At 59.8% G+C, this 57,671-nt stretch carries 44 protein-coding genes and 1 pseudogene (2 of these 45 running past the window's edge); 15 read left to right on the top strand and 30 right to left on the bottom strand.

Features of this window, described 5'->3' with window-relative positions:
- The 8 genes and pseudogenes from FBY01_RS09305 to arnB form a co-directional block, all read right to left on the bottom strand.
- Nucleotides 1–345 (bottom strand): annotated as a pseudogene (locus tag FBY01_RS09305) (UDP-glucose/GDP-mannose dehydrogenase family protein); its annotated part reaches 1,037 nt to the left of the window's first position; the annotation flags it as partial.
- Complete coding sequence (gene arnF / locus FBY01_RS09300; protein WP_145307230.1) at nucleotides 342–743, bottom strand: 4-amino-4-deoxy-L-arabinose-phosphoundecaprenol flippase subunit ArnF; 402 nt, start codon at nucleotides 741–743, stop codon at nucleotides 342–344. The gene arnF and the pseudogene FBY01_RS09305, both read right to left, overlap by 4 nt.
- Nucleotides 740–1,084 (bottom strand): 4-amino-4-deoxy-L-arabinose-phosphoundecaprenol flippase subunit ArnE, encoded by a 345-nt coding sequence (gene arnE / locus FBY01_RS09295; protein WP_010460060.1) that lies wholly within the window; start codon nucleotides 1,082–1,084, stop codon nucleotides 740–742. The genes arnF and arnE overlap by 4 nt, the downstream gene beginning before the upstream one ends.
- Nucleotides 1,081–2,730 (bottom strand): lipid IV(A) 4-amino-4-deoxy-L-arabinosyltransferase, encoded by a 1,650-nt coding sequence (gene arnT / locus FBY01_RS09290; protein WP_145307227.1) that lies wholly within the window; start codon nucleotides 2,728–2,730, stop codon nucleotides 1,081–1,083. Before arnT ends, arnE begins: the two co-directional genes overlap by 4 nt.
- The gene (gene arnD / locus FBY01_RS09285; protein WP_145307224.1) at nucleotides 2,727–3,611 is read right to left on the bottom strand and encodes a 4-deoxy-4-formamido-L-arabinose-phosphoundecaprenol deformylase; all 885 of its coding nucleotides are present in this window, start codon (nucleotides 3,609–3,611) and stop codon (nucleotides 2,727–2,729) included. Before arnD ends, arnT begins: the two co-directional genes overlap by 4 nt.
- The gene (gene arnA / locus FBY01_RS09280) at nucleotides 3,611–5,617 is read right to left on the bottom strand and encodes a bifunctional UDP-4-amino-4-deoxy-L-arabinose formyltransferase/UDP-glucuronic acid oxidase ArnA (RefSeq protein ID WP_145307220.1); all 2,007 of its coding nucleotides are present in this window, start codon (nucleotides 5,615–5,617) and stop codon (nucleotides 3,611–3,613) included. The genes arnD and arnA overlap by 1 nt, the downstream gene beginning before the upstream one ends.
- The gene (arnC, locus tag FBY01_RS09275) at nucleotides 5,614–6,633 is read right to left on the bottom strand and encodes an undecaprenyl-phosphate 4-deoxy-4-formamido-L-arabinose transferase (protein ID WP_083376803.1); all 1,020 of its coding nucleotides are present in this window, start codon (nucleotides 6,631–6,633) and stop codon (nucleotides 5,614–5,616) included. The genes arnA and arnC overlap by 4 nt, the downstream gene beginning before the upstream one ends.
- On the bottom strand, nucleotides 6,630–7,778 hold the full coding sequence (gene arnB / locus FBY01_RS09270; protein ID WP_145307359.1) for a UDP-4-amino-4-deoxy-L-arabinose aminotransferase: 1,149 nt from the start codon (nucleotides 7,776–7,778) through the stop codon (nucleotides 6,630–6,632). The genes arnC and arnB overlap by 4 nt, the downstream gene beginning before the upstream one ends.
- 402 nt (nucleotides 7,779–8,180) lie before the next feature.
- Here arnB and xerC point away from each other — a divergent pair, with 402 nt between their 5' ends.
- Nucleotides 8,181–9,071: a tyrosine recombinase XerC gene (xerC, locus tag FBY01_RS09265; RefSeq protein WP_010460071.1), complete on the top strand. Its 891-nt coding sequence runs from the start codon at nucleotides 8,181–8,183 to the stop codon at nucleotides 9,069–9,071.
- A gap of 10 nt (nucleotides 9,072–9,081) precedes the next feature.
- Here the strand turns inward: xerC and FBY01_RS09260 are convergent, their stop codons facing one another.
- The 10 genes from FBY01_RS09260 to FBY01_RS09215 form a co-directional block, all read right to left on the bottom strand.
- Nucleotides 9,082–10,152: an ABC transporter ATP-binding protein gene (locus FBY01_RS09260; protein ID WP_145307217.1), complete on the bottom strand. Its 1,071-nt coding sequence runs from the start codon at nucleotides 10,150–10,152 to the stop codon at nucleotides 9,082–9,084.
- A complete protein-coding gene (locus FBY01_RS09255; RefSeq protein ID WP_145307357.1) occupies nucleotides 10,149–11,747 on the bottom strand; it encodes an ABC transporter permease subunit in 1,599 nt (532 codons plus the stop codon). The genes FBY01_RS09260 and FBY01_RS09255 overlap by 4 nt, the downstream gene beginning before the upstream one ends.
- 3 nt (nucleotides 11,748–11,750) lie before the next feature.
- A complete protein-coding gene (locus FBY01_RS09250; RefSeq protein WP_145307214.1) occupies nucleotides 11,751–12,761 on the bottom strand; it encodes an iron ABC transporter substrate-binding protein in 1,011 nt (336 codons plus the stop codon).
- 205 nt (nucleotides 12,762–12,966) lie between these two features.
- Nucleotides 12,967–13,527 (bottom strand): membrane integrity-associated transporter subunit PqiC, encoded by a 561-nt coding sequence (locus tag FBY01_RS09245; protein WP_083376798.1) that lies wholly within the window; start codon nucleotides 13,525–13,527, stop codon nucleotides 12,967–12,969.
- A gap of 16 nt (nucleotides 13,528–13,543) precedes the next feature.
- Nucleotides 13,544–15,199 (bottom strand): intermembrane transport protein PqiB, encoded by a 1,656-nt coding sequence (locus FBY01_RS09240; RefSeq protein ID WP_145307212.1) that lies wholly within the window; start codon nucleotides 15,197–15,199, stop codon nucleotides 13,544–13,546.
- Nucleotides 15,180–15,839, bottom strand: a complete 660-nt coding sequence (locus FBY01_RS09235) for a paraquat-inducible protein A (RefSeq protein ID WP_077748399.1) — start codon at nucleotides 15,837–15,839, stop codon at nucleotides 15,180–15,182. Before FBY01_RS09235 ends, FBY01_RS09240 begins: the two co-directional genes overlap by 20 nt.
- Nucleotides 15,836–16,432: a paraquat-inducible protein A gene (locus FBY01_RS09230; protein WP_010460085.1), complete on the bottom strand. Its 597-nt coding sequence runs from the start codon at nucleotides 16,430–16,432 to the stop codon at nucleotides 15,836–15,838. Before FBY01_RS09230 ends, FBY01_RS09235 begins: the two co-directional genes overlap by 4 nt.
- A gap of 211 nt (nucleotides 16,433–16,643) precedes the next feature.
- Nucleotides 16,644–17,936, bottom strand: coding sequence for an FAD-binding oxidoreductase (locus FBY01_RS09225; protein ID WP_145307208.1), 1,293 nt, complete (start codon nucleotides 17,934–17,936; stop codon nucleotides 16,644–16,646).
- Nucleotides 17,933–19,021 (bottom strand): polyamine ABC transporter substrate-binding protein, encoded by a 1,089-nt coding sequence (locus FBY01_RS09220; protein ID WP_145307205.1) that lies wholly within the window; start codon nucleotides 19,019–19,021, stop codon nucleotides 17,933–17,935. The genes FBY01_RS09225 and FBY01_RS09220 overlap by 4 nt, the downstream gene beginning before the upstream one ends.
- A 144-nt stretch (nucleotides 19,022–19,165) precedes the next feature.
- The gene (locus FBY01_RS09215) at nucleotides 19,166–20,524 is read right to left on the bottom strand and encodes a glutamine synthetase family protein (RefSeq protein ID WP_145307202.1); all 1,359 of its coding nucleotides are present in this window, start codon (nucleotides 20,522–20,524) and stop codon (nucleotides 19,166–19,168) included.
- Between the two features lie 162 nt (nucleotides 20,525–20,686).
- Here FBY01_RS09215 and FBY01_RS09210 point away from each other — a divergent pair, with 162 nt between their 5' ends.
- Nucleotides 20,687–21,601 (top strand): helix-turn-helix domain-containing protein, encoded by a 915-nt coding sequence (locus FBY01_RS09210; protein ID WP_010460092.1) that lies wholly within the window; start codon nucleotides 20,687–20,689, stop codon nucleotides 21,599–21,601.
- A gap of 62 nt (nucleotides 21,602–21,663) precedes the next feature.
- On the opposite strand, the gene FBY01_RS09205 is transcribed toward FBY01_RS09210, so the two are convergent.
- Nucleotides 21,664–24,051, bottom strand: coding sequence for a DUF3772 domain-containing protein (locus FBY01_RS09205; RefSeq protein ID WP_145307199.1), 2,388 nt, complete (start codon nucleotides 24,049–24,051; stop codon nucleotides 21,664–21,666).
- A 209-nt stretch (nucleotides 24,052–24,260) separates the two neighbouring features.
- Here FBY01_RS09205 and FBY01_RS09200 point away from each other — a divergent pair, with 209 nt between their 5' ends.
- Nucleotides 24,261–24,716: a YMGG-like glycine zipper-containing protein gene (locus FBY01_RS09200; RefSeq protein WP_145307195.1), complete on the top strand. Its 456-nt coding sequence runs from the start codon at nucleotides 24,261–24,263 to the stop codon at nucleotides 24,714–24,716.
- Here the strand turns inward: FBY01_RS09200 and FBY01_RS09195 are convergent.
- The 5 genes from FBY01_RS09195 to FBY01_RS09175 form a co-directional block, all read right to left on the bottom strand.
- Complete coding sequence (locus FBY01_RS09195) at nucleotides 24,701–25,726, bottom strand: DUF2955 domain-containing protein (protein WP_010460098.1); 1,026 nt, start codon at nucleotides 25,724–25,726, stop codon at nucleotides 24,701–24,703. The two genes, FBY01_RS09200 and FBY01_RS09195, sit on opposite strands and share 16 nt — an antisense overlap.
- The gene (locus FBY01_RS09190) at nucleotides 25,716–26,855 is read right to left on the bottom strand and encodes an HlyD family secretion protein (protein ID WP_145307192.1); all 1,140 of its coding nucleotides are present in this window, start codon (nucleotides 26,853–26,855) and stop codon (nucleotides 25,716–25,718) included. The genes FBY01_RS09195 and FBY01_RS09190 overlap by 11 nt, the downstream gene beginning before the upstream one ends.
- A complete protein-coding gene (locus FBY01_RS09185) occupies nucleotides 26,852–28,390 on the bottom strand; it encodes an efflux transporter outer membrane subunit (RefSeq protein ID WP_145307189.1) in 1,539 nt (512 codons plus the stop codon). Before FBY01_RS09185 ends, FBY01_RS09190 begins: the two co-directional genes overlap by 4 nt.
- A 218-nt stretch (nucleotides 28,391–28,608) precedes the next feature.
- The gene (locus FBY01_RS09180) at nucleotides 28,609–29,241 is read right to left on the bottom strand and encodes a response regulator transcription factor (protein ID WP_010460104.1); all 633 of its coding nucleotides are present in this window, start codon (nucleotides 29,239–29,241) and stop codon (nucleotides 28,609–28,611) included.
- Nucleotides 29,242–29,274: 33 nt separating this feature from the next.
- On the bottom strand, nucleotides 29,275–30,642 hold the full coding sequence (locus FBY01_RS09175; protein WP_077748407.1) for a cache domain-containing protein: 1,368 nt from the start codon (nucleotides 30,640–30,642) through the stop codon (nucleotides 29,275–29,277).
- Nucleotides 30,643–31,023: 381 nt separating this feature from the next.
- Here FBY01_RS09175 and FBY01_RS09165 point away from each other — a divergent pair, with 381 nt between their 5' ends.
- The 4 genes from FBY01_RS09165 to FBY01_RS09145 all read left to right on the top strand — a co-directional run bounded on the left by FBY01_RS09165 (nucleotide 31,024) and on the right by FBY01_RS09145 (nucleotide 37,364).
- Nucleotides 31,024–33,081, top strand: coding sequence for a carbon starvation CstA family protein (locus FBY01_RS09165; RefSeq protein ID WP_010460108.1), 2,058 nt, complete (start codon nucleotides 31,024–31,026; stop codon nucleotides 33,079–33,081).
- A 16-nt stretch (nucleotides 33,082–33,097) separates the two neighbouring features.
- Complete coding sequence (locus FBY01_RS09160; RefSeq protein ID WP_010460111.1) at nucleotides 33,098–33,295, top strand: YbdD/YjiX family protein; 198 nt, start codon at nucleotides 33,098–33,100, stop codon at nucleotides 33,293–33,295.
- A 220-nt stretch (nucleotides 33,296–33,515) separates the two neighbouring features.
- Nucleotides 33,516–34,337 (top strand): polyphosphate kinase 2, encoded by an 822-nt coding sequence (gene ppk2, locus FBY01_RS09150; protein ID WP_145307186.1) that lies wholly within the window; start codon nucleotides 33,516–33,518, stop codon nucleotides 34,335–34,337.
- A 141-nt stretch (nucleotides 34,338–34,478) separates the two neighbouring features.
- The gene (locus FBY01_RS09145; RefSeq protein WP_145307184.1) at nucleotides 34,479–37,364 is read left to right on the top strand and encodes an EAL domain-containing protein; all 2,886 of its coding nucleotides are present in this window, start codon (nucleotides 34,479–34,481) and stop codon (nucleotides 37,362–37,364) included.
- 11 nt (nucleotides 37,365–37,375) lie between these two features.
- Here FBY01_RS09145 and FBY01_RS09140 read toward each other — a convergent pair whose 3' ends face one another.
- The 6 genes from FBY01_RS09140 to FBY01_RS09115 form a co-directional block, all read right to left on the bottom strand.
- Nucleotides 37,376–38,284 carry an amino acid ABC transporter substrate-binding protein gene (locus FBY01_RS09140; RefSeq protein ID WP_145307181.1) on the bottom strand — a complete coding sequence of 303 codons (909 nt, stop codon included), beginning with the start codon at nucleotides 38,282–38,284 and terminating at the stop codon, nucleotides 37,376–37,378.
- Nucleotides 38,285–38,331: 47 nt separating this feature from the next.
- Nucleotides 38,332–39,672: a putrescine-ornithine antiporter gene (gene potE / locus FBY01_RS09135; protein ID WP_010460119.1), complete on the bottom strand. Its 1,341-nt coding sequence runs from the start codon at nucleotides 39,670–39,672 to the stop codon at nucleotides 38,332–38,334.
- A 113-nt stretch (nucleotides 39,673–39,785) separates the two neighbouring features.
- A complete protein-coding gene (locus tag FBY01_RS09130; protein WP_077748409.1) occupies nucleotides 39,786–41,219 on the bottom strand; it encodes an efflux transporter outer membrane subunit in 1,434 nt (477 codons plus the stop codon).
- Nucleotide 41,220: 1 nt separating this feature from the next.
- Nucleotides 41,221–44,430, bottom strand: a complete 3,210-nt coding sequence (locus FBY01_RS09125; RefSeq protein WP_145307178.1) for an efflux RND transporter permease subunit — start codon at nucleotides 44,428–44,430, stop codon at nucleotides 41,221–41,223.
- Nucleotides 44,427–45,509 carry an efflux RND transporter periplasmic adaptor subunit gene (locus FBY01_RS09120; protein ID WP_371857840.1) on the bottom strand — a complete coding sequence of 361 codons (1,083 nt, stop codon included), beginning with the start codon at nucleotides 45,507–45,509 and terminating at the stop codon, nucleotides 44,427–44,429. Before FBY01_RS09120 ends, FBY01_RS09125 begins: the two co-directional genes overlap by 4 nt.
- Before the next feature lie 208 nt (nucleotides 45,510–45,717).
- Nucleotides 45,718–46,908, bottom strand: coding sequence for a sodium:proton antiporter (locus FBY01_RS09115; protein WP_010460127.1), 1,191 nt, complete (start codon nucleotides 46,906–46,908; stop codon nucleotides 45,718–45,720).
- Nucleotides 46,909–47,376: 468 nt separating this feature from the next.
- On the opposite strand from FBY01_RS09115, the gene FBY01_RS09110 reads away from it, so the two are divergent.
- The 8 genes from FBY01_RS09110 to FBY01_RS09075 form a co-directional block, all read left to right on the top strand.
- Nucleotides 47,377–47,820, top strand: coding sequence for a CopD family copper resistance protein (locus FBY01_RS09110; protein ID WP_083376787.1), 444 nt, complete (start codon nucleotides 47,377–47,379; stop codon nucleotides 47,818–47,820).
- 116 nt (nucleotides 47,821–47,936) lie between these two features.
- Complete coding sequence (locus FBY01_RS09105; RefSeq protein WP_145307175.1) at nucleotides 47,937–49,283, top strand: coproporphyrinogen III oxidase; 1,347 nt, start codon at nucleotides 47,937–47,939, stop codon at nucleotides 49,281–49,283.
- Nucleotides 49,284–49,305: 22 nt separating this feature from the next.
- The gene (hemN, locus tag FBY01_RS09100) at nucleotides 49,306–50,694 is read left to right on the top strand and encodes an oxygen-independent coproporphyrinogen III oxidase (protein ID WP_145307173.1); all 1,389 of its coding nucleotides are present in this window, start codon (nucleotides 49,306–49,308) and stop codon (nucleotides 50,692–50,694) included.
- 77 nt (nucleotides 50,695–50,771) lie between these two features.
- Nucleotides 50,772–52,985, top strand: a complete 2,214-nt coding sequence (nosR, locus tag FBY01_RS09095) for a transcriptional regulator NosR (protein WP_145307171.1) — start codon at nucleotides 50,772–50,774, stop codon at nucleotides 52,983–52,985.
- 53 nt (nucleotides 52,986–53,038) lie between these two features.
- Nucleotides 53,039–54,961, top strand: coding sequence for a TAT-dependent nitrous-oxide reductase (gene nosZ, locus FBY01_RS09090; protein ID WP_370654475.1), 1,923 nt, complete (start codon nucleotides 53,039–53,041; stop codon nucleotides 54,959–54,961).
- Nucleotides 54,962–54,988: 27 nt separating this feature from the next.
- Complete coding sequence (locus tag FBY01_RS09085) at nucleotides 54,989–56,278, top strand: nitrous oxide reductase family maturation protein NosD (protein ID WP_145307168.1); 1,290 nt, start codon at nucleotides 54,989–54,991, stop codon at nucleotides 56,276–56,278.
- On the top strand, nucleotides 56,275–57,198 hold the full coding sequence (locus FBY01_RS09080) for an ABC transporter ATP-binding protein (RefSeq protein WP_145307166.1): 924 nt from the start codon (nucleotides 56,275–56,277) through the stop codon (nucleotides 57,196–57,198). The genes FBY01_RS09085 and FBY01_RS09080 overlap by 4 nt, the downstream gene beginning before the upstream one ends.
- Nucleotides 57,195–57,671, top strand: the 5' portion of a protein-coding gene (locus tag FBY01_RS09075; RefSeq protein WP_145307163.1) for an ABC transporter permease. Its footprint extends 354 nt past the window's final position; only the first 477 of its 831 coding nucleotides appear in the window; its start codon is at nucleotides 57,195–57,197; the stop codon falls past the right edge of the window. The genes FBY01_RS09080 and FBY01_RS09075 overlap by 4 nt, the downstream gene beginning before the upstream one ends.

Genomic DNA, 57,671 nt, shown 5'->3' with positions numbered 1-57,671 from the left:
AATCACCGGCTGCTCACGATGCCGTGCAACCGCTTCGCCCACCGACAACACGTAGCGCAGGTCCGCCGAGCCATCGTCCCGGGACGGTGTACCGACCGCGATAAACAGCACCTGACCATGCTGCACCGCGAGTTTTTCATCGGTGGTGAATTGCAGGCGTTTGGCTTCCAGGCTTTCGCGCACAAGGCTGGCCAGCCCCGGTTCGAAAATGCTCACGTGGCCTTGTTGCAGCAATTCGACTTTCTTCTCGTCAATGTCCATGCAGACCACGTCGTGGCCGACTTCCGCCAGGACGGCGGCTTGCACCAGGCCAACGTAACCGCTACCAAATACACTGATTTTCATGAGGCACTCCTGCGTTCGGGCGCGCGAGCCGGACGTGAGTTGATGGTGATGACCCCAAGCATGACCAGGGCCACGCCGAGGGTTTTTGTAACGCTGAACGCTTCGTTGAACAGCGGCAGGCTGGCGGCCAGCAGATACACCAGCGCGTAGCTGATGCTCAGCAGCGAATAGGCCCGGCCCAGCGGCACATCCCGCAGGGCGGCGAGCCAGGACAGCATTGAAACTCCGTAGGCCAGAATCGCTCCCAGCACCACGGCGACCGCCGCTGGATCGATGCTGGAAGTCAGTAGATGTTCGGGGGACGGCAGGCGCGTCATGCTCCAGCGCATGCCCAACTGCGCCGCGCTGCCGAGCAGCACGCTGCCCATGGCGAAGGTGATTCCGCGACGCAGGCTCATGCGTGTTGCCCCAGCAGAATCACACCGCCGATCACCAGCGCCACGCCCAGCCAGTGCCGGCGGTCGATGGGCTCATGGAAGACAAACCGGGCGATCAGGGTAATCAGCACGAAATTCAGGCTGAGCATCGGGTAGGCAATGCCGACTTCAAGGCGCTGCAACACCAGCAGCCAGACCAGCAAACCCAACCCCAGCGCAGCGAGTGCCAGCCACAACCAAGGGGAGCGCAGTTTCTCGCCCCAGGCTGACGGCTTCGCCCGCCAACTGTCGACGGCGTACTTCTGGGCGATCTGGCCCAGACAGGTCAGCAGGCACGCGGCCAACAGCAGGAGCAGGCTCATGACGCACCCTGAGGAAAGATCAGAATCACCAGATTGCCTTGTTCATAGCGCTTGCCATCCTTGGGCAGCCGTTCGATTTCTTGCAGCTCGTCCTCACCCTTGACCCGCATCACCACGCCGACCGAGCCGCTCTGACGGGCGTTGCGCATCCACTGCTGAACCTGATCGGGATCGACGCGCTGCTGCACCGAGTCAGGATAAGCAAGGCCATATTTCAGTTCGCCTATCGTGTTGTACAACGCCACGTCCGGGCGCTTCAGACGCCAGGCCAAGGCAGCCGCGGCGCCGAGATCGTTGCTCAACAGTTTCCCGGTCTGCGCCAATTCATCGGCGTGATGGCGGATGAACTGGTCGGGCATCTTGTTGGCCACCACCGAGTCGGGCAGCCCGGCGGGCAGCAGACCGATCAGCAGCAGGCTACCGAAGGCCGGTGCTGCCCAGCATTGCAGGGGTCTGAAAGCTTGCAGCAGGTTGGCCATGATCCAGCCGATCAGGCCGATGAACACCAGCACCAGGTTGTGCAGTTCATGGTTATACAGCGGCTTTTTCAGTTGCAGGTAAACCAGTGCGAGCAGGGCGGTCAGCCCCAGCAGCAAGTTCAGCAAACCGTTGAGGCCCAGGACCCGGCCTTGCTCCAGCTTGAGTCGGTCGGCCAGGGTATGCCCCAACAGCAAGGCCAATGGCAGCAGGCAGGGCAAGATGTAGCTCGGCAATTTGCCGTTGCTCAGGCTGAAAAACAGCAGCGGCATTACCAGCCACAGCAGTAGAAAACCGATGCGGACCTGGCCACGGGTTGTCCATGCTTGCCGCAACGCCGACGGCAGCAATGCCACCCACGGCAGACTGAACGCCACCAGCAACGGCAAATAGAACCACCACGGCGCGTCATGCTGGGCGTCGTCACCGGCAAAGCGACGTATGTGTTCGTGCCAGAAGAAAAATCGCCAGTAATCGGGTTGCTGCGAGTGAATCGCCAGCGCCCACGGCAGACTGACCGCAATAGCCACGATGATCGCCACGGGGCCGTAGACCAGCAGCTCACGCCAGCGTTTTTGCCAGATCATGAAGGGCAGGGCGATCAGCACCGGCAGTAACCAGGCGAGAAAGCCCTTGGTCATGAATCCCATGCCGCAGGCCAGCCCCAGCACCGCCCAACCGGTCAGGCGCGGACCACGGCGGTCGCTGTCGAGCGCGAACCATAACGCGACCAGGCTCAGATTGACCCAGAAGGTGAATTGCGGGTCGAGATTGGCGTAGCCGGCCTGGCCCGCGACCACGGTGAAACTCATGTACAGCAACGCACAGGCAAAGCTTTTGCGCGGTTCGTTCCACAAACGACGGGCGATCAGAAAACACAACAACACACTCAGGCCCATGCTCAGCGCCGAGGCAAAGCGCACTCCAAACAGGTTCTGGCCAAACAAGGCCTGGCTGGCCGCAATCACCCAGTACCCGGCTGCCGGTTTTTCGAAATAACGCAGGCCCATGAAATGCGGCGATACCCAGTCGCCGCTCAGGAGCATGCCTTGGCTGATCTGCGCATAGCGGGTTTCATCGGGAATCCATAAGCCGTGGCTGCCCAACGGCAACAGATACGCCAACAGAAAAACCCCCAACAGCAGCGGCAGTCCCCAGCGTCTGCTCATGCGCCTTGCACTCCCAGCCAGCCTTCCCGGCCTTCGAGATGGCCGCGCACGACCCGGCCCGCTGGCAAGGCGCCCGGGGCTGCGGGAAGCAGGTCGCCCAAGGGTTTAAAGCCGATACCACGCTGGCGCGCATCGGCCAGCAGTTGACGGAAATCGTTGGCCATCAGAATCCCTTCTACTTCGGCGTGGATCGTGTAGACGTTGAGTTTTTCAGCGGAGAATTGGTCGAGGATGAACCCGTTGAAGTCTTTGGCTGCGACGGCAGGGCCCACCACTTCATCGAAGGTCGGCAGGTCCACCGGAATCTGCGGCGCCCCCAAGCCTCCGCCGGCCAACCTTGGTTGGAACAGGCTCTGGCCGCGGCAATCGCTGTTGTAGCGAAAGCCGAAGGCCTGCTTGGCCTCGATCACGCGTTCGTCCGCACGCCAACCGGCCGACGCCGAGCACTCGACGGCTTGCCCGAGGATGTCGCTGAGGGTGTCGACGCCCTGGCGGATCTGTTCGATCAGCTGCGCCTCGCTCCAACGCCCGGCATTGGCCTGCCAGCCATGGTGATCCCAGGCGTGCAGACCGACTTCATGGCCCGCATCCCGGGCCTGACGCATCAAGTGCCCGAGGTCGCGGCCGATCGGTTTGCCCGGCCAGGCCGTGCCGGCCAGCAGAATGTCCCAGCCGTACAGGCCGGCCGCGTTGGAACGGAGCATTTTCCAGAGGAATTGCGGGCGGATCAGGCGCCACAGATGACGCCCCATATTGTCCGGCCCGACACTGAAGAAAAACGTCGCCTTGACCTGCGCTTCATCGAGGATTTCCAGCAGTCGCGGCACCCCCTCACGGGTGCCCCGGTAAGTGTCGACATCGATCCGAAGGCCTGCCCGCATCAGCATGATTCTTCTTTGGAGTGCTCGGCTATTTCGAGCATGGCCTCGCGCAGGAAGAAATCCAGGGTGTTGCCGATGGTCTCGCTCATCTCCACCGTCGGCGTCCAGTCCAGCAGGCGCTTGGCGTTGGCGATGCTCGGTTTGCGGTGGGACACGTCCTGGTAGCCGGTGCCGTAGAACGCCTTGCTTTCCACGTCGCGGAAACCAGCGAACGGCGGGAAGTTGGCGCGCAACGGGTGCGCTTCGAATTGACGCAACAGTTCTTCGCCCAACTGACGAATGCTGGCCTCGTTGTCCGGGTTGCCGATGTTGATGATCTGGCCATTACAGGCATCGTTCTCGTTGTCGATGATCCGTGCCAGCGCTTCGACGCCGTCGGCAATGTCAGTAAAGCAGCGTTTCTGCTCGCCGCCGTCAAACAGGCGAATCGGCGTGCCTTCCACCAGGTTCAGGATCAGTTGGGTGATGGCCCGGGAGCTGCCGATCCGCGCCGAGTCCAGCCGGTCGAGGCGCGGGCCCATCCAGTTGAAAGGACGGAACAGGGTGAAGTTCAGGCCTTTCTGGCCGTAGGCCCAGATCACCCGGTCGAGCAACTGCTTGGAGATCGAGTAGATCCAGCGTTGCTTGTTGATCGGGCCGACGACGAGGTTGGAGCTGTCTTCGTCGAAGTTCTGGTCCTGGCACATGCCATACACTTCGGAGGTCGACGGGAAGATCACGCGCTTGTTGTATTTGACGCAGTAGCGCACCAGTTTCAGGTTCTCTTCGAAGTCCAGTTCGAACACCCGCAGCGGGTTGCGGGTGTATTCGATTGGCGTGGCTATCGCCACCAGCGGCAGGATCACGTCGCACTTCTTGATGTGGTATTCGATCCACTCGGAGTGAATGCTGATGTCGCCTTCGACGAAGTGAAAACGCGGATGGCTGCGCAAGCGGTCAATGGCATCGGAGCCGATATCGAGGCCGTACACCTCGTATCGGTCGTCGCGCAAAAGCCGCTCGGACAGGTGATTGCCGATGAAGCCGTTGACGCCCAGGATCAGCACCCGAGTGCGGCGTGGCGCGCGGCCGGACTCGGCGCCACGCAACACGGAACCGTCGACCAGCCCCAGTTCACTGGCCAGTTGCGGACCGCTCAGGTACAAGCCGTTGTCGTTACGCTGGCCGGAGGTGATGACCAAAGAGTCTTCGCCACAGGCAATGCGCAGCGGATCGACGCTGATGACCCGGCCCGGTGCCAGGCCCGCGTTGCCCTTGGCAACTTCTGCGCTCCAGACGATCAGCTTGTGTTCGCCAACGGCACAGAACGCGCCTGGGTACGGCTGGGTGACGGCGCGAACCAGGTTGAACAGATCTTCGGCGGGGCGCTTCCATACAAGCTTGCCGTCGGCCGGGGTGCGACGTCCGAATACCGTGGCTTTGGATTCGTCCTGCGGGGTTTCGCTGACGGTGCCTTGACGCAACGCCGGCAAGGCATCGCGCAGCAGGTCGATGGCGGCCACACGCAATTTGCGGTGCAGGCTCAGCGCTGTGTCGCTGCGTTCAATGGCCACCTGTTGCTGGGCGATGATTGCGCCGGCGTCGGCGCGCTTGACCATACGGTGCAGGGTCACGCCGGTTTCACTTTCACCGTTGACCAGCACCCAGTTGGCCGGTGCACGTCCCCGGTAGCGTGGCAACAACGAACCGTGCAGGTTGAACCCACCTTGGCGTGCCGTGGCCAACAGCGGTTCGCTCAGCAGATGGCGGTAGTAGAACGAGAACAGGTAATCGGGTTTCAGCTTGCTGATGCGCTCGATCCACAACGGATGGTTGGCATCTTCCGGGGCATGAACCGGGATGCCCTTGCGCGCGCACAGTTGCGCCACGGAGGCGTAAAAGGCGTTTTCCTTCGGATCATCGGCATGGGTAAACACCGCGGCGATCTCGAAGCCTGAGTCGAGCAGGGTTTCGATGCCGGCACAGCCGATATCGTGATAGGCGAAGACAACAGCTTTTGCGCTCATGAGAGAACCTGATCGGAAGAAGTGTTAGTGAGGCCGTCGACGGTGACAACGGGCGCTGGCGTGGCGGGTTGGCTACGCAGGACTTTCTCGACGAAGAATCGGGGGCGGGCGCGGACGTCGCTGTACATGCGGCCCAGGTATTCGCCCAACAGGCCCATGCCGATGAACTGCCCGCCGGTGAACACAAACAGCACGGCGAACAACACGAATGTGCCGTCGCCGGCCCATTCGGCGCCGAACACCAGGCGCAGGACGATCAACGCCGTGGCGAACAGCAAGCCGAGTCCGGCCATGGCGAAGCCGACGATGCTCAGCAACCGAAGCGGCGTGGTGGTCATGCAGGTGATCAGGTCGAACATCAGGTTGACCAGGCGCATGGGGCTGTATTTGGATTCGCCGTGTTCACGTTCGGCGTGGGTCACCAGGATCTCCGTGGTGTGCCGGGCAAAGCTGTTGGCCAGGATCGGAATGAAGGTGCTGCGTTCGCGGCAGGCGAGCATCGCGTCGACGATGCTGCGGCGGTAGGCGCGCAGCATGCAGCCGTAATCGCTCATGGCCACACCGGTCGAGCGCTGTACGGCCAGGTTGATCAGCTTCGACGGCCAGCGGCGCAGCGCGGAGTCCTGGCGGTTGTTGCGTACCGTGGCAACCACGTCATAGCCCAGCTCGGCCTGCGCCACCAGGCGAGGGATTTCTTCCGGCGGGTTTTGCAGGTCGGCGTCGAGGGTGATCACCACATCGCCTTTGCACTGCTCGAAACCGGCCATGATTGCCGCGTGCTGGCCGTAGTTGCGGTTGAGAATGACCGCCACCACCGGGCTGCACTCTCGATTGGCGGCCTCCTCGAGGATTTGTGCGGAGTTGTCGCGGCTGCCGTCATCGACCAGCACGATTTCATAGTCATGGCGCAACAAACGGCAGGCCGCTTCGGTCCGCCTGAGCAGCTCGGGCAGGCTGTCCTGTTCGTTGTAGACCGGGATGACGATCGACACGCAACGGATCGGATACGGTTTCACAGGCTTTTTTCCAGTGTGTTTTCGATGGCGTCGACGACACGATTGACGTCATCGGTGGTCATGTCGGGGAACAACGGAATCGAGCACAGGCGCTCCGAGTTCCATTCGGTGTTGGGCAGGTGAAGGTCAGGGAAACGCTGGCGGTACCAGGTGTGCAGGTGCGTGGCGATGAAGTGAATGCCAGTGCCGATGTTCTGTTCCTGCAAGGCCCTCATGAAGGCATCGCGATCCAGTCCGCAGCGCTCGGCGTCGATGCGCAGGACGAACAGGTGCCACGCGTGCCGCTGCGGATACGTCGGGATGGCCAGCGGTTGCACCGGTAAACCTTCGAGGCGTTGCAGGTAGGTGCGCGCCAGCTCGGTGCGCTTGGCGTTGATCGCACCCAGACGCTCCAGCTGCACCAGGGCGATGGCGGCATTGATGTCGGCCAGGTTGTATTTGAAACCCGGCTCCATCACTTGTGCCTGAGGTCTGCGACCGTGGGTCAGCCGGTCGTAGGCATCAACGCCCAGCCCATGAAACTTGAGCATGCGTACCCGGTTGGCCAGCGCGGTGTCGTCGCTGACGAACATCGCGCCCTCGGCGCAGGTCATGTTCTTGATCGCGTGGAACGAGAAGATCGCCGTGCCTTTCGCGCCGACATGTCGACCTTTATAAAAGGTGCCTGCTGCATGGGCGGCGTCTTCGATGACGGGGATGCCGTGTTTGTCGGCCAATGCGTAAAGTGGATCAAGGTCGAAGGCGGCACCGGCGTAGTGCACCGGAATGATTGCCCGGGTGCGCGGCGTGATCGCGGCCTCGATGCTGGCCAGGTCACACATGAGCGTGTCGCGGTCAACGTCGACAAAGACCGGTTTGGCACCCAACAGGCAAATCATGTTGGCCGTGGACACCCAGGTCTGCGACGGCGTAATGACTTCATCGCCCGGACCAATGCCCAATGCCAGTAACGTGATATGCATACCACCAGTGGCCGAAGAAAGTGCAACGGCATGACGGCAGCCGACATAGTGGGCGAATTGCTCTTCCAGTTGCTGGGTTTTCGGCCCGGTAGTGATCCAGCCGGAGCGCAATACTTGCTCTACGGCTGCGATTTCCTCATCGCCGATAGTCGGGCGGGAGAAGGGGAGAAACGCCGCATTCATAAGAATCTCCGGGCGAACGGCTTCCTTCAGCAAAATCGCCGAAAGAAGCGTGTTTTCAAGGGGTTGACTGTCGGAGCAGGTAGCCATCAATTGACTTTCCGGGCCGCGACCGGCAGCGTGACGACCCACAAGGGCTCGTCGGGTTGATTGAAGGTTATGCCCGATTTTGTGAAAGGAACATGAAAAACCGGTCTTCGAATCGTTTATCTGAAAGTCATACAGCCACTGTTCAGACTTCTGCCGTTTATCGCGATTTTTAGAAGAGAAGTCCTGCGGAAGTGTTCCCCTTTATATGAACAATGTTTCAATCCTTAGTTGTTTTTACTGAATTGTTTCCACTCAAGGCCGTTTCGTTTGATTGACTTAGTTAATACCCACTCTGTTGCTTCGAAGACCAACCCGATGACTGTCTACCTGGCCCGACTGGCGCCCTCCAGTCAGTTGACCATGCGCTACGTTTTGCAGGATGCGGCCGACCGTTTGGGTTTCGAAGACATGAACGTCGAGGAGATTCCCTGGCATCAGCTCCAACCCGACAATGTGATTGCGCTGGTCGCAGCGCTGCGTGAAGACGGCTACGCACCGAATACCTCGTCGCTGTACGTCAATGCGGTACGCGGGGTGATGAACGAAGCGTGGCGCATGAGCCTGATCAGTCAGGAACACTTGCTGAAAATGCGCTCGGTGAAAGGGATTGCCGGCACGCGTCTGTCCCAGGGGCGCAACCTCAGGCGCTCGCTGATTCAGGAGATGATGGCGGTGTGTGCCGCCGACCCGCGTCCTCAAGGCTTGAGAGACGCCGCCATCATCGGGATTTTGTACGGTTCGGGAATGCGCAAATCCGAGTCGGTGAACCTGGACCTGTCACAGGTGGATTTCAGCGAGCGCAGCTTGCGGGTCACCGCCAAGGGCAACAAGCAGTTGATCAAATACGCCCCGGCCTGGGCCTTTGAAAAACTGCAGGCCTGGCTGGAGCTGCGCCGTTCGCACCTAAAGGAAGGCGAGGTGGACGACCCGTTCCTGTTCAACCGCATCCGTCGCGGCAGCCACATCACCCGCGAGCGCATCACCAAACACGCGATCTATTACATCGCCCGGCAGCGCGGTGCGCAGGTCGGGGTGAAGATCATGCCGCATGATTTCCGGCGCTCGTTCATCACCCGGGTGATCGAAGAGCATGACCTGTCGATCGCGCAAAAACTCGCTCATCACAGCAATATCCAGACGACGGCCAACTACGATGTGCGCGACGACAACGAGCGGCGTCGGGCGGTGGATCGCTTTGATCTGTGATGGAGTGGATTCAGGGTTCACTCAGCACATGGGCATGGCCGATGGTTGATACGTGAACCTCGCTGCCAGCGGGCGGCGCGTACAGGCCAGAGCTGCGCACCATCAATGATCGACCGTGCGGGTCGCCGGCGACGGTGGGCTGCAACTCCACGGTCAAGGTGCAGGTGTTGCCGCTGAAATCCCGCTCGGTCACCACGGCGCGGCACCCGGCGACTTCGGTCGGACTGGGCTGGATGCTGACCAGTTGCAGCTGCTCGGGGCGCAGCATGATCTGCGCGGCATTGTTATTACGGTGGTTGTTAACCGGAATACGGCCCAGATCGCAATGGGCCCACCCGGCCTCGATCCTGGCGGGCATGACCACGGCATCTCCAAGAAACAGCGCGGTCTGTTCGTCGTCGGGATAGCGGTAAAGGTCCAGCGGATGGCCCGACTGCACCAGCCGGCCGTCACGCATTACCGCCAACTGATCGGCGAACGACAAGGCTTCACTCTGGTCATGGGTGACCAGGATGGTGGTGACGCCGGCGTCGGACAGCAATCGCGCGACCATTTTGCGCATGGCGCCCCGCAGACCGGTATCGAGGGCCGAAAACGGCTCGTCCAGCAACATCAGCCGTGGCTGCTGCGCCAACGCTCGCGCCAGCGCCACTCGCTGTTGCTGACCGCCGGAAAGCTCATGGGGCCAACGTTGGGCCATGCTCGCGTCGAGGGCCACGCTGTCCATCAACTCAGCGATTCGCTGGTGCTTCGCGTCGCCTGTGGTCGACAGCCCGAAACCGATATTGGCGGCCACCGTCATGTGCGGGAACAGCGCGCCGTCCTGGGGGACATAGCCGATCAAGCGCTGATGCGCCGGGACTTCATGGGTGTCGTCGACGAGTGTCTGGCCGTCGAGCGAAATACTGCCCGTGTCCGGGAATTCGAAACCGGCGATCATCCGCAGCAACGTGGTTTTGCCGGAACCCGAGGGGCCAACGATGACTGTCCGGCTGCCTTTTGGCACCGACAGGATGACGTTCTCCAGCGCTCGCTGAGAACCGTAATATTTGCAGATCGCGTGCAGTTCCAGAGCGTTCATCGTCCAGCCGTTCGTTTGGATTGGTAATAAAGAATTGCGGTCAACGGAAGCGACAGCACAATCATCAGCAGGGCGTAGGGCGCCGCGGCGGCATAGTCGATTTCGCTGGTCATGGCCCAGAAACCGGTGGCCAGGGTGCGCGTGCCGGTGGGGGCGAGCAGCAGGGTCGCGGTCAGCTCATTGGTGATCGCCAGAAACACCAGCGCGGCACCGGCGGCGGCCCCGGGCGCGGCCAGGCGCAGGGTGATCAGCCACAGTGCTCGCGCAGGCGAGCGGCCGAGGCTGCGCGCCATGTTTTCCAGTTCGACCGGTGCCTGCGCGATGCCCGCACGCAAACTCACCAGGGCGCGGGGCAAAAACATCAGCAGATACGCCAACAGGACGGTGATCGTGGTCTGGTAGATCGGTCGGGCGAAATGAATGGTAATGGTGACCAAGGCCAGGGCCACGACGATGCCGGGCAACGAGCTGGTGATGTAGTTGCAGCTTTCGAGCAACCGCTGCAGCCGACCCGGCGAGCGAATCGACAGCCAGGCGATCGGGATCGCGGCGCAGGTGGTCAGGACTGCGCCGCAAATCCCCAGCAGCAGGGTTTGTTCCAGCGCCGGCACAAGCTCTGCCAAGTCCCAGACTTGCGGGCCGCCCGCGATCAGCCATTTGCCCAAGGTGATCAGCGGCACACCCAAGGCCAGGGCGCAGGTGGTGATTTGCAGCATCAACCCCAGCACGGTGGCTTGAGCGTCCAGGCGCACCACCCGTTGTTCACGCGCGCTGCCGGAACCGACCCGGGCGTAACGCGCCGTACCGCGAGCGGCCGACTCGGCGGTCAGCATCACCAGGCAACACAGGGCGAGCACGCTGGCCAGCATGTGGGCAGCGGGGCCGTTGAAGGTGGATTTGAACTGATCGAAGATCGCCGTGGTGAAGGTGTCGAAGCGGATCATCGCGTACAGGCCATATTCGGCCAGCAGGTGCAGGCCCACGAGCAACGCACCGCCACAGATGGCCAGGCGCAGTTGCGGCAACACCACACGAAAGAAGATCGCCCAGGGCTTGAGCCCCAGGGATTCGGCCACGTCTTCGATCGCCGGGTCGAGCCGGCGCAACGTCGCTGCAATCGGCAAGTACAGGAACGGGAAGTAGGCGATCACCGAGACCAGAACCCCGGCAAACAGGCCGTGAATCGGTGGTACCAGGCTGACCCAGGCATAGCTGTGCACGAAGGCCGGCACCGCCAGCGGCGCGATCGCCAGCAACGACCAGCCACGTCGCCCGGGCAGGTTGGTGCGCTCCGTCAACCAGGCCAGGGCCAGGCCCAGGCTGATGCACAACGGAATCGTGATCACCACCAGCAACACGGTGTTGATCAGTAACTCGCCGACCCGAGGCCGGAACACCAGCGGCACCAGCGTTGCCCAGCCGGTTTGTACCGAGACGCCGATCACGAAGGCGATCGGCATCAGTGCCAGCAACGACACCAACACGGACAAACCGATTACCCAGGCGCCACCGCGACCGGCGAAGACGCCACGGGCGCGTCGTCGCAGGTTGACGGGTATCGCCGCGGGGATACCGGTTGGCAGGGATTCAGGGATCAATTAGAGCAGCCCCGCCTGAGTCATCAGGTCCACGGCTTTTTTGCTGTCGAGTTTCGACGCATCGACCATCGGGGCGTCGAGTTGCGACAAAGGCACCAGTTTCGGATTGGATGGGGCGTTTTTGCCCACGGCGTATTCAAACGACTTGCCAGTCTTGAGGATGTCCTGGCCGTCCTTGCCGGTGATCCATTTGAGCAACGCCTGGGCTTGTTCCTTGTGCTTGCTGGACGCCAATACGCCGCCCCCCGAGACGCTGACAAAGGCCCCCGGGTCCTTGTGCTTGAAGTAGTGCAGGGCCGTGTTGTTGCTGTTTTCGCCGGTCTTGGCTTGATCGCCGAAGCTGTAATAGTGATAGATCACGCCGCTGTCGATCTGCCCGGCATTCACCGCCTTGAGCACGGCGCTGTTGCCGCGATAGGCCGTAACGTTGGTTTTCATCCCTTTGAGCCATTCCAGCGTTGCGGCTTCACCCTTGAGTTCCAGCACTGCGGCGACGATTGCCTGGAAGTCAGCACCCGCCGGAGAAGCGCCCCAACGACCTTTCCACGCCGGACCCGCGAGGTCCATCAGTGATTTCGGTAAGTCGGCCTCGGGCAGTTTCGCAGGGTTATAGACAAACACGGTTGAGCGCGCGGCAATCCCGACCCATTTGCCATGGGCCGGACGATATGCCGCCTCGACTTGCTCCAGCGTCGTCGGGGCAACCGGCGCAAACAGGCCGGCGTTGTCCACCAGCACCATCGCCGGGGAGTTCTCGGTCAGGAACACATCGGCTGGGGACGCGGCGCCTTCCTGCACGATCTGATTGCCCATCTCGGTATCGTCACCATTGCGCACGGTGACCTTGATGCCGGTTTCCTTGGTGAAGCCCTCGACCCAGGCTTTGGTCAGGCTTTCGTGCTGCGCGTTGTAGACCACAATGCCGTCATCCGCTGCAAACACCTGTGTGGCGCCGAGCAGGGCAGTGGCCAGCAAGGCCGCTTTGAGGAAGGAAGGGGTAGAGGTGAACATTCTGTCGGCAGCTCCTGTTCTTTTGGAAGGCATGCACGTCCATTCGCGGATCAATCAATGCGAACCATTTGCATGTTTGAATCGCAGGGAATGTAGAGCTCAAAATGAGAAAAAAACGTCAAAGAAACCGTTAATACATGTCATTTACATTCAGATTAGCAGCACCTCGGCCCCTTGCCCGATGGGTCTGAATCAAACGGTGTGGTCACTGGCTCGATGGGCAGCCTTTCGAAGTTCCGCCGGCCGCCTGATTGATCGCAGCGGCCAGACGCTTGACGTTGTTCTGATGCGCCACCACCAATTCATCAATGCTGGGACCGGAAGGTGACTGCAACGTGCTGCGGCAAGTAATCAGCGTGTTATCACTGTCGCCAAGGCTGCGCAGGCGCCATTTGACGTCGATCAGCGCGTATTGCCCTGGAATCGAGTCGAAGCGCTGCACATCCAGGCGCAGTGACATTTTGCGTTGTGAATGGCTGTTGAGCAGTTGGTCAACCATGGCGCTGCGCAATTCATCCACCAGGCTCGCGGCCCACCATTCGGTTTCGAGTATCGCCAGGCCGCTGTTGCCCTGGCGGATCACGATCTGCGGACGATCGACCTGGGGCGGCACGCTGATGCTTTCAATCTCGATCTCCGAGGTACCGCCTCTGGATTGATTACCCAATTGCGCCGGAATCAGGGTGTGAAACTGAATCGGGTCACTGCGGCAAGCGGTGAGCAGTAACAGCGCGGTGACCAAGGTGATCTTCAGCGAAAAAGCCATGGTGTTGCTCCTGTGGTCAGTTGCGCGGTGGCGCCTGCAGATCCATCGGTGCGGCGTTGTTGGGGCGGCCGCGAATCAGCGATTCCGGATGGCGTCCCAGGTAATCCGAGAGCTCACGCAAGGAGCGCGACATGCGTCCGAGTTCGTCCAGGGTCTGGGTCAGCTGTTCCCGCTGCGGCGAATCTTCGGCGAGCGTCGAACTGGCCGATTGCAGGGTCTTGCTGACGTCGGCCAGGGTGGTTTGCACGCCCGGCAGCGTCTTGGCGTTGAATTGGGCGAGGCCTTTGCGCAGTTCGACGAGGTTACTGTCCAGATTGCCGGCAATTCGCTCGATCGGCAGTTGGTTGATCTTGTTGACCATGCCTTCGAGTTTTTCCTGCAACTGTTCGAGGCTGCCGGGAATGGTCGGAATACTGACCGGACGGGCGCTTGGATCGAACGCGACTTTCTCGGCCTTGGGGTAGAAATCCAGTGAGATGTACAGCTGGCCGGTCAGCAGATTGCCGCTGCGTGCCTGGGCGCGCAGACCGTTCTCGATAAAGGAACCCATCAAGCGCACGGCTGCGGCTTCATCATTGGGATCATGATTGAGCGCCTTGAGCATTTTGGTATGGGCCGAACCCAGGCGCTGCGGGTAGATCACGATGCCAACGTTGACCGGGAAGCTGCGCTTTTTCGCATCGAAATCCAGATTGATCGACACCACTTTGCCGAACTCCACGCCGAGGAATTCCACCGGTGCATCGACTTTGAGGCCACGCAGGGCCTGGTCGAAACGCAGGCTCAAGTATTGGCCCTTGCCACTGGGCGGGGCGAGGGCGGTTTGCTGGTCGGGGAACAGTTCATAGGCATACTCTTCTGCCGCCGGTTTATCGTTGGGGCTGTACTCCGGCGCGCGGAAGGCGATGCCGCCCACCAGCAGCGATGACAACGACTCGGTCTTCACCGCGAAGCCATTGGCGCCGACGCTGACATCAATACCGCTGGCGTTCCAGAACCTTGTGTTTTCGGTGACATAGGCATCGTTGGGCGCGTGAATGAACAGGTCGATGTTCACACCGTTACCGTCGGGGTCCAGCGCATAGGCCACCACCTGGCCGACCGGGATTTTTCGGTAATAGACCGGCGAGCCGATGTCCAGTGATCCGAGGTCCTGGGTGTGCAAGGTAAAGCGTTTGCCCGGTTCGCCATAGGTAATCGCTGGCGGGTTTTCCTGGCCTTTGAAGTGTTTCGAACGGGTGTTGGACTGGCCGATATCCGCGCCGATGTAGTCACCGGAGAACAGGGTATCGATGCCCGACACGCCGCCGGCACCGATACGCGGACGCACCACCCAGAACTGTGAGTCTTCACGGGTGAAGCTTTCCGCCTGTTTGGCCAGTTTGATCGTGGCGTTGACACTCTTCTGGTCGCTGCTCAGTTCCACGTCCGAGACCTGTCCGATCACCACATTGCGGTATTTGACCTCGGTCTTGTTGGCAGTCAGGCCGCTGCCGGTCTTGAACGTGACCGTGATGGTCGGGCCTTCCTGCATCATGCTGTGGACCACCAGGGAAATGCCCACCAGTACTGCGACGATTGGCACGATCCAGACCAGCGAAACGCTGAAACGACGAGTCTTGATTGGGGCCTGGCCAGGGGCTTGCGGCCCGTCAGTGACTTGCGACTTCATCCATGTCCTCCTCGGTGTGTGAGTTTTTATCCTGCTCGTTATCCCAGATCAGACGCGGGTCGAAACTCATCGCTGACAGCATGGTGAACACCACCACCAGTCCGAAAAACAGAATGCCCGGACGCGGTTCGATATCGGCCAGGGCTTGAAACTTCACCAGTGAGGCCACCAGGGCCACCACGATCACGTCGAGCATGGACCAATAACCGATGAGCTCGACGAAGCGGTATAACGTCGATCGTTCCTTGCGCGCCCATAGGCTGTTGCGATGCACCGTAATCAGCAGCAGCATTAACGCGACGAACTTGACGCCCGGCACCGCGATGCTGGCGATAAAAATGATCAGGGCGATGTCCCAGGCACCGTGCTGCCAGAAATCCAGCACGCCGCCCATGATCGTGCTGTCAGCACCGTTACCGACCATCTTCGTATTCATCACCGGCAGCAGATTGGCCGGGACGTAAAACACCAATGAGGTCAGCAGGTAGGCCCAGGTGCGGGTCAGCGAGTTGGTTTTGCGCCGATGCAACGGCGCGCCGCAGCGCTCGCATTGGTGCGGTTCACCTGTCATGTCGCAGGCCAGTCCGCAGCTGTGGCACAGGCAGAGGTTGAGTTCGCTGGCGACAGGAGGCGTTGTCATAGAATGTCCCACAGCTCACGGATATCGCGCCCGGCGATGCGGATCATCATCAGGCTGAGCACGGCCAGGGCAAACAGACCGATGCCGGGCAGCACATCCAGCAACCCGGCGAGCTTGATCACCGCAACCATGGCCCCCAGCAGACAGACTTCGAGCATGCTCCAGGGCCGCAGGGTTTCCAGCCAGCGCATGCAGAAGCTGAAACCGGGCGAGCGCCGGGAGGCGAGGGCATAGCTCAGCACCCAGATCAGCAGCAACAGCTGGAAAATCGGCGCGATGATCATCGCGATCGCCGCCACCATGGCAATGAACGTGATCGGCCCCAGGCTCAGGGCCAGCACCGAGTCCCAGAGGGTTGCGCTGTTTTTCAGGCCTTTGAGGCTGATGCTCATGACGGGGTAGAAATTGGCGAAAATCCACAGCATCAGCGCCGTCCAGGTCAACGCCAGGCGTTGTTCCACCGTCAGGCCGTTATAGCGCTGGAGCACACCGCCGCAGCGTGTACACAGGGTTTTTTGATGTTTGGCGAGCGTGACTTTTTCATACACGCAGTCGCAGTGCTCGCAGATGATCAGTTGGTCAGTCGTAGCCATTGGCCGCACTCGCCAGGACGCAGGAAAGTCAGAGCACCTCCTCAATATAGAAGTGCCTTGCGATTGAGCAAATCGAAAGGCCTAAACAACTGATTGACCGCGTTATCGTTTATCGCGAGCAGGCTCACTCCCACAGGGATCGTCGTCGTCACAAATGCTGTGTCCGCCGAAAATCCCCTGTGGGAGTGAGCCTGCTCGCGATAGCGGCCTGTCAGCCAACCAGTTCGCGCAGGCGATACCAGAACATCCCAAGCGCCAGCAACGGCGAGCGCAGCATCGGCCCGCCGGGAAAGGTCATGTGCGGCACGGCGCTGAACACGTCGAACCCTCGACTGTGCCCGGCATGGATCGCTTCACCCAACAGCTTCGCGCACCAATGCGTGACGTTCAGCCCATGCCCCGAGTAACCCTGGGCATAAAACACATTCGGGTGCTGACTCAAGCGGCCAACTTGCGGGAAGCGATTGGCGGAGATGCCGATCCGGCCGCCCCATTGATAGTCGATGCGCACATCGCGCAATTGCGGGAAGACTTTGAGCATCTGCGGGCGCATGTACGCCGTGATGTCAGCCGGATCGCGCCCGGAATAATGGCAGGCGCCGCCGAACAGCAAGCGCCGGTCCGCCGAGAGCCGGTAGTAATCCAGGCCGACTTTCTGGTCGCACAACGCCAGGTTTTGCGGGATCAACTGCACGGCAACCTCAGGTGCCAACGGCTCGGTGGCAATGATGTAGCTGCCGGCCGGGAGCACCTTGCCGCTGAGCTTCGGTTCGAGTTCTTCAAGGTGCGCGTTGCAGGCCAGCACCAGACTTCCCGCGCGTACCGTGCCACCGGCACAGCGAACCTGCACTGTGCTGCCATGGATCAACTCCAGAACCGGGCTCTGCTCGAAGATCTGCACCCCAAGGGATTGCGCCAGCCTTGCTTCGCCCAGCACCAGATTGAGCGGATGCAAATGGCCCGAACCCATGTCGACCAGACCACCGGCATAGACGCTTGAGTCCACCACTTGCTCACGGATCTGCTCCGGCCCGACCAGACGGGTTTCGTGGGCGTAACCTGATTCGGCCAGACTGTCGCGCTCCGCCTTGAACGCCGCGAATTGCGCCTTGGTGTTAGCCAGCTCGCAGAACCCCCAGCGCAGGTCGCACTCAATCCCGTGTTCACGGATGCGATTGCCCACCAGTTCCACCGATTCGATCCCCGCACGCTCCAGATAGCGCACCCCGTCCTCACCGACGTACCGGGTGAAACCGCTGACGTCATGGCCGATTCCGCGGATCAACTGCCCGCCATTGCGCCCGCTGGCGCCCCAGCCAATCCGCCGGCCCTCCAGCACAATCACCGAGAGCCCGCGCTGAGCCAGCTCGATCGCGGTGTTGACCCCGGTAAAACCGCCGCCGATCACGCAGACATCGGCCACAAGGTCCGAGGCCAGCGTGGGGTAGGGCGTCAGGCCTTTGGCCGTGGCCGCGTAGTAGGAATGTGCGTGTTCGTTATTCATTTGTTGGACTTCACTTTGCTCCAGGAACGGGTCATCAGTCGCATGATCGCCTGGGGCGGGGTGGTCGAAATGTAGAGTTTGTCGAGGACTGCCTGAGGTGGGTAAACCTCAGGGTTGTTCACCAACTCCGCGTCCATGTATTCCTTGGCGGCGGGGTTCGGGTTGGCATAGCCGACCGAGGCGCTGACCTTGGCAATCACTTGCGGGTCCAGAAGGTAGTTGATGAAGGCATGGGCTTCTTTCGGGTTGCTGGCATCGGCAGGAATCGCCAACAGGTCAAACCACAAGTTACTGCCTTCCTTCGGAATGGCGTAGGCGATGTTCACGCCGTTCTTGGCTTCCTTGGCCCGGTTGGCGGCCTGGAACACATCACCGGAATAGCCGAAGGCCACGCAGATGTCGCCGTTGGCAAGGTCCGACACGTATTTGGAGGAGTGGAAATAGGTGATGTAAGGCCGGATGCTCAACAGTTTGGCTTCGGCTTTTTTGAAGTCTTCAGGGTTCTCGCTGCGCGGGTCCATGCCCATGTAATTGAGAATCGCCGGGAACACTTCATCGGCCGAGTCCATCATCGATACGCCGCACTGGCTGAGTTTCTTGATGTTTTCCGGTTCGAACAGCACTTCCCAGGAATCGATGCGGTCGATGCCGAGCACTTGCTTGACCTTGTCGACGTTGTAGCCGATGCCGTTGGTGCCCCACAGGTACGGCACGGAATGCTCGTTACCCGGATCGTTTTTCTCCAGCAGCGTCAACAATTTCGGGTCGAGGTTCTTGAAGTTGGGCAACTGCGCACGGTCCAGCTTGAGGAACGCGCCGGCCTTCACCTGACGGGCGAGGAAGTGGTTGGACGGCACGACCACGTCATACCCGGTATGCCCGGCGAGCAACTTGCCCTCCAGGGTTTCGTTGGAATCGAAGACGTCGTAGATCACCTTGATCCCGGATTTGGCCTGGAAGTCGGCGAGGGTGGTTTCGCCGATGTAATCGGTCCAGTTGTAGACGCTGACGGTGGGTTGAGCCTGGGCAACGGCGCTGAACAGCACGGCAAGCGCGGCCGGCACCATGGATTTCAATAGACGCATTCGACACCTCTTTAGTTATTAGACTGTGTAGCAGCGAGGCTTACCCGCGAAGGCGGACTGACTGTCAACGACGATGTTGAACGGACCGGCCTCTTCGCGGGCAAGCCTCGCTCCTACAGGGGGGCGCGTGATCTCGCGTGGTTTTCAGACGCTAAGCATCAAGAACTCACGCTCCCAGGAACTGATCACCCGCTTGAAGTTCTCGTGTTCGGCACGCTTGACCGCCACGTAACCGCGCACGAATTTGTCGCCCAGATACCGTCCGATGGTTTCGCTCTCTTCCATCTGCGTCAGCGCATCCTCGATGGTGATCGGCAGGCGCAGGTTGCGGCGCTCGTAGGCTCGACCTTGCACCGCCGCACTCGGTTCGACGCGTTCAACCATGCCCAGATAACCGCACAACAAACTGGCCGCGATCGCCAGGTACGGGTTGGCGTCAGCCCCCGGCAAGCGGTTCTCCACGCGCATCGAATCTGGCGTCGAGGTCGGCACTCGCAGGCCGACGGTGCGGTTTTCTTCGCCCCATTCAACGTTGACCGGGGCCGAGGTGTCCGGCAGGAAGCGGCGGAACGAGTTGACGTTGGGCGCGAACATCGGCAGCACTTTGGGGATGTACTTTTGCAGACCGCCGATGTGGTGCAGGAACAGCTCGCTCATCGTGCCGTCGGCATTGGCGAAGATCGGCTGACCCGTGGCAATGTCGACTACGCTCTGGTGGATGTGCATGGCGCTGCCGGGTTCGTCGCCAATCGGCTTGGCCATGAACGTCGCCGCGACGTTGTGCTTGAGCGCCGCCTCACGCATGGTGCGTTTGAACACAGTGATCTGGTCGGCCAGGTCCAGCGCATCGCCATGACGGAAGTTGATTTCCATCTGCGCCGGGCCGTCTTCGTGGATCAGTGTGTCGAGGTCCAGGCCTTGCAGTTCGCACCAGTCGTAGACGTCTTCGAACAGCGGATCGAATTCGTTCGCGGCGTCGATGGAAAACGACTGACGACCGCTTTCCGCACGGCCCGAACGGCCCAGCGGCGCCTTGAGCGGCAAGTCCGGGTCTTCACAGCGCTGGGTCAGGTAGAATTCCATTTCCGGCGCGACAATCGGCCGCCAGCCTTTGTCGGTGTACAGCTGCAGCACTTTCTTCAGCACATTGCGCGGCGACAGTTCGATCGGGTTGCCGAACTTGTCGAAGGTGTCGTGGATCACGATGGCGGTCGGCTCGATGGCCCATGGAATCACATACACCGCGTCGGCGACGGGCTTGCAGACCATGTCGATGTCGGCCGGGTCGAGCAGGTCGTAGTAGATGTCGTCGTCGACAAAGTCCCCGGTTACCGTTTGCAAAAGCACACTTTCCGGCAGGCGCATGCCTCGCTCATGCAGGAACTTGTTGGTGGGTGCGATTTTGCCGCGTGCAATGCCGGTCAAGTCACTGACCACACACTCGACTTCGGTAATCTTGTGATCTTTCAGCCACGTGAGGAGCTGATCGAAAGGGGCATTCATAAAGACCTCGTTATTGGTTTTTTTTAACGCCGGGGAGGACGGTTTCATCCACCGCACACTTCCCCTGAGACGCGTTGACGACTATCTTGGGCGAGCCTTGCGGTTCCATCTATCCACTTTCAGCAGCACCAAAACGCACCAAACGAGTGCGTAAGGTCATTCATGTCAGCGTCCAGTCCAATACAGGTTCAAGCGTTCAACACCGACGATGTCGCTGCGCAAATCCGCGCCACGCCGGGTTGGGTCCAGCATTACCAGCAAATGTCGCCGGGGCATTTCGCCGGGCGTGTGCGCTACCTGGACCTGCAAGGCGTGGAGATTTACGAAGAGCAGATGAACACCCGGGTCGAACAGAATTTCAGCGCGCCCGAGGGTTCGCTGGCGTTCTGTTTCGATCGCAGCGACAACGCGCTGTATGTGTTGAATGGCGAAAGCCGCAACATCTGGATCACCCCGGAGAACTACCAGGAAGTCGCCGTGGTGTTTGGTCCGGAGTTCGTGCAGCGTCACGGTTTGAATGTTGCGCGGCTGGAAGGCTTGTTCATGTCGCCGCTGAACTCGGGGCAGAACGCCTTGTTCAGCCGCTGGTTGAGCGGCACCTTGACCCGCCTCGCCGAAACGCTCGACCCGCCGAGCAAAGAAGCGCTGACCCAGCAACTGCTCGAAGACTGCCTGTACATCCTCGACAACGCCTGTGTGTGCCTCGATCACGGCGGCCTGCAGCGCCGCACCGAAGAACGCGCAGTGATGAAACGCATCGGCGAATGGGCCGCCGACTCACCGGAAGAAACCCTCAACCTGCTGGAGCTTTCCCAGGTGGCCGGGGTTTCCCTGCGGCAGTTGCAGCACGCGTTCAAGGCCTTCACCGGGATGACGCCCACCCATTGGCTGCGCCTGCGCCGCCTCAACAGCGCCCACCGCGAATTGCTCGCGCGAACACCGAATGACACCACCGTTGCCGAAGTGGCGATGAATTGGTCGTTCTGGCATCTGGGGCGGTTTTCCAGCAGTTACCGGGCGCTGTTCAAGGAACTGCCGAGTGAAACGCTCAAGCGCATTCGCCCGAGCAGGACCTGATTCGCAAGTTCAGCCTCGCCGAGAGGGCGCAGTGACTGGCTGAACGACCGGTTTCTTGTTGTTCAAACCGTCGATGCAGGTTTCGCCAGTTCAATCCCGGCCGCACCCAATCGCTTGAGGATCTCAAACAGCAGATCGCTTTTGGTCGTGCCGACGATTCTCGGGCTGCTGACGTAGCCCGTGACCGTCAGCGTGATGCCTTCGGGGGTCAGTTTGCTGAACCGGACGAAGGTAGCCGGTTTGTCGAGGATGGTTTCGTTCTCGCGGTACGTGTCGTACAGCAGGTTTTGAACTTGCTCCGGATCGATGTCCAGCGGGAACATCAGCTCCAGTGTCGCCACCCCTTGTGCGCTGCCGCCAAGGGTGACGTTGCGCAGGTTCTGCGAGATCAGTTGTGAGTTGGGCACGATGACGATCGAGCGGTCACTGAGTTGTATTTCGGTGGCCCTGACGTTGATGCGGCGGATGTCGCCTTCGACGCCACTGATGCTGATCAGGTCGCCGACCTTGACCGGGCGCTCGGTCAGCAGAATCAGCCCGGAGACGAAGTTTTTGACGATTTCCTGCAAGCCGAAGCCGATCCCCACCGACAGGGCGCTGACAATCCACGCCAGGTTGGTCCACTCGATGCCCAGGGATGACAAGGTCAGCAGTATCACCAGGGCGTAACCGATATTGGAGAACAGTGTGCTGAGCGAGGCACACATGCCGGGGTCCATGTCGGTCTTGGGCAGGAACTCGTTATCCAGCCATCGGCGCAGTGCGCGAATCAGATAGATGCCGATGAACAGGGCCAGTAGCGCATTCAGCAAATGGCCCGGGATGATATTGAGTTTGCGCAGGCCATCGCCGCCGAGGATGGCGAACGTCTGGGTAAACAGTTGCCCCAGCGTCGTGCCGACGCCACCGACAAACAGTGAAATGACCGCCAGCAGCATTAAACCGGCGCGACCGACACCGGACAGAATGATCGACGCTTGCTCAAGGCGTACATCGCCGATTCCAAGCAATTGTTTGAGCGCCTTGCCGCTTGGACTCTTGGGTGAAAACAGGTACTCACAGCTGTCTCTGAACAATTGCGTCAGCAAGTAGAAGCCCGACAGGATGATAAAACCCCAGACCAGTTGGTACGTGATGAACCGTGCCAGGGAGATGTAACCGATCAGCAGCGCAATCAGCGATACCACCGTCGCAAAACCGGCCAACGAATAAATCAGGCCGGCAAGGGTGGTACTCGATTCGGGCGCTTCCCCGGTAGCCGCAACGGCTCGGCGGACTCTGCTGGCTCGCCGGAACAACGTGCCGATAATCAGCGTGACCACCAGCGCGATCAAACCGCGGCCAAACAGAATGGCCGGCGGGCTCATGCCGGTGACGTTGGTGATTTGTGCCAGGCTGACCAGAATCAGCAGTGTGACGGCCAGTATCCTGGGGAAGGGCTGGATTGCCAGTGCCACGGGATCGGAGATGGCCGGCAGCCGCCAGGAAGGATGTCGGGTCGACAGCAGCGCCCGGCTCAGACCGGTAATCAGGATGCACACATAGATGATTTTTTCGAATTCATCGGCAAAGTTCTGAATCAAAGGCGACAACGGCAATTGCCGGGTGAGCGCATAAAACAACAGTTGCATTGCAAAAGCCGTGGTCAGCAGCGTGGCCACGACAGAGGCCAGTGCGAGCGAGCTTCGACGCAAACGTCCTTCCGGCATTCGATGAATACACACCCAGGTCAGCCCGCGCTCCGCGATTCTTCGGCCCCAGGACCAAATCCCCAGGGCCAGCACGATCAATGCGACGGCGAACAGGCGCTCGCCGGGTTGCCAGGCGGCCTTGATTGCGCTGGAAGCCTGCTGGATGAATTCGCTCAGCCGCTGGCGGTCCTCCTTCAGCGGACTGAACAATGGCGCCCAGAACCCCGGCCCCAGGATACTGCCGCTGCGCAGCGTGACTTCGGTTTCCAGCAGGTTGCGGCGAATACCGGCGATTTGAATAAGGAGACCGGCAGCATTGTTTCTGAGTGCTGTCAGGGTTTTGAGGCTGGAATCGACTTTGGTCTTTTGCTCGGAGAGATAGGCTCTTTGCGTCGCGATATCCGATTTCTCTGACTCTACATCGTCGAGTGATACCGGGCCCAACACATCAAGTTGGGCTTGCAGTTGCTTCTGTTCGGGCAGCAGGAATGACTGCAGGCTATCCACGTCGTTGATAAACGACTGAACAGCATCTTGCAGGCCGACCATCTGGGTGAGGTTATTGGCCAGCGAAATCTGTTGCTTGATTCGGTCAAGGCGGATTTGCAGGTTTTGCAGATCACTCTGAGAAATGACTAACGACGAAGTACCCGATGTAATACCTGCAGCCGGCAGTATGTCGGCGGCCGACAGCGCTCCGTCACTGGTTGCAAGCAGCGTGAGCACGACGAACATCATTGACTTCAATGCATTACGCATGGGGGTGCTCGACTCTGTGGTGGGTCGCTCAACCTATGAGGTTAGGCCATCACGCCAAAACGATCGAAAAGAATCCTGTTCGCCGTCAGGATCAGGCAATACCGTGCAGAGAGTGGGTGCCGCGTGATCTACACTCTTTGTTGCTGAATCAAGCCCGGGATCAGCTACCCGGGGTTAATGCAGAGTGACGGGCTGCGTTGGAGGTCATTATGAGCAAGGTGTCATCCATCGGCCTGAGCATCGCATTGGCGGTTGCGTGCACCCAGGGTTGGGCTGCAACGGTCGTTCCGATGAAAGGGCAGAGTTCGCAACAGACCCAGCTGGACATCAATGAATGCAACAGCATCGCGTCTAGTCAGGCCGCGTCGACCGCACAGCCTGCTTCCGGAGGGCGATTGCGCGGTGCTGCCGCGGGGGCCGCCGCGGGATCGGCCGGGGCAGAAGTGCGCGGGCGTCAGCATGACGAGTTTTATGAGCGCATCGATGACGACACGAAACAGGACTATCGGCAGGACCGCGCCAAAGAGACCGCCGTGGCCGGTGCAGTGGTGGGCGGCTCGCGTCAGCGTCAGGAGCGCCGGGCACAAGAGAAAACCAGTGCCGCCACCACCTCGACGGCGTACACCAGTTGCCTGCAGGGCAAGGGGTATCAGGTTAATCCCTGAGCCTTTCGCGGCCGCTGCTCGAGCAGATAAACCATCAGGCAGGCGTACAACGTGACGGCGAGGAACAAGCCCATGCGCACCGCAAACGCGGTGTACACGTCCTTGCCTGCGATGCTGTCCTGAACCGACTGGCCCAGCAGGATAATCAGCGTGATCAGGGTGTTGAGCCAGAACCCCGGGCTGAACCCGGTCGGGCTCAGCGCGTAGAGCTTGCGCGCCAGCACCAGGCCGAACAGCAGCATCCACAGAAAGAACATCCACAGGTGCACAAACAGGCTGAGGGCGCTCCAGAACAGGATCGCCAGCAGGCCTGCGAGCAAGGTTGAACCAACGAGTTCGCGACCGGCTGTGTGGGCGTTGGTCGTGGAGCTTTGTTGGCCCAGGCTGACGGCTTTGAGGATGATCGGCAGGTAACCGGCCGGGTCGATCAACGCGAGCAGGAACGTCGGTAACACGATCAGGGTTGCACGTAGCGCCACTCGGCTGACCTCTTCGGCGGGCAACGTCGGGGCGGGTGGCGGGGAAGGGGCGTTGGGCGGATCCGGGAATAACCCGTGACTGACCGCCACGACCGCTACGGCGAGCAGCAAGCCCTTTACCAGTGCACCGATGACCATCGCCGCCAGATCGAATTCGGCAACGCCGGCCGAGGAAATCATCGTCAGGCCAATCACCAGAAAGGTCACGATCAGGGCATTTCCACCGCGCAGGCCAAAACGGAAGACCAGGAACAGGCTCAGACCGATCAGCAGCACGCCGCTGACGGGGTAATAACGCAGGATCGGGATCAACAACAGGCCGAGGCCCGTGGTCAACATCGCAGCCAGTGCGAGCACCACGGCTGCCTTGAATGGCAACGGGCGATTGATCGAGGCCAGCAGGATCAGGCACAGCACCGGCGCGAGAAAGGGGATCGGCAACCCGAGGCCGAAGCTGGCGGCAAGGCACAGCGCCGTGCCAGTGGCCAGGCGTAATGCGCGCTGTTCCCGGGGCGTGCGTTTAGTAGGCATAGCTCAGCCAGCTCATGAAACCCAAAAACAGCCGACCCAACGGGTTCAGCGGGTTGCCTTGAGTCGGGAAGGCCATGACTTCGGCCTGCCCGCCAGCACGGATGGCGCCGCTGTCACGCAAGGTTTTTCGGGCGTCTTCGGAGAGCTCGATAATCACCGGAAAACGCTGGGCCGGTCGCAGCCAGTCGCGGCTGTTCTGGACACTGGGCAAGGTGCCAGGCGCCGGTGTCTGTCCGACACTGACGCCATAACCGACACTGCGCACGCGTCCGTCGAACACTTCGCCCGGGAATGCATCCAGGACGATCGCCACAGGCGTATCGACTTTCACCAGACCGAGGTTGTTTTCAGTCATGTCCGCGCTGATCCAGACATCGTGGATGGCAATCAGGGTCATGACCGGGCCACCGGCCGCGGCGAACTGCCCGGCGTCGGTGCGCAGGTCGGTGACCAACCCCGCCGAACGGGCGCGGATCTGTGTGTTGGACAGATCCAGCTCGGCTTTCGACAGCGCCGTGGCGGCGCTTCGCAGCAGGGCGTTGTCTTCCTCGCTGCCACCTTCTTGCTCGCGCGCTCGTTGCACTTCGGCGCGGGCGGCCGCGACCTGGCTGACCGCCTGTTCACGATTGGCGCGAGACACTTCGAGCAGACGCACGGAAATGGTTCCGGGGTCTTCGCGGTACAAACCTTCCAAACGTTGATTGTCTTGTTTCGCTTTCAGTTCGTTGGCCTGGGCCGCGCGCAAGTTGGCTTGCGCCGAAGCGATGCCGGCGGTGCTGGCGCCGATCTGCCGACGGGTCGATTCAAGGTCTGCGCGGGCGCGGTCGACGGCGATCTGGTAGGGCTGCGGGTCCACTTCGAACAGCACGTCGCCCGCCTGGACGTCCTGATTGTTGCGCACGTTGACGCGGATCACCCGGCCGGCGACTTCCGAGGCGACCGGAATGACAAAGGCGCCCACGCGGGCTTGTTGCGTATAGGGCGTGAAACGGTCGGCCGCCAGGTACCACGCCAGGCTCAGGAGGATCAGGAGCAGCACCCATTTGATGCCTTTTTTCGCCGGGTCGGCGGCAGGCTCAGGAGGCTTTGGGGCGGGCACCTCGGGGACAGGCTGCACGGTTTCACTCATGGCTGTTTACCTTGTGGGGCAGGGAGGGCGGCGGGCTCGCTCAGCAGGTCGCCCCAGTCGGTGCGTTTTTCCATCTGCTGGCGGGTGGCTTCATCGACTTTGGGCTGGGCGCTGTACCAACCGCCACCGAGGGATTTGTACAGGGCAATCAGGTTGCTCACCGCGTTGCTGCGGGCGACCAGGTAGCTGTCCTGCTGTTCGAGCAGTGCGCGCTGAGCATCGAGCACCCGCTGAAAGTCCGAGTAACCTTCGCGGTACTGCGTGCTGGCCAGCACCAGCGAGCGTTTGGCGGCCACTCCGGCTTCGCTCAGGATGCGTTCGCGCTCCAGCGATTTGATCAAACCAGTGGCGGCATCGTCAGCCTCCCGCGCAGCCTGTCGGACTTTGTCGCGGTACGCCTCGATCAGTTGCTGCAACCGCGCATCCTGGATGCGCACGTTATTGCTGATCTGGCCATGGTCGAACAGGTTCCAGCGCAGGCTGGGACCGCCGATCAGGTCCAGGCTTCTGGACGTACCGTTGAGCGTGTCGGCCGACCAGACGATGCTGCCAAGCAAGGTCAGCGACGGATAGAAATCACTTTCGGCCACGCCAATCAATGCCGACTGGGCGGCGACATTCAGCTCGGCGGCGCGCACATCGGGCCGACGCAGCAGCAGATTGGCCGGCACATCCTGGAGCACGGCGCGATCGACCAGCGGGATCAAGCCTTCGTTGCTCACGAGCATCGGTAACGCGCCGGGCGGTTGCCCGATCAGCACGGCCAACGCATTACGCGTTCGTTGCAACTGGTCTTCGAGGGAGGGGATGGTGCTCAGGGTGCCGAGGTATTGGGTTTTGGCCTGTTGCAGGTCGAGTTCCGCTTGCTGGCCGCTGTTGAACAGTTTCTCGGTGATCTCGAAATTACGCTTTTGTTGTTTGGCGTTCTCCCGGGCAACGCGTAACCGGGCCTCGGTGGTGCGCAACGAAAAGTAGGTGTCCGCGACCTGGGCGCGCAGCAATACCAGCACGTCTTCATAGTTGGCCTGAGCGGCAAAATAACTGGCGTCGGATGATTCGATGGCCCGGCTGAAACGCCCCCAGAAGTCCAGCTCCCAACCCATGTCGAACCCCGCGCTGTATTGCCAGAAATGGCTGTCCTGGGGATTGGTGCCACCCGATTGCCGGCGATTGAAGTACAAACTGTCGGCGCTGGCTTGCTGCAGTTGCGGGTACAGAGCGCTTTGCGCAATGCCCAGCTGGGCACGGGCTTCCATCACGCGCAAGCCGGCGATTTTCAGGCTGGAATTATTTGCATCCGACTCGGCGATCAGCTGATTCAGTAGAGGATCGTTGAAGACCTGCCACCACTGGCGGATATCCGGATTCGGTCCGCGTTGACTGGCGTGTTCAAGGGCTGCGGTATTCCAGTGTTCGACCCACGTTTCGCCCGGCGACTGGAAGTCCGGCCCCAGCCGCACGCAGCCACTCAGGCCAAGTGCGCCGAGCAGGAGGAGGTGGCCTGGCAGTCTTTGCAAGGAACGGCCTCGAGGCATCGCGTATCGTCCAACCAGAGAAGGTCACTGGAGCATAGCCGTCCAAATGAGCAACCGGCTGTTAAGCTTCTCAGGCAACCTCAAACTTCTGCGATCACTTATAGGCAGGACACTCATGAGTCTTTTTGTGCTGGGGGGCAATTTCTGGGAGAAGGTGCGGGCGTTGTTTATCCGCTCTGCCAAGGTGGTCAATCCCGAGGCGGCGTAAGGCGTGCCTGCTAGCGCGAAATGATCCCGTGATCGATCGCGTATTTGACCAGGGCTGCGGGTTTATCGATGTTCAGTTTGCGGCGGATGCTCAAACGATGGGTTTCCACAGTGCGCACGCTGATGTCGAGCTCGCGGGCCATTTCCTTGTTGTTCAATCCTTGCGCCATTTTGTACAACACCTGGCTTTCGCGAGGGGTCAGCTCATTGTCGGTGCTTTTGTCGGCTATCAGCCGCTGGGCGATTTCGGCGCTGTAGAACGTGCCGCCACTGACGATGGCTTCGATGGCCGCAATGATTTCCCGCGACGGTGAGTTCTTCAGCACATAGCCGCTGGCGCCGGCGCGAACGGATTCACTCACGTATTCATAATTGTCGTACATGCTCAGCATCAGCACCTTGAGCGACGGATACTGGCTGCGCAGCACGCGGGTCAGCTCAAGCCCGTTCATGTCGCGCAGGCTGATGTCGACCAGCAACAAGTCTGGCTGGCAGCGCCCGACCATCTCGATGGCCTGCGCGCCACTTTCGGCTTCGCCCACCACTTCCAGGGGCGCCATGACCGCGAGCAGCGCTTTGATCCCGTCGCGGACCAGGGAGTGATCGTCGACCAGGGCGACGCGGATCGGGTAGGGCAGGTTCATCGCAGATATTCTCTCTTGTTGTAAGGGGGTGGGTCAGCGTTTCGCACCGGGCATTTTCATCGGCAGCAGCACGTCCAGCTCACTTCTTCCAGGCATCGATATCAGGTCGAACCGCCCGCCAAAATGTTCGACACGCTCACGGATATTACGCAGGCCGATGCCCGCGTGGCGACGTTCGACCTGGGCGACATTAAAACCGACACCGTCGTCGACCACCGTCAACCGCACGGATTCCTGTGATCCATGCAGGGTAATCGAAACGTTTTTAGCCTGTGCGTGGCGTTCGATGTTGGTCAGGCCTTCCTGCACAATCCGGAACAGCGAAACCGCCGCGCCGTCGACCAGGTCACAGTCAAATTCATTATCGTCGTAAGTCACGGTGAGACCGCTGCGCTGCTCGAATTCGGCGGCGAGCTGGCCGATCGCCGCCGGCAGGCCCAGCGTGTCGAGCAATGACGAGCGCAGATCGTGAGAGAGGCTGCGAACCTCGCCAATCGCGTCGCCAAGGCGCTCCGTGGCATCTTTCAGCGTATTCAAACCCTTGTCGTTGGCCTGGCCATTCTCCAGCAGCAGGCTGGCCAGTTCGAACTGGAATTTTATGGAGACGAGCACCTGGCTGATGCCGTCGTGCAGCTCCCGGGAAACCCGTGAGCGCTCTTCCTCCTGGAGGCTGACGATCCGCTGGGTCAGGCGCTGGAGTTTTTTGTCCGCCAGGCGATGCTCGCTGACGTTGAGCGTCATGCCGCTGGCGAAGACAAACAGCACGGCCACGAGCGCCACCGCGGCAATCGCCAGCATGGTCTTGCGGATGCCGTGGGCCACTTCGTCACGCGCCTGCTGGGTGGCGCGCTCAACGTCTTCAAGGTAGATGCCGGTACCGAGCATCCAGCCCCAACGGTCCAGCATCACTACATACGCGAGTTTGTCGGTGACCTGACCGGAGGAAGGCTTGTTCCAGGCGTAGCGCTGAAAACCTTCGCCGGATTGCGCACTTTTGAGCAGTGCCTGAATCACCGGCAAACCTTGGGGATCTTTCATGTCCCACAGGTATTTGCCCACCAGTTCCGACTGGCGCGCGTGCATCAGGCTGCGACCCTCACGGTCGTAGACGAAGAAGTAGCCGTTGATGCCAAAGCTGAGCTTGCGCAGTTCTTCCAGCACCTGTTGCTGGGCGTGCTCGTCACCGTGGCCGTCGTCGTAGAGCGGTGCGATCAGGCTCTGGGCCATTTCCACGTAGTTTTTAAGCTCGGCGCGTTTGCTCGCCAGAATGCTGTCTTCAATCAGCTGCGCCTGTTGATCGCCGAGTTGGCGATTGAGGGAAATCACCAGCGCGCAGATCACCGCGATCGCCAACACCAGCGGCAGAATCCCGAGCGCGACGATTTTGTGTTTGAGCTGCATCTTGGCTCCTGACCGGACCGAGGGAAGGCGATGGCCCGGCATCATATGTCAAAGATACGCGCGTCCAGTAGCGGTGCTGGACGGAATGACCTGCGGCGGGGATGTCTGTCAGGTGAAATGCAAAACCCTTGTAGGAGCGAGCCTGCTCGCGATAGCGGTAGGTCAGACGACATTGATGGTGAATGTCAGTCCGCTATCGCAAGCAGGCTCGCTCCTACACAGCAATTACCGCATCTACGTAGAACTACGTAGGCGCCATGTACGTAGTAACGCGGATTTATTTGTGGACGGCATGCGGGGATATTGGGCCAGCTCCGCACCGCGGACACAATTATAAAAAATTACCGCCGCAGTCCACTGGCTGTCGGCAGGAGACACGCTATGCCCCGTATGGCTAAACACCTCGCCTGGTTTGCCGTGGCTGTTCTGGGAGCGTTTGCGCTAAGTGTCGTGGCCTTGCGCCGCGGCGAAGCGATCAACGCCCTGTGGATCGTAGTCGCAGCAGTCGCTATCTACCTCGTTGCCTACCGCTACTACAGCCTGTTCATCGCCACCAAGGTGATGCAACTCGACCCCAATCGTGCCACGCCCGCCGTCATCAACAATGATGGCCTGGACTACGTGCCGACCAACAAACACGTACTTTTTGGTCACCACTTCGCGGCCATCGCCGGTGCAGGTCCGCTGGTCGGCCCCGTTTTGGCGGCGCAGATGGGCTATCTGCCCGGTACGCTTTGGCTGATTGCCGGCGTGGTGCTGGCCGGTGCGGTTCAGGACTTCATGGTCCTGTTCATGTCCACCCGCCGCAACGGCCGTTCCCTGGGCGATATGGTCCGGGAAGAAATGGGCCGCATCCCCGGGACCATTGCGCTGTTCGGCTGCTTCCTGATCATGATCATCATCCTTGCGGTGCTGGCATTGATCGTCGTGAAAGCCTTGGCCGAGAGCCCGTGGGGGATTTTCACGGTGATGGCGACCATCCCGATCGCGATGTTCATGGGCATCTACATGCGCTACATCCGCCCGGGTCGCATTGGTGAAATCTCCATCATTGGTGTGCTGTTGCTGCTCGGTTCGATCTGGCTCGGTGGGCAGATTGCTGCTGATCCGGTCTGGGCCAAAGCGTTTACGTTTACTGGCATTCAGATCACCTGGATGTTGATCGGCTACGGTTTTGTCGCCGCGGTATTGCCGGTGTGGCTGATTCTGGCCCCGCGTGATTACCTGTCGACTTTCCTGAAGATCGGCACCATCGTCGCCTTGGCGATCGGCATTCTGATCACCATGCCCGACCTGAAAATGCCGGCACTGACCCAGTTCATCGACGGCACTGGCCCGGTGTGGAAAGGCGGGTTGTTCCCGTTCCTGTTCATCACTATCGCCTGCGGCGCGGTCTCGGGTTTCCATGCACTGATTGCCTCCGGCACCACGCCGAAACTGTTGGCCAGCGAAGGTCATGCCCGTTACATCGGTTACGGCGGCATGCTGATGGAATCCTTCGTCGCCATCATGGCGATGGTCGCGGCTTCGGTGATCGAACCGGGCGTGTACTTCGCCATGAACAGCCCGGCGGCGCTGGTTGGCTCTGATGCTGTTTCGGTTGCTCAGACCGTCAGCAGCTGGGGTTTTGCAATTACTCCGGAAGCGCTGCAAGCGGTGGCCAAGGACATCGGTGAAACCACGATCCTGGCCCGTGCCGGCGGTGCGCCGACCCTGGCGGTCGGTATCGCGCAGATCCTGCATCACGTTCTGCCAGGTGAAAACACCATGGCGTTCTGGTACCACTTCGCGATCCTGTTTGAAGCGTTGTTCATCCTGACAGCCGTCGATGCGGGCACCCGTGCCGGGCGTTTCATGTTGCAGGATTTGCTCGGTTCGTTCGTACCGTCGCTGAAGCGCACTGAATCCTGGACCGCCAACCTGATCGCGACCGCTGGTTGCGTGGCGATGTGGGGTTATCTGCTGTACCAAGGCGTGATCGACCCTCTGGGCGGCATCAATACCTTGTGGCCGTTGTTCGGTATCTCCAACCAGATGCTGGCCGGTATCGCGCTGATGTTGGCGACCGTTGTGCTGATCAAAATGAAACGTCAGCGCTACGTCTGGGTGACCATGTTGCCAGCCGTGTGGCTGCTGATCTGCACCACCACCGCAGGCTTCATCAAGCTGTTCGATGCCAACCCGGCGATCGGTTTCCTGGCCCTAGCCAAGAAGTACAGCGATGCGCTGGCCAACGGCCAGATCCTCGCCCCGGCGAAGAGCATCGACCAGATGCACCACGTGATCTACAACGCCTACACCAACGCAACGCTGACCGCGCTGTTCCTGCTGGTGGTCTTCAGCATCCTGTTCTTTGCGCTCAAGGTCGGCATTGCGGCCTGGGGCAGCAAGGAACGCACGGATAAAGAAGCCCCATACCAGGCGCTGCCGCAAGCGTGAGGGAGGAGGGCGCCAAATGTTCAATGACCTGAGTCGCCTCGGTAAATACCTCGGTCAGGCCGCGCGCTTGATGGTGGGCATGCCGGACTACGACACCTACGTCGAACACATGCAGGGCAAACACCCGGACAAGCCGGTGATGAGCTACGAAGTGTTCTTCCGGGAACGCCAGGAAGCGCGTTACGGGAGCAAGGCCGGGCCTAAATGTTGTTGAGGTAACTGGCGGCTTGATGCAATCCCCGTGGGAGCGGGCTTGTTCGCGAAAGCGGTGTGTCATTCAACACTGATGTTGACTGACACGACCTCTTCGAGAGCAAGCCCGCTCCCACTTTTGTTTTGTGTTGTCTTTTAAATCCTCGACGGCGTCCTCGGCGCCGGTAAATCTTCAACCATGGACTAAACTCAGCGAGCCAATCGACTGCGAGGTGTTGTTCATGGCAAAGGACAAGAAATCCACCAAGAAACGTCATTCCGTCGACATCGCGAAGATGTCCAACAAGGACTACCTGAGTGAACTGCGCCGACTGCATGTCGAAATAGTGAAGTTGCAGGAATGGGTGCAGCATGAGGGCATCAAGATCTGCATTGTCTTCGAGGGCCGCGACGGGGCGGGCAAGGGCGGCACCATCAAGGCGCTGACTGAACGCGTGAGCCCACGGATCTTTCGCGTTGTGGCGTTACCTGCCCCGACCGATCGCGAAAAAAGCCAGATGTATGTGCAGCGTTACCTGCCACATTTGCCTGCGGCTGGCGAAGTGGTGATCTTTGATCGCAGTTGGTACAACCGTGCGGGCGTCGAGCGCGTGATGGGGTTTTGCACCAAAGAGCAGGCAGTCAGTTTCCTGAGGGCTGTCCCCTTGGTCGAGCGGGCAATCGTCGACTCGGGCATCATGCTGTTCAAGTATTGGCTGGAAGTCAGCCCGCAGGAACAGACCCGACGGCTTGAAGCGCGGATTGAGGACGGCCGCAAAATCTGGAAGCTCACCCCAATGGACCTGAAGTCGTACAGCCGCTGGTATGACTACTCGCGTGCACGTGATGACATGTTCAAGGCGACGGATACCGGACATGCTCCCTGGCTGGTAGCCAACTCGAACGACAAACGACGGGCTCGCCTGAACATCATCACCGATTTGCTCAGCCGCATTCCTTATGAAGAGGTGCCGCGCGAGAAAGTGAAGTTGCCCAAGCGTCAGCGGCCAGGCGGTTATCACGAACCGGATTACCCACTAAAACGCATTCCCGAAAAGTTCTGAGTGCGTCGTCAAATCTTTCATGGGTACTAAAGCGAATAAAACTATTGATAAAAAGGTACATAAGCTTTAAACGGGAAGAACACTGGCGTATTGCTAGCAACTAAAAAGTGGATATCGCCAGTTTTGGCACAGGGAGCGCTGATGAGTTTTTGTCCATTGTCCGACTCCCCGCAGCAATCCGTTGTCGCCACGCTACCGAAGAGTCGGCCGGATGCTGTCGGCACAGCCTGCAAGGGCCATGAAGAAACGGTTGAACAATTGCTGACCTCGGCTCGCCACTGGGCTCACACCACCGCATGGGTGGTGTACCGTGCCGGCGAACACATGCATCTGGTCGGGCAGGGCGATCCGCAGGCGAAGTGGCCGTCCAGTGTGGCGAGTGAAGAATTTGAGGCTTTTTGCCAGGCCCGGCACTTGCACCGATGGCCGACCGGTCGAGGTGAAAGTGTATTGGGATGGCTGCTCGCGCCCATCAAAGATGCTGCGGAACCGGCGCTCGCCGAATTTGCCCAGCGCCTGGGCATGCAGGTACAGACCGATACCCTTGCCCGAGCGCAAATTACTCAACGGGTGCTGTATGAAATTACCTACCTCGCGAGTTCGACCCGCGACCGGTTTGTATTTCTGGTGGGGGTTCACCGGCTACTCGCCAGCCTGATCGACGCCGAGAACTTCTATCTCGCACTGTATGACCCGCATACCGGCAAGATTGACTATCCGTATTACGTCGACATCATCGACGTTGATGCCGTGGAGGCCGAACACTACGAGTACCTTGATGTTTCACACCTGTCGTTGACCGGCCAGGTGTTGACCACCGGCCAGCCGTTGCTGATCGACGCCGCCGGCATTCGCGCGGCTCAGGCCGAGGGCCGCTTCTACTGCGTGGGGGATCGTCCCGAGTTCTGGATGGGCGCGCCGTTGAAAAATGCCTCGGATGACGTGTTTGGCATGCTGGCCATGCAGGTCTACGACGTTTCCCGTACCTACAGCGCTGAAGACCGCGCATTGTTTCTAGTGGTGGTCCGCCACGTGGCCATGGCGCTGGACCGGATCCTGCACCGCGAGAATCTCGAAGGGATCGTCATGCGTCGCACCCTGGAGCTTTCGGCACTCAACGACGCCTTGAGGCAGGAAGTGGCAGAACGTGAGCGCGCCGAACATCTGCAGAGCGCGCTGTTCCAGATTGCTGAACTGTCAAGCCAGCCTGGCGACATGGCTGAACTGTTTCAAACATTGCATGGCATCGTCGGTGATCTACTGTTCGCGCAGAACTTCTACATTGCACTGTTCGACGACACGACCACTGAAGTGACTTTTCCGTATTACGTTGATGATCGGCAGACAACCTGTCCGTCGGCACGGCGTGGACGCCGGGGCCTGACTGAGTACGTTATTCGTCAGCGTCGACCTTGCTTGATTGACGCCGACGAGGCTGAACGATTGCATGTGCACGGTGAAATCGAAATTGCCGAAGAGTGTTACCGGTCCTACTCCTGGCTGGGCATTCCCTTGTTCGATGGCGATGTGGTGCGTGGTGTACTGGCGGTACAAAGCTATACCTCGCAAGTGCGGTATACCCTGCGTGATCAGGAACTGCTGACGTTTGTGTCGCGGCACATCGACACCGCGTTGTCGCGACGCACGGCCGCCGAAGCCATCCATTCCGCCAACCTCAAGCTCGAAGCCCGGGTGCAGAGCCGCACCCGAGAACTCGATCACGCCAATGCCAAGCTGCAACACGAAAACTCCCACGATGCGCTGACCGGGCTGCCGAACCGAACCTACCTGCAACAGCACCTCAATCAGGCCTGGTTGCGATTCGGCAGCGAAGGCGGGCACCTGGCGGTGATGTTCATCGACCTTGATCGTTTCAAAATGGTCAACGACAGCCTCGGCCACCATTTTGGCGATCTGCTGTTGAGGCAGGCCGCCCACCGCTTGCGCAGCTGCCTGCGTGACACCGACATGCTCGCACGACTGGGGGGCGATGAATTTTCGGTGCTCGCTCCCGACGCGCCGATGGACGTGGTGATCGAAATCGCCGAACGGATCCTGGTGGCGTTTGACCTGCCGTTTTTTATCAATGGCCATGAGGTTTTTTCATCCTGCAGTATCGGTATTGTCAGCGCCGACAATCAGTTCCATCACGAACCGGCCGACTTGCTGCGCGATGCCGATGCAGCGATGTACCGGGTCAAGAGTGCCGGTCGCGACAGCTACGCGGTGTTCAATCAGGAAGTGCGCCGAGAAGTCTCGGACCAGATGGAGCGCGAAGGGGCCTTGCGCAATGCGCTGAAACGCACCGACGAACTGCTGCCGTATTTCCAGCCAATTGTCAGCGTTGAAACGGGTGAACTCCTGGCCCTTGAAGCGCTGATCCGCTGGCATCAGCCGGGCGGCCGAGTGATCGCACCAGGGGAGTTTTTGCCGAACGTCGAAGGGTTGCGCCTGATCGGTCGACTGGACCTGTACATGCTCACCAGCGTTGCAGTAATCCTCGCACTCCCTCAACACGCCAATTGGCCGCCGGTGCACGTGAATTGCTCCAGCTACAGCATGACGCGCCCGGACTTTGCCAGTGATGTGCTTGCCCTGTTGGCGCAGCACCGGGTCGCGCCGTCGCGGATCTGCCTGGAGTTGACCGAAGGTGCCCTGGTGGCCGAGCCGGCTATTGCCCGGCAGAACATGCAGCAATTGGCCGACAATGGCATGTCGGTGGTGCTCGATGACTTCGGTGCAGGATTTTCATCCCTGAGCTACGTGCATCAATACCGTTTCAGCGGCTTGAAGATCGACAAGTCTTTCATCCTTGAACTGACCACCAGCGCCCGCAGTCGCGCGATCGTGCGGGCAATTGTGCGGATGGCCGAATCGCTGGACCTGAGCGTGGTGGCCGAAGGTGTCGAGGATGAAGCGACGCTGATCTTGCTGCGCGAAATGGGGGCAGGGCAGGCTCAGGGTTATTATTTTGCCAAGCCCATGGGGTTGCAGGCGTTGCTGGATACGTTACTTGTCGCTCGCTAAAACGGGGTGTGTTATTGCGGCAATGCATAGACCTTGAACAGCTTTTTAGCCGTGTCGTCGGCGCCCCCCAGGTATTTGTCGAATGCCTGCTCAATCTCGCCCGAGCGGTACATGTCACTTAGCGCGGTATCGACCAGCAAACGGAAGTCTTCATCGTTTCGATCCACTGCCATTGCAGTCGGTGCGTACTCGAAAATTCGGTCGAGCAAAACCAGATTGCTTGCAGACTTATCCGTGGCGAGAAGATTTTTCAGCACCATGCGTTCGGCGAAGAAGGCATCGGCCTTGCCTTCGGCGACCTGCTTGAGGCCTGCCGCGGTATTTTCGACAGTGACAAGCGTGGCCACGACCCCGAGTAATCGCATCCGCTCACGGATCCATGTCTCGGTGACTCCGCCTGCAATGGCGGCATAGGTCTGGTTGGACAACCCATGGTTGATCGTCGCTCGCCACGTTGGTCCGGTGGTAGCCACCTTGCCAGCAAGCGCATTGAGCAACGGCTGCGGTGCATCCTGACGCACCACTACCGAGAGGCCAGCCGTGTAGACCGGTATTGAGTAGCTCACCCTCTTGCGCCGCTCCAGAGTGGGGGCGGTCGGTGTACAGAGAATGTCGATTTTCCCCGAGCTGACGGCATTTATCTCGTCGGTGGGTGAGACCGACAGGTAGCGTATTTGCAAACCAGGCAGAGCCAGTTCGGTCTTGACCTTGTCGGCGATCTTCAGGCACAGATCGATCGCATAACCGCTCGGTATATCGCTTGCCTGGGCGCTAAAAGGGGGGAAGTTCGGCAAGTAGCCGAGGGTGAAGGATTGAGTCGTCCGCACGCGCTCAAGCGTATCGGCACCCGCCAATACCGGCATCAGCGTGAGCAGGCAGACGAGCAGCAGGTTGTTGGCTTTGGACAATTTAACGTTCATATCCTGATTCCCCGAATTCAGATGGCTGGCAGTCCTGAAGACGACGGTCAAGGGATGTTGGCCTGAGTCTGAGGCGGTGCAGATGGCTCGACAAACCGTTTGGAGAGGAAGCCGTAAAGCAGGTAGCCGAACGCCAGGACAAGGGCGCCGCCGAACACGGCTTCTTTGCCGCAGGCATACAAAGCGTACAAGGAGTAAGCCACGGCAATCAGTAACAGCGCCGTATTGCGGGTGTATACGCCTGCGCTGACTTTGGCTTTGTACATCATGACCAGCAGGCCGGTGGCCGCCGTCACATAGGGGATCAGGTTGGTCACTGCCGCCAGGCTGACGAGTTTTGCAAACTGAGCGCTGGCGTTGGGCGATATGGTCGACAGCGCCATCAAGGTCTGCAACACACCGCAGACAAGCATGCCGACAATGGGCGCGTTCAGCGCGCTGACCTTGCTGAACAGTTTGGGAAACATGCCCTGGTCAGCCGTCATCTTGGCCGTTTGCGCCAGGGTGAACTGCCAGCCCAGCAGCGAACCGACACAAGCCAATACTGCCAGCGCCATGATGATGTTGCCGACTGTCGGGTTGAACATGTGTGCATAGACGAGCGCGAAAGGGGCCGATGAGTTGGCCAGTTCGGCATTGGGTATGATGCCCTGAATAACGGACGTCGACAGCACGTAAACCACTGCTGCACCGAGCGTGCCGAACAGGCAAGCCAGCGGCACCGTGCGCTTGGGATCGTCCACGGCATCGGAAGCCTGAGCCGCCGACTCCATGCCGAGGAAGGCCCACAGCGTCAGGGGGATCGCTTTGCTGATGGCTTCGGAGATGGGCAGTTCGTTCGGGTTCCATGCGGCAGCCAGCACGTCAGGCTTGAACCAGAACCAACCGATGATGCACAAGCCGGCCACCGGGATGATGACACCCCACACGGTGATCGCACCGATCTTGCCGGTGATGCCGGGGCCGCCAAAGTTGGCCACGGTGGTCAACCAGAGCAAGCCGACCGTTCCGATGAACAATGGAATGGCGCCACTTCCCAGCCACGGCAGGAACGATGTCATGTACCCCACCGCGGAGATGGCGACGGCCACGTTGGCGATGGCCAGCGAAAGGAAGTACAGGTACGAGCAGAGGAAAAACCCTGATTTGGCGTGTGCCTCTTCGGTGTAGGCAGACAACCCTCCTGGACGCGGGCAGAAAATACCGCACTGGGAAAAGCAGTAGGCGATGGACATTGAGCCAATGGCCGTGACGATCCATGACAACAATGAAACGGCCCCGAGTTGCGCCATGCTTGTCGGCAACATGATGATGCCTGAGCCCATCATGTTCACCGTGACCAGTGTGGTGAGCCCCATGAGGCTCATTTTCTTGCTTGAGTCGGCCATCGGAAACTCCTGGATCTGCTCGACGCATTGACCCTGTGCCCGACGCTTGGATACTTGTCGTCGGGCAAGTGCTTAACCTTGGTGTTTTTTTGACCCCATCTGCCTAGCGCTAATCAGGGTGGCTTTTCGCTTGCAGTGACGGTCAGCTTGTCCGCTTCGGTAACCCAGCCTCCGCCAGTGGCCTTGTAAACATCGACCATGGCGCTGAACACCGAACCCCGGGTCCGGGTGTAATTCAACTCGGCGTCGAACAAGCTGCGTTCGGCATCCAGTACTTCTATGTAGCTGGTGTACCCGTTGTCGTAGCGCAGGCGCGCAAACCGGGTGTAAGTGCGCAACGCCTCGACCTGATTGGCCTGGGACATCATCTGCTCGCGGGATTTGCTCGCCGCCACCAGTGCGTTTTCAACATCCCTGAAAGCCGACTGAATGGTCTTTTGGTAGGCCAGCAAGGTTTGTTGCTGGAACGCCTCGGCTTGCTGGACTTCACCGGCGATGCCACCCGCGGTGAAAATCGGCATGCTCGCGGCGACACCATAGGACCAGGTGGCGGCCGGCCCGGTGAACAAATTCGAGAGTTGATCACTGACTGAGCCCAGTAGCCCGGTCAGGGAGATCGTCGGGAAATACAGCGCCTTGGCGGCACCGATGCGGGCATTGGCGGAAATCAGATCCAGCTCGGCCTGACGCAGATCGGGGCGTCGTTCCAATAAGTCCGAAGGCAAGCCGGCAGGCACCAACGGTAGCGTCAGTTGGGCCAGGTCACGCCCGCGCAGAATTGGCCCCGGGTTGCGTCCCAACAGCACGGCCAGGTTGTTCTCCTGCTGTGCAACCTGGGACTCGAATTGCGATACAGAGGCCTGAGTGCGCTGGAACTCGGAAAGGTTTTGCGCCAGTTCCATTTCGGAAATGGTGCCGGCACCAAAGCGCAGTTTGAAAATCTCGTAGGAGTCGCCGCGGGCCTTGGCAGTGGTGCGGGCGATTTCCAGTTCGCGGTCGAGATCGCGAAGCAGGATGTAGCTGGATGCCACCGACGACACCAGGCTCAGAATGACCGTGCGCCGGCCTTCTTCAGAGGCCAGCAGGTCAGCGCGTGCGGATTCATTGAGGCGCCGCAAACGACCCCAGATATCCAGCTCCCAGCTGACACTGAGGGTGGCCTGGTAGTTGTTGTAAATCGGATCGACGTTGGCATCCAAAGGCACCGGGCCGTTGTCGCGTGGCGCCCTGGACCGACTGCCTTGCGCACCGGCGCCGATTTGCGGAAACATCTGCGAGCGCACCACTCCGTAACGGCCCTGGAATTCCTCGACCCGGGCGGCGGCAATCTTGATGTCTTTGTTTTCCGCCAGCGCCGTGCGAATCAGGTCATTGAGCGCCGGATCCTTGAACTGTTCCCACCACAGCGTATTGGACAGGTCATGGGCTTCCTGGTCTGCATAACGGTAGGTTGCCGGGGTGTCCGTGGTCGGACGTTGGTAGTCCGGGCCGAGCATGCAGCCCGTCAGGCCCAGGCACACCACGAGGGGAAGATGAAAGGTGCGCATCTCAATCCCCCTCATGTCGGTGTTGCGCAGCGCCGCCGGGAATCTCCCCGGTCGACGCAGACGGCGGTAGTTGAGTGGTCTGCTTGACCGTGCCTTTTTTCTCGGTCAACCGTTCGACCAGGTAGTAAAACAGCGGGATAAAGAAGATTGCGATGACCGTCGCCGCCAGCATCCCGCCAATGACCCCGGTGCCGATGGAGTGGCGACTGTTTTCGGATGCACCGACGGCAATGGCCAGCGGGACGCAGCCAAGAATAAATGCCAGGGATGTCATCACAATCGGGCGCAAGCGCTCCTTGGCGGCGGTCATGGCGGCATCGTAGGCAGACATGCCGCTTTCGCGGTTCAGCACCGCAAACTCGAAAATCAGGATGGCGTTCTTGGCGGCCAGGGCCACCAGCATGGTCAAGCCGATCTGGAAATAAACGTCATTGCTCAACCCTCGGATCAGCACAGCCAGCAGCGCACCGAACAATGCAAAGGGCACCGCCAGCAGCACCCCGACAGGCAGTGACCATTTCTCGTATTGAGCCGCCAGGATCAGGAACACCATAATCAGCCCGAAGATGAACACCCGGGACGAGGCACCGCCGCTTTTTTTCTCCTCGAAGGCTTCGCCACTCAAGGCCAGGGCGTAGTCGTTGGTCATGATTTCGGCGCTTATTTCTTCCAGCGCCTTGAGTGCCTGGCCGGAGCTGTAACCGGGGGCTGCGTTGGCGGTGAGTTTGACTGCGGGGAAGTTATTGAAACGGGTCAGCAGGTCGGGACCGGTGACGTAGCGGGTGGTCAGCACGGCTTTGAGCGGCACCATCTCCTGGTTTTTGTTGCGCACGTAGATCTGTTGCAGGTCCTCGGCCTTGAGGCGATAGCTTGGTTCTGCCTGCAGGATCACCTGCCACAGCCGGCTGAATTTGTTGAATTGCGACACATAGAGCGAGCCGAACATGGTTTGCATGGTGCTATAGACTTCTTCCACCGGCACACCCAGCGATTCTGCCTTTTCCCGGTCTACGTCGACCAGCAATTGCCGGGAAAACACGTTGAAGGTGGAGGTGATGGCGCCGAGTTCGGGGCGCTGCCTGGCTTTGGCGACAAACGTGCCGACCATTTCTGCCAGTTGATTGACGCCGGCATCCCCCTTGCTCTGAATCCATACCTCCATGCCGCCGGTGGTGCCAAGGCCGGGAATGGACGGCGGATTCACCGGCAGAATGATCCCGCCTTGAACGTTGGCAAAAGCATGGACTGCTTTCTGGATGACGGCGGGGGCGCTTTGTTCCTTGATTGTGTCCGAGTCCTTGTAGCGTTCCTCGAAATCCTTGAACCCGACAAAAAAGGCGCCGGCATTGTTCTTGTTCTGGCCGTCGAGCAGGCTGTAACCATTAACGATGGCAACGCCCTCGACGGCCTCGTCGTTCATGAAGAAGTCACTGGCTACTTTGCCCACCTCGCCGGTGCGATCGAGACTGGCGGCATCGGGCATGATCACGGCCCCCAGCAGATACCCCTGATCTTCCGGCGGCAAAAAGGTGCTGGGAATGCGCTGCGCCATGAGCAGAATCAACGCGATCATGCCGGCGAACAGTAACAACGCCAGCACGAAGCGCTTGATCATGAAGGCCACCGAGCGCGAGTAGCCCTCGGTCATGCGTTCGAAGCTGTGCTCGAACCAGCGGAAAAAAGCATTTTTTTCGCCGTGTTGGGGTTTGAGCAGAAGGGCGGCCAAGGCAGGCGAAAGTGTCAACGCCACCAGACCGGATATCACCACAGAGATGGCGATGGTGATCGCGAACTGTTTGTAGAGCTGGCCCGTGATCCCGCCCATGAAGGCCACCGGGATGAACACCGCGCACAGCACCAGCACGATGGCCACCACCGGGCCTGCGACTTCATCCATGGCTTTTTTCGCGGCGTCCTTGGGCGTCATCTTGTGGACGTGCATGTTGCGTTCGACGTTCTCGATCACCACGATGGCGTCGTCGACCACGATACCGATGGCCAAGACCATCCCGAACAGCGTCAGCATGTTCACTGAAAAGCCCAATGCCGACATCCCGATGAAGGTGCCGACGATCGACACCGGCACCGCAAGCACCGGGATCAGGGTGGCACGCAGGCTCTGCAGAAAGATGAACACCACGATGACCACCAACACCAGCGCTTCGAAAAAGGTGTATATCACCTCGGAAATCGAGGCGCGGGTAAATGCGGTGGTGTCCATTACGATCTTGTATTCGATGCCCTCGGGGAAGGTCGTCTTCATGTCTGCCAAGGTTTTGGTAACCGCTGCAGACACGTCGAGGGCGTTGGCGCCCGGTTGTTGATACACCGCAATCAGCGTTGCCGGACGGCCCTGATAGGTGCTGCGCAGCGAGTAGTCTTTTTGTCCGAGTTCGGCACGGCCGATGTCCTTGAGACGAACGATTGCCGCCCCTTCGTTGCTGGCGCGCAGAATGATGTTCTCGAACTCTACCGGCTCGGTCAGACGTCCCTTGGTGGTCACGGCAAACGACTGCTCTACCGCCTGGCCGGTGGGCGACTGGCCAACGCGACCGACAGCAAATTGCTGGTTCTGATTGGACACGGCTTTTTGCACGTCTGCCGCAGTGATGCCCAACTGGGCCATCCGGTCGGGCTTGAGCCAGATCCGCATGGCGTAGTCGGGTGTGCCGAAAATACTGGCCTGGTTGGCGCCCGGAATACGCTTGATCGCATCCAGAATGTAGAGGTTGGCGTAGTTGGCCACATAGGTGCTGTCAAAACGATCACCTGCGGAGTACACGGCGAGGACCATCATGAAGGCCGAAGATTTCTTCTGCACCTGAATACCCTGGCTCTGAACCGCGGAGGGCAGTTGCGGCAGGGCGAGGTTGACCCGGTTCTGCACGTCTACCTGGGCAAGGGAAGGGTCGGTGCCAATCTCGAAGAACACATTGAGGGTCATGTTGCCGGTCGCTGAGCTCGACGAGTTCATGTAGATCATGTTGTCGGCGCCGTTGACCTGCTGCTCGATTGGCGCTGCCACATTATTGGCCACGACCTGGGCATCCGCGCCCGGGTAGGTGGCTGACACCGTAATCTGTGGCGGTGTGATATCCGGGTACTGGGCGACCGGCAAACTGACCATCGCCACTGCACCCGCCAAGGTGATGATGATCGAGATAACGGAAGCAAAAATGGGGCGATCAATGCAATAGTGAGAGATGCTCATGGGCGACGCCCACTGTCTTGCACCGACGCGGTGGCTGTCGGTTTTGCCGTCGTCTCGGTTGCCGGGGGAGGGGGGGCGATGATATTCAGCGGCCCTCCGGGGGTCACTCTGATCGCACCATCGACCACGATGCGTTCACCGGCTTGCAATCCTTGGGTGATAAACCAGTCATTGCCATGCCAGTCACCCACTTCGACCACCCGTTGCTCGGGCTTGCCCTGTGCATTGATCACCCAGACGAAACGGCTTTTGGCTCCCTCCAGAACGGCCTTCTGCGGCACCGTAATGGCGTTCGGCCTGGAAGCCCCGATGGCCCGCACCCGCACGAACTGTCCGGGTCTGAGTAGGCCTGTCGGGTTGGCAACCACCGCCCGGACCAGAAAGGTCCCGGTATCCTGGCTATAAGAAGGCGCTGCAAAATTCAGGCGGCCACGCTCAGGGACAACGGTGCCGTCGGCCAGCACGACCTCTACGACGAACTCACTGCGCAGGGGAAATATAAGGTGTCCAGACGCAATCTCGTCGCGGAACTTGAGCGTCTCGTTTTCCGAAAGACTGAAGTTGACGTAGATAGGGTCCATCTGTGAAACGGTGGTCAGCAGCCCGGATTCACCCGGCGTGACGTAACTGCCTTCCTGCTTTTTGGCAAAACTTGAAAGGCCGGTGAGGGGCGAGGCTATGGTGGTGTAACTGAGGTTCAACTGTTCGGTTCGAACCGTGCCCTCGGCGGCAAGCACGGCAGCCCGTGTCTGACGCTCATCACCGACAGCATTGTCCAGATCCATCTTGCTGACCGCATTCTGCGCCGCCAAGGGACGGACACGGGCCAGCGTAGCCTTGGCGACTTCCCAGCGTGCCTGTTGTTGAGCCAATTGGCCCTGAGCCGACAGCAATGACGCTTCAAAAGGTTTACGGTCCATCTGGAACAGCGTTTGCCCGGTTTTTACCAAATCGCCTTCGGTGTACAGCCGCTTCTCCAGGAAGCCGGCAACCCGGGCGCGGATCTCAACCTCGCGGGAACTTTGTGTCTGGGCAACGAATTCGAATGTTACCGGGGTGTCGCGGGCGGTGACCGTCATGACCGTCACATCGGGGGCTTGGCGAGCCAGGGTCACGGGCTCTTTGCCGCAACCGACCAGGCTCAAGACCCCGACCATAATGGCAACAGGCAAACCGACGAGCTGCCTGACAACAATCATGTTTGCGCCCATTCTCACGCTCCCTAAACGCTTAGCCACGCTTTCGTAAAACGCTAACACCCGCAGACCGTGGCATTTCTGACAATAATCAATGAATACGACCGGCCAGCCGCGAGACCCATGGATTGGCGCTCAAGCCGTGCAGCAGCACGCTGAGTAAAACGGTACAGGCAGCGACAGATACCAAGGTGCGACTGGTTTCTAGAGGGTAGTCCAATATCATGACGGCGAAGACGATGCTGGCCAGGCCGCGTGGGCCGAACCAGCCGATGAACAGGCGGGTTTCGAAATCAAAGCCGGTTCCTGTCAGGCTGATCAGCACGGGCACTATGCGAATCACGGTCAGACTAAGCACTGCATACAGGCAGATGTTCAGGGTGAGATTGTTCCAAGCCCAAGGGATCACAATTGCGCCGAATACGACCCACGTGATGACCGACAGCAGGCTGGCGAATTCTTCACTGGCTTCGAGCAGATGATGCTTTTGTTCGGTAAACAAAAAGCTGGCGAGCAACCCACCGACGAACGCGCCGATAAAACCGCTACCGCCCAATGTTTGCGCGGTGGCAAAGCACAAAATGGCGAGCCCCGGCAGCGTCAGTTGCGACCACATGGGGGCTTGCCAATGGTGTTTTGCGGCGTAACGCTGCAACAGCCAGGCAATGAGCGTAAGCGCCACACCACTGATTGCACCGATGCCCAGCTCCTCGATAACCAACTCTACCGCGAGTGAAAGCGGCGACTGCGTCTGCTCTTCGACCAGCAGTGCAAGGAACATCAGCAGCACTGGAACACAGATCCCGTCATTCAGCCCGCTTTCTACGTTCAGTCCTTCACGCACGGGGGCGGGCACCTTGGGATTACTCACCACCGCCTTCCCCAGCGCAGCGTCGGTGGGCGCCAGAAGGGTCGCCAGTATGGCCAGTTCCAATGGCGGTACTTGCGGGAACAGCCAGATACCGACCAGCCAGCCACTGAGCATGGTCAGTGGCAGACCTATCATCAATAAACGCAACGGCAACCCTTCGTGCGCCCTTAAAACCTTGAGGTCAGCATTGGCCGCATCGCTAAAGAGAACAATGGCCAATGTCAGCTCTGCCAGAATCCTGAGGCCATCCTTGTCAATCCGGGGTTGCAGAATTCCCAGGAACGCAGGGCCAAGAATCAGGCCGGCAAGCATGAACATGAGTGGACCGTTGAGCAGGCGAGATTCGAAGCGCCCCGCAAATATGCTGTAGGTCAGGAGGAAGGCGGCAAGCAGAGCTAAGTTCTGATACATCGCAGACCTGCTTATCCAGGTTGATGTAAAGGCAATGGTGTCATTGCCAGGACGAGGCGCAGCTGAAATCAAAACATCAGGTTAGTCCACATGCTCGGGTTTGACCGGGTCGCCCGACTTCAAACCCAGCTGCGCCCTGACATCGTCGAGACTGGAGAAGCGATAACGCAGGATGAGTTCGTTCGTTGTCGATTCGTCTGATTTAAATCAAGGCAGGGCTACTCGGTACGTCCATTGAAACGAGTATTGCCTTGCCAACTGACTCAGTGGTGACCCAGGTTTCAGTTTTTTCTCTCGACCAACGATAAGAACGGTCGCTCCTGCGCGCTCGATAATGATGTAGCACGGCGAGTGTGGGTTTTGTGCTTTCTTGATCGATGTCAACCACATGGAGCGGACGGCTCTGTAGTCTCCAGAGATCGACATACCCGTGCGTAACGGGTTGCCTTGACTCAAGGCGACACCTCCATGATCTATCCGCTGATTCTGACGTTGCATCTGTTTGCCGCCCTGATCTTTATCGGCACGGTGTTCTTCGAAGTGCTGTTCCTTGAAAGCATCCGCAAACAGCTACCCACCAGAGTCATGTTGCTGGTGGAGGAAGGCATCGGCCGGCGAGCGCGCTCGCTGATGCCGTGGGTGCTGCTGGTATTGTTCGGTGCGGGGCTCGGCATGGTCTGGCTGCGCTACCTGCCAGTCCTTGCCTCACCGCTGGCTTCATCGTTAGGCACATTGCTTGCCTTGAAAGTCGCGGTGGCCGTGAGCGTACTGCTGCACTTCCTGGTGGCCATGTTTTTATTCAAACGTGGCCGAATGAGTCCGCGGTACCTGCAGTTCATCCACGGCAGCCTGTTTTGTCACATGGTCGTTATCGTGCTGCTGGCCAAGGGAATGTTTTATCTGACCTGGTGATCGGCTTTGACGGGTAGTCTGTTCTTCCAAGACTTTGCTTGTGCTTGATGCAAATCAAGGCGTATTGATCGTTGGACCCCGACACTGATGATCCGCAGCCAGTGTCGGAGACCTTCATGCTCGATTTCTTTCACAACCCCGGCGAGCTGGTCGCCCGGTGCGATCAGGGCGTGCTCGACCCCAACTGTCATGCCGACACGCAAAAATTCCATGAGGGTATCGGATCACTGGATCTGCTTCGCGCTTTGCGCGTCAGCCGCCAGAAGCGACGTCCGCTGTCCCTGAACGTGCAGCTACCCTCCAGCCTCAAGCTTTCCTTTTGTTCCCCTCGTGACAGCGCCGACGAGCACCAGGTTATTGAGCAGTACCTCCAGCATCTGGAGCAGGAGATCGACCTCGTCGGTTGCCACCTGGATGCGCAGCAACGGGTGGAACAGTTTCATCTGGGCGGCGGAACACTCACCACTGCTCACATAGGGCGGCTGATGAGTCACCTGCGTAGCCGTTTCAACTTTCTCTTACATGATTGCGGCGACTACAGCGTCGAGGTGGACCTCTATCAAACCGATTGGGCGACCATGGGTGTGCTGCGCGACCACGGTTTCAACCATGTCAGTATCGGCGTTCCGGATTTCGACAGCGACTGTGAAAGGTCGGTGGCCTGTTACCAGAACCCGGCGCCGATCCAGTCGCTCATGGACGCGGCGCGGACCTTTGGTTTTCGATCCATCAACGTCGATCTGGGTTTTGGCCATGCCTGGCAGACGCCAGACAGTTTTGCGTTGAAGCTGGCGAGCATTATCAAGCTGGAGCCAGACCGGCTGATGGTGTTCGATTATGCCCGGCCACCACGGCGCTATCGTCCGGTACCCGGTGACAAAGTCAGAGCGCCGTGCAGCCAGGTCGATAAAGGCGCGATGCGCCAAATCTGCTTTGATCAACTGCTTTGCGCGGGTTATCACTACATCGGTATGGGGCAGTTTGTCCGGCCCGATGATGATTTGGCCGTCGCCCAGGAGCGAGGCCGGTTGCGCCGTACCTGTGAGGGTTTCTCCCGTCACGGCTATTGCGATCATGTTGGATTCGGTTTGGGTGCCATTAGCCAGATCGACGATTTGTACACGCAAAACACCGACGAGATTGAACGCTATCAGCAGCAATTGGACATGCGGCAATTGCCGACGTGTCGAGGCTGGCGCTTCGAGGCGGGGGAGCAAATCAGGCAAATGGTCATGGAGCGACTGGCGTGTGATCTGGAACTGGATATACGCGCCATCGAAACACGTTATGGGCTGGTTTTTTCCAGGTATTTCTCGTCGGTCTGGCCGTTGCTGGAGCAATTGAGTCGTGAGGGGTTGATTGAGTTGTCGGACCGCTTCATCAGCATTCTCCCTGCCGGTCGGCCGGAAGTGGATGCCATCTGCAACCTGTTTGAAAAGGATGTGGGCGGTGCGAGGTGTTAACCCATTTGCGAGTTGATTGATCATGAAGCCTTCCTTTGATTTCAATCGCGCTCTGGTCGAAAAGTATGACCGCCCGGGGCCGCGCTACACTTCTTACCCAACCGCGCCACAGTTCCATCAGGCCTTTGCCGTTGACGACTATCAGCGTGCCGCCCGCGAGAGCAACCAGGCGAGCGCGTCGAAACCGCTGTCGGTGTATATCCACATTCCGTTTTGCAAAAGTCTTTGTTACTACTGCGCCTGCAACAAAATCATTACCCAGAAAACCCATCGCGCCGTCGAGTACCTTCGGTACCTCAAGCTTGAGATTGCGATGCAGGCGGCCTTGTTCGATAGCACCCGTAAACTCACGCAATTGCACCTGGGCGGCGGCACGCCTACTTATTTAACCAGTGAACAGCTCGCGGACCTGATGGATTGCCTGCACCAGGCGTTCAACATGGATGACAGCGATGACCATGAATTTTCCATCGAAGTCGACCCGCGCACCATCAGCACCGAGCAGATCCGGTCGCTGCGCCAGTTGGGCTTCAATCGCCTGAGCTTCGGTGTTCAGGATTTCGACCCCGACGTGCAGGCCGCGGTCAATCGCCAGCAAAGTGAAGAGCAGATTTATGCGCTGGTTGCTGCGGCACGCGAGGCGCAATTCAAGTCGATCAGCGTCGATCTGATCTATGGCCTGCCGTTGCAAACCGTGCAGAGTTTCGACGTCACCCTCGGCAAGATCATCGCGCTGCGTCCGGACCGGATTGCCGCCTACAGCTACGCACATCTGCCGGAAATGGTTCGCGCACAACGGTTGATTCGTCCCGCCGACATGCCGCCGCCGGAGCGCAAGCTGGAATTGCTTGAACTGACCATCCGCCGTCTGACCGCGGCCGGTTACGTCTATATCGGCATGGATCATTTCGCCTTGCCGGACGACGAGCTGTCGCTGGCCCGCGCCAATGGCACCCTGCAGCGTAACTTTCAGGGCTACTCCACCCACGCCGACTGCGACTTGATCGGCCTCGGCGTGTCCTCAATCGGCAAGGTCGGCGACAGCTACAGCCAGAGCGTCAAGGAGCTGTCTCAGTACTACGCGCGTCTGGACCAAGGCCTGCTACCGGTGCATCGCGGTTACCGCTTGAGCGCAGACGACTTGCTGCGCCGCGAAGTGATCAGCGACCTGATGTGCCATGGCCGTATTACGTTTAACCGCTATGAAATGCGTCATGACATTCTCTTCACCGAGTATTTTGCCGATGCCTTGGCCCAACTGGAGGAACATGTTCGCGACGGACTGCTGCAGATCCACTGCGACGAACTGGTGCTGTTACCACAGGGGCACTTGATGATGCGCAGTGCCGCGATGGCGTTTGACGCCTATCTGGGTAGTGAGCAAAAAGGCCTGTTTTCACGCACGGTTTGAGTCATTGGCGCCTGTCCTCATGGGCTAATTTCTCAAGTTGATTTCAATCAAGGGCAGGGGGCGCAACGCTCCCTAACATGACCGAAAGCCCTTTTGAAATCAGCGAGCCCATGACAATCCATCCGCCTTCGGTACACGGCAACCTGCGCGCCTGGGGCGTCGGGCTGGTGGTCATGCTAATGCTGATGCTCGCCACCTTTGAGGCGGTGCAAGCCAAGGAATACGGCGACATCGAGCAGCAGCGCATCGAGAAAACCTTCCCTCAGACCGATTCCGTTTCCGCCCCCGAAGGCCGGTTCAAGGTGCGCACGCTGTCCGCCGCCGGCAAGGTGCTCGGCTATGTGTTCCAGAGTCTGGACGTGGTGGACATTCCTGCCTACTCGGGCAAGCCGATCAATACTCAGGTGATCCTCGACACTGCTGGTGCGATTCAGGATGCCTATGTGCTGGAGCACCATGAGCCCATTCTGCTGATCGGCATTCCTGAGGCAAAACTTCACGGCTTCAGCGCCAGGTACAAGGGCATCAAGGTCAGCCAGCGGGTGGTCGTCGGCCATTCCAGCGACCCGAAGGCCGTCACCGTCGATGCGATTGCCGGGGCTACCGTCACGGCGATGGTGGTCAACGAGGTCATCATGCGCGCCGCCCACGACGTGGCCGTATCGCTGAAGCTGATCGAGGACACGGGCGGTGTGGCGCGCATGCCTGCCACCGTGCGCCAGGACTTTTTCGAACCCGCCACCTGGGAACAACTCACCGGCAACGGCGCCATCCGCCGCTTGAACCTGACCCGTGGCCAGGTCGACGCCGCCTTCAAGGGCACCGACGCCGAAGGCGTGGAAAACGCCGCCGCCGATCAGGTGGATGAGACCTTTATCGAGCTCTACACCGCCGACCTGAACCCGCCGACCATCGGCCGTGCGCTGCTGGGCGACAATCAATATCGCTTCCTTATGCAGGACCTCAAGCCCGGCGAGCAGGCCATTGTGGTGCTGGGTCGTGGGCTTTTTTCCTATAAAGGCTCGGGGTATGTGCGCGGCGGGATTTTCGATCGGGTGCAATTGCGCCAGTTCGGCAACGTCATCAGTTTTCGCGACATGGACCATCAGCGGCTCTCCGACGTCTTTGCCAAGGGCATGCCGGAATTCACTGAAATGTCGATTTTCATTGTGCGCGAGCCGGCCCGGTTCGACCCGGGATCGCCCTGGTCCCTGGAATTGCTGGTGCGTCGTCAAACCGGGCCGCTCAGTGGCACGTTCAGCAGCTTCGAACTGCCTTATCAACTGCCCGAGCCATACCTTGAGCGGCCACTGCCCAGCGCCGAAGAATTGGCCGCCCTCGAGGAAGCCGGTCGGCCGATGTGGTTGACCATCTGGTACCAGAAATCCTTTCAGATCACCGTGCTCGGCAGCGCATTACTGCTGCTGATGGCGATCCTGTTCCTGCAGGACTCCTTCACGCGTCGGCCACGTTTTCTGCACTGGCTGCGCCGAGGTTACCTGGTCTTTACCGTGGTGTTTCTCGGCTGGTATGCGCTGGGGCAACTGTCGGTGGTCAATGTGCTGACCTTCGCCCATGCGCTGTTCGATCACTTTCGCTGGGAGCTGTTTCTCACCGACCCGCTGATCTTCATGCTCTGGGTCTTCACCGCTGCGAGCATTCTGCTGTGGGGGCGGGGCGTATTCTGCGGCTGGTTGTGCCCGTTCGGTGCCTTGCAGGAGCTGATCAACGAAGCTGCGCGCAAGCTGAGAATCCCCCAATACGAATTGCCTTTCGCGGTGCATGAACGGCTGTGGGCCATCAAATACATCATTTTGCTGCTGCTGTTCGGCCTCTCCCTTGAGTCGATGTCCACCGCCGAATTGTTCGCCGAGGTGGAACCGTTCAAGACGGCTGTCACCCTCAAGTTCGACCGCCAATGGTGGTTCGTCCTCTACGCGGTGGCACTGCTGGTCATCAACCTCTTCACCCGCAAAGTCTATTGCCGCTACATCTGCCCGTTGGGTGCCGCGCTGGCGATTCCGAGCAAATTTCGCCTGTTCGACTGGCTCAAACGCCGCAAGGACTGTGGCACACCCTGCCAGCTGTGCGCCAAGGAGTGCGAGATCCAGGCGATTCATCCCGATGGCCGAATCAATGCCAACGAGTGCCACTACTGCCTCGATTGCCAGATGACTTACCAGAACGACAACAAGTGTCCGCCGCTGATCAACAAGCGCAAGAAGCGCGGCAAACCGGCACCCATCGCTGTGCAACTGATACCTGTCGTGGAAGTGAGCGCTCTGGAATGAACCCCGCGAGCGCCTGTGCGCTGCGACCGTTTTTATCCCTTCAAGGAACACACCTGATGAACGACACAGAATCCAAGAAAACCACTGAAGTGCCGGAATCGACCGGCCTCAGTCGTCGCGGTTTCCTGGGCACCAGTGCGGTAACCGGTGCGGTACTGGCCGGTGCCACGGCCATCGGTGGCGCGGTGTTTACCCGTGAGACCTGGGCGGCTGCGGCCAAGGACGCGCAACTCAAAACCCACGTCGGGCCGGGCGAACTGGACCAGTACTACGGTTTCTGGAGTGGCGGTCATCAGGGGGAAGTGCGGATCATGGGCATTCCGTCGATGCGCGAGCTGTTGCGTGTACCGGTGTTCAACGTCGACTCCGCCACTGGCTGGGGCCTGACCAACGAAAGCAAACGGATCATGGGCGACAGCGCGCATTTCCAGAATGGCGACTGCCACCACCCGCATTTGTCCATGACTGACGGCAAGTACGACGGCAAATACCTGTTCATCAATGACAAGGCCAACAGCCGTGTTGCGCGTATCCGTCTGGACATCATGAAGTGCGACAAGATGCTCACCGTGCCCAATGTGCAGGCCGTTCACGGGCTGCGCCTGCAAAAAGTGCCGCACACAAAATACGTGTTCGCCAATGCTGAATTCGTGATTCCACACCCCAATGACGGCAGCACCTTCGACCTGCAGGACAAGAACAGCTACACGATGTTTAACGCCATCGATGCCGAGAAAATGGAGATGGCCTTCCAGGTCATTGTCGATGGCAACCTGGACAACACCGACGCCGACTACACCGGCAAATACGCGGCGTCCACCTGCTACAACTCGGAGAAGGCCTACGACCTGGGCGGCATGATGCGCAACGAGCGCGACTGGGTGGTGGTGTTCAACATCCCGCGCATCGAAGCGGCGATCAAGGCTGGCAAGTTCATCACCCTGGACGGCTCGAAAGTGCCGGTGGTCGACGGTCGTAAAACCGATGGCAAGGACAGCGCATTCACCCGTTACATCCCGACGCCGAAGAACCCCCACGGCCTCAATACCTCGCCTGATGGCAAATACTTCATTGCCAACGGCAAGCTTTCGCCGACCTGCACCATCATTGCCATCGCCAAGCTTGACGATCTGTTCGACGACAAATTCAAGGACCCGCGCGACGTGGTGGTCGGTGAACCCGAGCTCGGTCTGGGCCCGCTGCACACCACTTTCGACGGCCGCGGCAATGCGTATACCACGCTGTTTATCGACAGCCAGGTGGTGAAGTGGAACGTCGAGGAGGCCATTCGCGCGTACACCGGCGAGAAGGTCAACTACATCAAGCAGAAACTCGACGTGCAATACCAGCCAGGCCACAACCATGCGTCGCTGACCGAAACCAGTGAGGCCGACGGCCAATGGCTGATGGTGCTCAGCAAGTTTTCCAAGGATCGCTTCCTGCCGACCGGCCCGCTGCACCCGGAAAACGATCAACTGATCGATATCTCCGGCGAGGAAATGAAACTGGTGCATGACGGCCCGGCCTTCGCCGAACCCCACGACTGCGTCATGGCCCGCCGCGACCAGATCAAGACCAAGAAGATCTGGGACCGCAACGACCCGTTTTTTGCCGAGACGGTGGCGATCGCCGCCAAAGACGGGATCAAGCTGGAGACTGACAACAAGGTCATCCGCGACGGCAACAAAGTCCGCGTCTACATGACCTCGATGGCCCCGGCCTACGGTTTGCCGGAGTTCACCGTCAAGCAAGGCAACGAGGTCACGGTGACCATCACCAACATCGACCAGATTGAAGACGTGACCCACGGCTTCGTGATGACCAACCATGGCGTGAGCATGGAAATCAGCCCGCAGCAGACCTCGTCGATCACCTTCATCGCCGACAAGGCCGGCCTGCACTGGTACTACTGCAGCTGGTTCTGCCATGCGCTGCACATGGAAATGGTCGGCCGCATGAAGGTCGAGAAGGCCTGACCGTTGCCCATCGACAGGAGCGAAGCAATGACTGATAGCAAGGGAAACCCGGTGACGGTCATTGCATTTGCGCTCCTGCTGATGTCCGGCAGTGCGCTGGCGGTGCAACCCATCACCTCGTTGCCGCTGCGGGTGGACGCTAATCAACGCTGGCACCTGCCGGTGGGGGAATACCGGGGCTCGTTCAGTGTCGATCAACCGATGCAGATTCTCTGCGAGCCCGGCGCGGTATTTCAGGGGGAGGGGCAGGGCAACGGTGTGATCATCAGCGCGCCGGATGTCGCCATCGAAGGCTGCACCTTTCTAAACTGGGGACACGACCTCACCGCCATGAATGCGGCGGTGTTTATCCAGCCCAAGGCCCATGGTGCGGTGATCAAAGGCAATCGCCTGCAGGGTAAGGGCTTCGGTATCTGGGTCGACGGCACTCAGGATGTGAGCCTGATCGACAACCGCATTCAGGGTGATCCGGCGATGCGTTCGCAAGATCGCGGCAACGGCATTCACCTGTATGCCGTGCATGGCGCCAAGGTCGTCGGCAACCAGGTGCGCGACACCCGCGATGGCATCTACATCGACACCTCCAACGGCAACCTGCTGCAGGGCAATACCCTGGAAGACCTGCGCTACGGCGTGCATTACATGTTCGCCAACGATAACCAACTGATCGGCAACACCACCCGCCGCACCCGCACCGGCTACGCCTTGATGCAAAGCCGCAAGCTCACGGTGATCGGCAATCGCTCCGAACAGGATCAGAACTACGGGATCCTGATGAACTACATCACCTATTCAACCTTGCGTGACAACTTCGTCACTGACGTGCGCGACGGCTCGACCGGCGACAGCATGATCAGCGGCGCCGAGGGCAAGGCGCTGTTCATCTACAACTCGCTGTTCAACAGCATCGAACACAACCACTTCGAGCACAGCGCGGTGGGCATCCATCTCACCGCCGGCTCGGAAGACAACCGCATCGCCGACAACGCGTTTGTCGGCAACCAGCGACAGGTCAAGTACGTCGCCACCCGCTTGCAGGAATGGTCGGTGGATGGCCGTGGTAACTACTGGAGCGATTACCTGGGCTGGGACCGCAACAACGACGGCCTCGGCGATATCGCCTACGAACCCAATGACAACGTCGACCGCCTGCTCTGGCTGTACCCGCAGGTGCGGCTGCTGATGAACAGCCCTGGGATCGAGTTGCTGCGCTGGGTGCAACGGGCCTTTCCGGTGATGAAATCGCCGGGGGTGCTGGACAGCCATCCGCTGATGAAATCATCCACTCAACCCCTGACCCAGGAGCCCAACTCATGAACGTCATCGACATCGAAGGCGTCAGCCAGCGCTATGGGCATGCCACCGTGTTGCATCAGCTCAACCTCAGCCTGGCGGAAGGTGAAGTGCTGGGTTTGTTCGGGCATAACGGCGCGGGCAAGACCACCAGCATGAAACTGGTGCTTGGCCTGCTCCAGCCCAGCGAAGGGCAGGTCCGGGTGTTCGGTCGCTTGCCCCGCGATCCCCACGTGCGAAGCCTGCTCGGTTATCTGCCGGAGAACGTGACGTTTTACCCGCAGCTGAGCGGTGTTGAAACCCTGCGCCATTTCGCGCGACTCAAAGGCGCCGCGTCTGCCCAAGTGGACGCCCTGCTGGAGGAAGTCGGCCTGGCCAGTGCGGCGCATCGACGGGTCAAGACTTACTCCAAGGGCATGCGTCAACGCCTCGGACTGGCGCAAGCGCTGCTTGGTGAGCCGCGTTTGTTGTTGCTTGACGAACCAACAGTCGGCCTCGACCCCATCGCCACTCAGGACTTGTATCGGTTGCTCGATCGCCTGCGCAGCCAAGGCACCAGCATCATTCTGTGTTCCCACGTCTTGCCCGGTGTCGAGGCGCACATCAACCGCGCCGCGATTCTGACCCAGGGACGTCTGCTGGCACTGGGGAGTCTACGCAGTTTGCGCGAGGAAGCCGGGTTGCCGACGCTGATTCGCGCCAACGGCCTCAAGCACGCCGGGCCCTTGCAGCAACGCTGGAACAACGCCGGGCATCTCACCGAACGCTGGGGCGTCGAAGGTCTTGAAGTGGCCGCGCTCAATGGCAGCAAACTCGGGCTGTTGCGCCAGCTACTCAATGAAGACGAACCGGCCGACGTGGAAATCCATCAACCGTCGCTGGAAGATATTTACCGCTACTACATGAGCCGGGCCGGTGCGGCGCCGATCGGGGAGGCCGTATGAACGCTGTCTGGAACATGGCCCGCAAGGAATTCAGTGACGGTTTGCGCAATCGCTGGTTATTGGCAATCAGTGTGTTGTTCGCGGTGCTGGCCATCGGCATCGCCTGGCTGGGCGCGGCGGCCTCCGGGCAATTGGGTTTTACCTCGGTGCCAGCCACCATTGCCAGCCTCGCCAGTCTGGCAACGTTTTTGATGCCGTTGATTGCGTTGCTGTTGGCTTATGACGCCATCGTCGGCGAGGACGAGAGCGGCACGTTGCTGCTGTTGCTGACGTACCCCTTGGGTCGCGGGCAGATTCTGCTCGGCAAGTTTGTCGGCCACGGGTTGATCCTGGCGCTGGCGACGCTGATCGGTTTCGGCTGCGCCATGCTGGCCATCGCGGTGCTGGTGGACGATATCCAGCTGAGCCTGCTGCTTTGGGCCTTTGGCCGGTTCATGGTGTCGTCGACGTTGTTGGGTTGGGGGTTTCTGGGG

The organism is Pseudomonas sp. SJZ077 (assembly GCF_007993905.1).
Lineage (GTDB): Bacteria > Pseudomonadota > Gammaproteobacteria > Pseudomonadales > Pseudomonadaceae > Aquipseudomonas > Aquipseudomonas mandelii.
This window is presented reverse-complemented; position numbering and strand designations above follow the sequence as displayed.

What these genes read in the sequence shown, in the direction of transcription:
- arnF (WP_145307230.1), bottom strand. Translation starts at nt 743, where the DNA reads ATGAGCCTGCGTCGCGGAATCACCTTCGCCATGGGCAGCGTGCTGCTC.
- FBY01_RS09200 (WP_145307195.1), top strand. Translation starts at nt 24,261, where the DNA reads ATGAGCAAGGTGTCATCCATCGGCCTGAGCATCGCATTGGCGGTTGCG.
- FBY01_RS09245 (WP_083376798.1), bottom strand. Translation starts at nt 13,527, where the DNA reads ATGGCTTTTTCGCTGAAGATCACCTTGGTCACCGCGCTGTTACTGCTC.
- FBY01_RS09130 (WP_077748409.1), bottom strand. Translation starts at nt 41,219, where the DNA reads ATGCGCACCTTTCATCTTCCCCTCGTGGTGTGCCTGGGCCTGACGGGC.
- arnT (WP_145307227.1), bottom strand. Translation starts at nt 2,730, where the DNA reads ATGAGCAGACGCTGGGGACTGCCGCTGCTGTTGGGGGTTTTTCTGTTG.
- nosR (WP_145307171.1), top strand. Translation starts at nt 50,772, where the DNA reads ATGACCGAAAGCCCTTTTGAAATCAGCGAGCCCATGACAATCCATCCG.
- FBY01_RS09140 (WP_145307181.1), bottom strand. Translation starts at nt 38,284, where the DNA reads ATGAACGTTAAATTGTCCAAAGCCAACAACCTGCTGCTCGTCTGCCTG.
- FBY01_RS09235 (WP_077748399.1), bottom strand. Translation starts at nt 15,839, where the DNA reads ATGACAACGCCTCCTGTCGCCAGCGAACTCAACCTCTGCCTGTGCCAC.
- FBY01_RS09190 (WP_145307192.1), bottom strand. Translation starts at nt 26,855, where the DNA reads ATGAGTGAAACCGTGCAGCCTGTCCCCGAGGTGCCCGCCCCAAAGCCT.
- FBY01_RS09145 (WP_145307184.1), top strand. Translation starts at nt 34,479, where the DNA reads ATGAGTTTTTGTCCATTGTCCGACTCCCCGCAGCAATCCGTTGTCGCC.
- FBY01_RS09260 (WP_145307217.1), bottom strand. Translation starts at nt 10,152, where the DNA reads ATGAACGCTCTGGAACTGCACGCGATCTGCAAATATTACGGTTCTCAG.
- FBY01_RS09125 (WP_145307178.1), bottom strand. Translation starts at nt 44,430, where the DNA reads ATGAGCATCTCTCACTATTGCATTGATCGCCCCATTTTTGCTTCCGTT.
- FBY01_RS09115 (WP_010460127.1), bottom strand. Translation starts at nt 46,908, where the DNA reads ATGTATCAGAACTTAGCTCTGCTTGCCGCCTTCCTCCTGACCTACAGC.
- FBY01_RS09185 (WP_145307189.1), bottom strand. Translation starts at nt 28,390, where the DNA reads ATGCCTCGAGGCCGTTCCTTGCAAAGACTGCCAGGCCACCTCCTCCTG.
- FBY01_RS09180 (WP_010460104.1), bottom strand. Translation starts at nt 29,241, where the DNA reads ATGAACCTGCCCTACCCGATCCGCGTCGCCCTGGTCGACGATCACTCC.
- FBY01_RS09175 (WP_077748407.1), bottom strand. Translation starts at nt 30,642, where the DNA reads ATGCAGCTCAAACACAAAATCGTCGCGCTCGGGATTCTGCCGCTGGTG.
- FBY01_RS09215 (WP_145307202.1), bottom strand. Translation starts at nt 20,524, where the DNA reads ATGAATGCCCCTTTCGATCAGCTCCTCACGTGGCTGAAAGATCACAAG.
- xerC (WP_010460071.1), top strand. Translation starts at nt 8,181, where the DNA reads ATGACTGTCTACCTGGCCCGACTGGCGCCCTCCAGTCAGTTGACCATG.
- FBY01_RS09210 (WP_010460092.1), top strand. Translation starts at nt 20,687, where the DNA reads ATGTCAGCGTCCAGTCCAATACAGGTTCAAGCGTTCAACACCGACGAT.
- ppk2 (WP_145307186.1), top strand. Translation starts at nt 33,516, where the DNA reads ATGGCAAAGGACAAGAAATCCACCAAGAAACGTCATTCCGTCGACATC.
- FBY01_RS09165 (WP_010460108.1), top strand. Translation starts at nt 31,024, where the DNA reads ATGCCCCGTATGGCTAAACACCTCGCCTGGTTTGCCGTGGCTGTTCTG.
- FBY01_RS09085 (WP_145307168.1), top strand. Translation starts at nt 54,989, where the DNA reads ATGACTGATAGCAAGGGAAACCCGGTGACGGTCATTGCATTTGCGCTC.
- arnE (WP_010460060.1), bottom strand. Translation starts at nt 1,084, where the DNA reads ATGAGCCTGCTCCTGCTGTTGGCCGCGTGCCTGCTGACCTGTCTGGGC.
- hemN (WP_145307173.1), top strand. Translation starts at nt 49,306, where the DNA reads ATGAAGCCTTCCTTTGATTTCAATCGCGCTCTGGTCGAAAAGTATGAC.
- FBY01_RS09110 (WP_083376787.1), top strand. Translation starts at nt 47,377, where the DNA reads ATGATCTATCCGCTGATTCTGACGTTGCATCTGTTTGCCGCCCTGATC.
- FBY01_RS09225 (WP_145307208.1), bottom strand. Translation starts at nt 17,936, where the DNA reads ATGAATAACGAACACGCACATTCCTACTACGCGGCCACGGCCAAAGGC.
- FBY01_RS09080 (WP_145307166.1), top strand. Translation starts at nt 56,275, where the DNA reads ATGAACGTCATCGACATCGAAGGCGTCAGCCAGCGCTATGGGCATGCC.
- arnD (WP_145307224.1), bottom strand. Translation starts at nt 3,611, where the DNA reads ATGCGGGCAGGCCTTCGGATCGATGTCGACACTTACCGGGGCACCCGT.
- FBY01_RS09220 (WP_145307205.1), bottom strand. Translation starts at nt 19,021, where the DNA reads ATGCGTCTATTGAAATCCATGGTGCCGGCCGCGCTTGCCGTGCTGTTC.
- arnA (WP_145307220.1), bottom strand. Translation starts at nt 5,617, where the DNA reads ATGAGCGCAAAAGCTGTTGTCTTCGCCTATCACGATATCGGCTGTGCC.
- potE (WP_010460119.1), bottom strand. Translation starts at nt 39,672, where the DNA reads ATGGCCGACTCAAGCAAGAAAATGAGCCTCATGGGGCTCACCACACTG.
- arnB (WP_145307359.1), bottom strand. Translation starts at nt 7,778, where the DNA reads ATGAATGCGGCGTTTCTCCCCTTCTCCCGCCCGACTATCGGCGATGAG.
- FBY01_RS09105 (WP_145307175.1), top strand. Translation starts at nt 47,937, where the DNA reads ATGCTCGATTTCTTTCACAACCCCGGCGAGCTGGTCGCCCGGTGCGAT.
- FBY01_RS09250 (WP_145307214.1), bottom strand. Translation starts at nt 12,761, where the DNA reads ATGTTCACCTCTACCCCTTCCTTCCTCAAAGCGGCCTTGCTGGCCACT.
- FBY01_RS09205 (WP_145307199.1), bottom strand. Translation starts at nt 24,051, where the DNA reads ATGCGTAATGCATTGAAGTCAATGATGTTCGTCGTGCTCACGCTGCTT.
- FBY01_RS09195 (WP_010460098.1), bottom strand. Translation starts at nt 25,726, where the DNA reads ATGCCTACTAAACGCACGCCCCGGGAACAGCGCGCATTACGCCTGGCC.
- FBY01_RS09160 (WP_010460111.1), top strand. Translation starts at nt 33,098, where the DNA reads ATGTTCAATGACCTGAGTCGCCTCGGTAAATACCTCGGTCAGGCCGCG.
- FBY01_RS09240 (WP_145307212.1), bottom strand. Translation starts at nt 15,199, where the DNA reads ATGAAGTCGCAAGTCACTGACGGGCCGCAAGCCCCTGGCCAGGCCCCA.
- FBY01_RS09230 (WP_010460085.1), bottom strand. Translation starts at nt 16,432, where the DNA reads ATGGCTACGACTGACCAACTGATCATCTGCGAGCACTGCGACTGCGTG.
- FBY01_RS09120 (WP_371857840.1), bottom strand. Translation starts at nt 45,509, where the DNA reads ATGACGGTCACCGCCCGCGACACCCCGGTAACATTCGAATTCGTTGCC.